This window comes from Paenibacillus sp. NPDC057886 (genome assembly GCF_042796655.1).
Classification (GTDB): Bacteria; Bacillota; Bacilli; order Paenibacillales; family Paenibacillaceae; genus Paenibacillus.
Genome location: NZ_JBHVMZ010000004.1, coordinates 229,213 through 286,883, shown reverse-complemented (window position 1 = coordinate 286,883; position 57,671 = coordinate 229,213). Strand labels below are relative to the sequence as shown.

General features: G+C 44.8%; 52 protein-coding genes (2 of these 52 only partly in view). 39 read left to right on the top strand and 13 right to left on the bottom strand.

Going from position 1 to position 57,671, the window contains the following annotated elements:
• Nucleotides 1-158 carry the beginning of a serine hydrolase domain-containing protein gene (locus tag ACFVQB_RS15520; protein ID WP_379440685.1) on the bottom strand. Its footprint begins 817 nt before the window's first position, so 158 of the gene's 975 nt are visible here — the first part of the coding sequence; it begins with the start codon at nucleotides 156-158; its stop codon lies off the left edge, out of view.
• A gap of 352 nt (nucleotides 159-510) precedes the next feature.
• Between ACFVQB_RS15520 and ACFVQB_RS15515 the strand changes: the two genes are divergently transcribed.
• The 11 genes from ACFVQB_RS15515 (at nucleotide 511) to ACFVQB_RS15465 (ending at nucleotide 14,393) form a co-directional block, all read left to right on the top strand.
• Nucleotides 511-2,817: an ABC transporter permease gene (locus ACFVQB_RS15515; protein ID WP_379440682.1), complete on the top strand. Its 2,307-nt coding sequence runs from the start codon at nucleotides 511-513 to the stop codon at nucleotides 2,815-2,817.
• A 10-nt stretch (nucleotides 2,818-2,827) separates the two neighbouring features.
• Nucleotides 2,828-3,592 (top strand): ABC transporter ATP-binding protein, encoded by a 765-nt coding sequence (locus tag ACFVQB_RS15510; RefSeq protein WP_379440680.1) that lies wholly within the window; start codon nucleotides 2,828-2,830, stop codon nucleotides 3,590-3,592.
• Between the two features lie 28 nt (nucleotides 3,593-3,620).
• On the top strand, nucleotides 3,621-4,946 hold the full coding sequence (locus ACFVQB_RS15505; protein WP_379440677.1) for an MFS transporter: 1,326 nt from the start codon (nucleotides 3,621-3,623) through the stop codon (nucleotides 4,944-4,946).
• Between the two features lie 203 nt (nucleotides 4,947-5,149).
• On the top strand, nucleotides 5,150-6,223 hold the full coding sequence (locus tag ACFVQB_RS15500; RefSeq protein ID WP_379440674.1) for an ankyrin repeat domain-containing protein: 1,074 nt from the start codon (nucleotides 5,150-5,152) through the stop codon (nucleotides 6,221-6,223).
• A gap of 97 nt (nucleotides 6,224-6,320) precedes the next feature.
• On the top strand, nucleotides 6,321-7,127 hold the full coding sequence (locus ACFVQB_RS15495) for a helix-turn-helix transcriptional regulator (protein WP_379440671.1): 807 nt from the start codon (nucleotides 6,321-6,323) through the stop codon (nucleotides 7,125-7,127).
• 127 nt (nucleotides 7,128-7,254) lie between these two features.
• Nucleotides 7,255-8,208: an aldo/keto reductase gene (locus ACFVQB_RS15490; RefSeq protein WP_379441380.1), complete on the top strand. Its 954-nt coding sequence runs from the start codon at nucleotides 7,255-7,257 to the stop codon at nucleotides 8,206-8,208.
• A 117-nt stretch (nucleotides 8,209-8,325) separates the two neighbouring features.
• Nucleotides 8,326-8,910 (top strand): cupin domain-containing protein, encoded by a 585-nt coding sequence (locus ACFVQB_RS15485; RefSeq protein ID WP_379440668.1) that lies wholly within the window; start codon nucleotides 8,326-8,328, stop codon nucleotides 8,908-8,910.
• A gap of 173 nt (nucleotides 8,911-9,083) precedes the next feature.
• Complete coding sequence (locus tag ACFVQB_RS15480) at nucleotides 9,084-9,764, top strand: hypothetical protein (RefSeq protein ID WP_379440665.1); 681 nt, start codon at nucleotides 9,084-9,086, stop codon at nucleotides 9,762-9,764.
• A 560-nt stretch (nucleotides 9,765-10,324) separates the two neighbouring features.
• A complete protein-coding gene (locus ACFVQB_RS15475; protein WP_379440662.1) occupies nucleotides 10,325-11,914 on the top strand; it encodes a methyl-accepting chemotaxis protein in 1,590 nt (529 codons plus the stop codon).
• Between the two features lie 31 nt (nucleotides 11,915-11,945).
• A complete protein-coding gene (locus tag ACFVQB_RS15470; RefSeq protein WP_379440659.1) occupies nucleotides 11,946-12,371 on the top strand; it encodes a chemotaxis protein CheW in 426 nt (141 codons plus the stop codon).
• 15 nt (nucleotides 12,372-12,386) lie between these two features.
• Nucleotides 12,387-14,393 carry a chemotaxis protein CheA gene (locus tag ACFVQB_RS15465; protein WP_379440656.1) on the top strand — a complete coding sequence of 669 codons (2,007 nt, stop codon included), beginning with the start codon at nucleotides 12,387-12,389 and terminating at the stop codon, nucleotides 14,391-14,393.
• A gap of 89 nt (nucleotides 14,394-14,482) precedes the next feature.
• Here the strand turns inward: ACFVQB_RS15465 and ACFVQB_RS15460 are convergent, their stop codons facing one another.
• Complete coding sequence (locus ACFVQB_RS15460) at nucleotides 14,483-15,367, bottom strand: LysR family transcriptional regulator (RefSeq protein ID WP_379440653.1); 885 nt, start codon at nucleotides 15,365-15,367, stop codon at nucleotides 14,483-14,485.
• Nucleotides 15,368-15,479: 112 nt separating this feature from the next.
• Here ACFVQB_RS15460 and zwf point away from each other — a divergent pair, with 112 nt between their 5' ends.
• The 8 genes from zwf to ACFVQB_RS15420 all read left to right on the top strand — a co-directional run bounded on the left by zwf (nucleotide 15,480) and on the right by ACFVQB_RS15420 (nucleotide 26,079).
• Nucleotides 15,480-16,997: a glucose-6-phosphate dehydrogenase gene (gene zwf / locus ACFVQB_RS15455; protein ID WP_379440650.1), complete on the top strand. Its 1,518-nt coding sequence runs from the start codon at nucleotides 15,480-15,482 to the stop codon at nucleotides 16,995-16,997.
• A 33-nt stretch (nucleotides 16,998-17,030) separates the two neighbouring features.
• Nucleotides 17,031-17,696, top strand: a complete 666-nt coding sequence (gene fsa, locus ACFVQB_RS15450; protein WP_063563123.1) for a fructose-6-phosphate aldolase — start codon at nucleotides 17,031-17,033, stop codon at nucleotides 17,694-17,696.
• 59 nt (nucleotides 17,697-17,755) lie between these two features.
• Nucleotides 17,756-19,174 (top strand): NADP-dependent phosphogluconate dehydrogenase, encoded by a 1,419-nt coding sequence (gene gndA / locus ACFVQB_RS15445; RefSeq protein ID WP_379440646.1) that lies wholly within the window; start codon nucleotides 17,756-17,758, stop codon nucleotides 19,172-19,174.
• A 289-nt stretch (nucleotides 19,175-19,463) separates the two neighbouring features.
• Complete coding sequence (locus tag ACFVQB_RS15440) at nucleotides 19,464-20,567, top strand: metallophosphoesterase (RefSeq protein WP_379440644.1); 1,104 nt, start codon at nucleotides 19,464-19,466, stop codon at nucleotides 20,565-20,567.
• 373 nt (nucleotides 20,568-20,940) lie between these two features.
• Nucleotides 20,941-21,783, top strand: a complete 843-nt coding sequence (gene licT / locus ACFVQB_RS15435) for a BglG family transcription antiterminator LicT (protein WP_379440642.1) — start codon at nucleotides 20,941-20,943, stop codon at nucleotides 21,781-21,783.
• Nucleotides 21,784-21,927: 144 nt separating this feature from the next.
• The gene (locus ACFVQB_RS15430; protein ID WP_379440640.1) at nucleotides 21,928-23,847 is read left to right on the top strand and encodes a beta-glucoside-specific PTS transporter subunit IIABC; all 1,920 of its coding nucleotides are present in this window, start codon (nucleotides 21,928-21,930) and stop codon (nucleotides 23,845-23,847) included.
• Between the two features lie 50 nt (nucleotides 23,848-23,897).
• A complete protein-coding gene (locus ACFVQB_RS15425) occupies nucleotides 23,898-25,361 on the top strand; it encodes a glycoside hydrolase family 1 protein (RefSeq protein ID WP_379440638.1) in 1,464 nt (487 codons plus the stop codon).
• Between the two features lie 124 nt (nucleotides 25,362-25,485).
• Nucleotides 25,486-26,079: a 5' nucleotidase, NT5C type gene (locus ACFVQB_RS15420; protein WP_379440636.1), complete on the top strand. Its 594-nt coding sequence runs from the start codon at nucleotides 25,486-25,488 to the stop codon at nucleotides 26,077-26,079.
• Nucleotides 26,080-26,112: 33 nt separating this feature from the next.
• On the opposite strand, the gene ACFVQB_RS15415 is transcribed toward ACFVQB_RS15420, so the two are convergent.
• Complete coding sequence (locus ACFVQB_RS15415) at nucleotides 26,113-26,994, bottom strand: helix-turn-helix domain-containing protein (RefSeq protein WP_379440634.1); 882 nt, start codon at nucleotides 26,992-26,994, stop codon at nucleotides 26,113-26,115.
• A 137-nt stretch (nucleotides 26,995-27,131) separates the two neighbouring features.
• Between ACFVQB_RS15415 and ACFVQB_RS15410 the strand changes: the two genes are divergently transcribed.
• The 10 genes from ACFVQB_RS15410 to ACFVQB_RS15365 all read left to right on the top strand — a co-directional run bounded on the left by ACFVQB_RS15410 (nucleotide 27,132) and on the right by ACFVQB_RS15365 (nucleotide 39,122).
• The gene (locus ACFVQB_RS15410; RefSeq protein ID WP_379440632.1) at nucleotides 27,132-29,843 is read left to right on the top strand and encodes a family 78 glycoside hydrolase catalytic domain; all 2,712 of its coding nucleotides are present in this window, start codon (nucleotides 27,132-27,134) and stop codon (nucleotides 29,841-29,843) included.
• Between the two features lie 186 nt (nucleotides 29,844-30,029).
• Complete coding sequence (locus ACFVQB_RS15405; protein ID WP_379440630.1) at nucleotides 30,030-30,425, top strand: VOC family protein; 396 nt, start codon at nucleotides 30,030-30,032, stop codon at nucleotides 30,423-30,425.
• Between the two features lie 49 nt (nucleotides 30,426-30,474).
• Nucleotides 30,475-31,008 carry a GNAT family N-acetyltransferase gene (locus tag ACFVQB_RS15400; RefSeq protein ID WP_379440627.1) on the top strand — a complete coding sequence of 178 codons (534 nt, stop codon included), beginning with the start codon at nucleotides 30,475-30,477 and terminating at the stop codon, nucleotides 31,006-31,008.
• A gap of 137 nt (nucleotides 31,009-31,145) precedes the next feature.
• Nucleotides 31,146-32,234, top strand: a complete 1,089-nt coding sequence (locus ACFVQB_RS15395) for an acyltransferase (protein WP_379440624.1) — start codon at nucleotides 31,146-31,148, stop codon at nucleotides 32,232-32,234.
• A 182-nt stretch (nucleotides 32,235-32,416) separates the two neighbouring features.
• Complete coding sequence (locus tag ACFVQB_RS15390; protein WP_379440621.1) at nucleotides 32,417-32,977, top strand: DEAD/DEAH box helicase family protein; 561 nt, start codon at nucleotides 32,417-32,419, stop codon at nucleotides 32,975-32,977.
• Nucleotides 32,978-33,115, top strand: a complete 138-nt coding sequence (locus ACFVQB_RS15385) for a hypothetical protein (RefSeq protein WP_379440618.1) — start codon at nucleotides 32,978-32,980, stop codon at nucleotides 33,113-33,115.
• 30 nt (nucleotides 33,116-33,145) lie between these two features.
• On the top strand, nucleotides 33,146-33,937 hold the full coding sequence (locus ACFVQB_RS15380; protein WP_379440615.1) for a class I SAM-dependent methyltransferase: 792 nt from the start codon (nucleotides 33,146-33,148) through the stop codon (nucleotides 33,935-33,937).
• 591 nt (nucleotides 33,938-34,528) lie between these two features.
• Entirely contained in the window at nucleotides 34,529-35,368 is an 840-nt protein-coding gene (gene licT, locus ACFVQB_RS15375) for a BglG family transcription antiterminator LicT (protein ID WP_063563219.1), read from the top strand.
• Nucleotides 35,369-35,734: 366 nt separating this feature from the next.
• On the top strand, nucleotides 35,735-37,645 hold the full coding sequence (locus ACFVQB_RS15370) for a beta-glucoside-specific PTS transporter subunit IIABC (RefSeq protein WP_379440611.1): 1,911 nt from the start codon (nucleotides 35,735-35,737) through the stop codon (nucleotides 37,643-37,645).
• A 34-nt stretch (nucleotides 37,646-37,679) separates the two neighbouring features.
• Nucleotides 37,680-39,122 (top strand): 6-phospho-beta-glucosidase, encoded by a 1,443-nt coding sequence (locus tag ACFVQB_RS15365; RefSeq protein WP_379440608.1) that lies wholly within the window; start codon nucleotides 37,680-37,682, stop codon nucleotides 39,120-39,122.
• 155 nt (nucleotides 39,123-39,277) lie between these two features.
• Here the strand turns inward: ACFVQB_RS15365 and ACFVQB_RS15360 are convergent, their stop codons facing one another.
• Nucleotides 39,278-40,438, bottom strand: a complete 1,161-nt coding sequence (locus ACFVQB_RS15360; RefSeq protein ID WP_379440605.1) for a S8 family peptidase — start codon at nucleotides 40,436-40,438, stop codon at nucleotides 39,278-39,280.
• A gap of 210 nt (nucleotides 40,439-40,648) precedes the next feature.
• Here ACFVQB_RS15360 and ACFVQB_RS15355 point away from each other — a divergent pair, with 210 nt between their 5' ends.
• The 4 genes from ACFVQB_RS15355 (at nucleotide 40,649) to ACFVQB_RS15340 (ending at nucleotide 42,662) form a co-directional block, all read left to right on the top strand.
• Nucleotides 40,649-41,173 carry a GNAT family N-acetyltransferase gene (locus ACFVQB_RS15355; RefSeq protein ID WP_379440602.1) on the top strand — a complete coding sequence of 175 codons (525 nt, stop codon included), beginning with the start codon at nucleotides 40,649-40,651 and terminating at the stop codon, nucleotides 41,171-41,173.
• 43 nt (nucleotides 41,174-41,216) lie between these two features.
• Nucleotides 41,217-42,077, top strand: coding sequence for a Cof-type HAD-IIB family hydrolase (locus tag ACFVQB_RS15350; protein WP_379440600.1), 861 nt, complete (start codon nucleotides 41,217-41,219; stop codon nucleotides 42,075-42,077).
• 32 nt (nucleotides 42,078-42,109) lie between these two features.
• Nucleotides 42,110-42,370 carry a hypothetical protein gene (locus ACFVQB_RS15345; protein WP_379440597.1) on the top strand — a complete coding sequence of 87 codons (261 nt, stop codon included), beginning with the start codon at nucleotides 42,110-42,112 and terminating at the stop codon, nucleotides 42,368-42,370.
• Nucleotides 42,371-42,479: 109 nt separating this feature from the next.
• Nucleotides 42,480-42,662, top strand: a complete 183-nt coding sequence (locus ACFVQB_RS15340; RefSeq protein WP_024630505.1) for a YjfB family protein — start codon at nucleotides 42,480-42,482, stop codon at nucleotides 42,660-42,662.
• A 101-nt stretch (nucleotides 42,663-42,763) separates the two neighbouring features.
• On the opposite strand, the gene ACFVQB_RS15335 is transcribed toward ACFVQB_RS15340, so the two are convergent.
• The 4 genes from ACFVQB_RS15335 to ACFVQB_RS15320 all read right to left on the bottom strand — a co-directional run bounded on the left by ACFVQB_RS15335 (nucleotide 42,764) and on the right by ACFVQB_RS15320 (nucleotide 47,437).
• Complete coding sequence (locus tag ACFVQB_RS15335; protein ID WP_379440593.1) at nucleotides 42,764-43,501, bottom strand: HAD family hydrolase; 738 nt, start codon at nucleotides 43,499-43,501, stop codon at nucleotides 42,764-42,766.
• 71 nt (nucleotides 43,502-43,572) lie between these two features.
• A complete protein-coding gene (locus tag ACFVQB_RS15330; RefSeq protein ID WP_063563107.1) occupies nucleotides 43,573-44,622 on the bottom strand; it encodes a zinc-dependent alcohol dehydrogenase in 1,050 nt (349 codons plus the stop codon).
• 277 nt (nucleotides 44,623-44,899) lie between these two features.
• Entirely contained in the window at nucleotides 44,900-46,138 is a 1,239-nt protein-coding gene (locus tag ACFVQB_RS15325) for an aspartate aminotransferase family protein (RefSeq protein ID WP_024630502.1), read from the bottom strand.
• 90 nt (nucleotides 46,139-46,228) lie between these two features.
• A complete protein-coding gene (locus ACFVQB_RS15320) occupies nucleotides 46,229-47,437 on the bottom strand; it encodes an MFS transporter (protein ID WP_379440588.1) in 1,209 nt (402 codons plus the stop codon).
• Nucleotides 47,438-47,913: 476 nt separating this feature from the next.
• Between ACFVQB_RS15320 and ACFVQB_RS15315 the strand changes: the two genes are divergently transcribed.
• Together ACFVQB_RS15315 and ACFVQB_RS15310 are read left to right on the top strand one after the other, a co-directional pair.
• Entirely contained in the window at nucleotides 47,914-48,201 is a 288-nt protein-coding gene (locus ACFVQB_RS15315) for a nitroreductase family protein (RefSeq protein WP_379440586.1), read from the top strand.
• Complete coding sequence (locus ACFVQB_RS15310) at nucleotides 48,168-48,809, top strand: nitroreductase family protein (protein ID WP_379440583.1); 642 nt, start codon at nucleotides 48,168-48,170, stop codon at nucleotides 48,807-48,809. The genes ACFVQB_RS15315 and ACFVQB_RS15310 overlap by 34 nt, the downstream gene beginning before the upstream one ends.
• On the opposite strand, the gene ACFVQB_RS15305 is transcribed toward ACFVQB_RS15310, so the two are convergent.
• The gene (locus ACFVQB_RS15305) at nucleotides 48,799-49,683 is read right to left on the bottom strand and encodes a hypothetical protein (protein WP_379440580.1); all 885 of its coding nucleotides are present in this window, start codon (nucleotides 49,681-49,683) and stop codon (nucleotides 48,799-48,801) included. The two genes, ACFVQB_RS15310 and ACFVQB_RS15305, sit on opposite strands and share 11 nt — an antisense overlap.
• Before the next feature lie 144 nt (nucleotides 49,684-49,827).
• On the opposite strand from ACFVQB_RS15305, the gene ACFVQB_RS15300 reads away from it, so the two are divergent.
• The gene (locus ACFVQB_RS15300; RefSeq protein ID WP_379440577.1) at nucleotides 49,828-50,520 is read left to right on the top strand and encodes a pseudouridine synthase; all 693 of its coding nucleotides are present in this window, start codon (nucleotides 49,828-49,830) and stop codon (nucleotides 50,518-50,520) included.
• A 104-nt stretch (nucleotides 50,521-50,624) separates the two neighbouring features.
• Here ACFVQB_RS15300 and ACFVQB_RS15295 read toward each other — a convergent pair whose 3' ends face one another.
• From ACFVQB_RS15295 to ACFVQB_RS15285, 3 genes are all read right to left on the bottom strand, one after another.
• Nucleotides 50,625-51,548 (bottom strand): DMT family transporter, encoded by a 924-nt coding sequence (locus ACFVQB_RS15295; RefSeq protein ID WP_379440575.1) that lies wholly within the window; start codon nucleotides 51,546-51,548, stop codon nucleotides 50,625-50,627.
• Nucleotides 51,545-52,399 carry an AraC family ligand binding domain-containing protein gene (locus ACFVQB_RS15290; RefSeq protein WP_379440572.1) on the bottom strand — a complete coding sequence of 285 codons (855 nt, stop codon included), beginning with the start codon at nucleotides 52,397-52,399 and terminating at the stop codon, nucleotides 51,545-51,547. Before ACFVQB_RS15290 ends, ACFVQB_RS15295 begins: the two co-directional genes overlap by 4 nt.
• A 204-nt stretch (nucleotides 52,400-52,603) precedes the next feature.
• Nucleotides 52,604-53,731, bottom strand: a complete 1,128-nt coding sequence (locus ACFVQB_RS15285; protein WP_379440569.1) for an NADH:flavin oxidoreductase — start codon at nucleotides 53,729-53,731, stop codon at nucleotides 52,604-52,606.
• Nucleotides 53,732-53,957: 226 nt separating this feature from the next.
• Here ACFVQB_RS15285 and ACFVQB_RS15280 point away from each other — a divergent pair, with 226 nt between their 5' ends.
• A complete protein-coding gene (locus ACFVQB_RS15280) occupies nucleotides 53,958-54,542 on the top strand; it encodes a TetR/AcrR family transcriptional regulator (RefSeq protein WP_379440566.1) in 585 nt (194 codons plus the stop codon).
• Nucleotides 54,543-54,705: 163 nt separating this feature from the next.
• On the opposite strand, the gene ACFVQB_RS15275 is transcribed toward ACFVQB_RS15280, so the two are convergent.
• Nucleotides 54,706-55,959, bottom strand: a complete 1,254-nt coding sequence (locus ACFVQB_RS15275) for a cytochrome P450 (protein WP_379440563.1) — start codon at nucleotides 55,957-55,959, stop codon at nucleotides 54,706-54,708.
• A 98-nt stretch (nucleotides 55,960-56,057) separates the two neighbouring features.
• On the opposite strand from ACFVQB_RS15275, the gene ACFVQB_RS15270 reads away from it, so the two are divergent.
• Both ACFVQB_RS15270 and ACFVQB_RS15265 read left to right on the top strand, forming a co-directional pair.
• Nucleotides 56,058-57,215 (top strand): YhgE/Pip domain-containing protein, encoded by a 1,158-nt coding sequence (locus tag ACFVQB_RS15270; RefSeq protein ID WP_379440560.1) that lies wholly within the window; start codon nucleotides 56,058-56,060, stop codon nucleotides 57,213-57,215.
• A 71-nt stretch (nucleotides 57,216-57,286) separates the two neighbouring features.
• Nucleotides 57,287-57,671, top strand: the 5' portion of a protein-coding gene (locus ACFVQB_RS15265) for a PadR family transcriptional regulator (protein ID WP_379440557.1). Its footprint extends 161 nt past the window's final position; the window shows 385 of its 546 coding nt (coding positions 1-385); it begins with the start codon at nucleotides 57,287-57,289; the stop codon falls past the right edge of the window.

Here is a 57,671-nt window from a genome sequence, read left to right as displayed (position 1 = left end):
CTTTTGGTACAGGAATTGACTTTTGCAATATGGGTTGCGGCTTCTTGATTACGGTAGTGCTCGTAAATGATCTCACCACGTATACTGACTAAACAACTGCGCAGATCCAGCGGCGGGATCATTGGATGCAAAATGGATGGTATGGATGAAGGATTCATAGTGTCCTTTCTTATTGGGGACTTATCCCATAAATTGAGTATTCATTAGAAAAAGGTTTGAATCATCATCTTAGCATATGAATAAATAAGTTCTCAATTCATCCACCTCAGACTCCGGGATTAGTAAGAACTGGACCGCAGACTGATTCAGTTGTTCATATTAATTGATACAATCGGGGCACCTACTAAATGGGGTTATTTTACAGAAAAGAGGAACATGAGCTTTGGTCCGTAGGGTTTGACATATCGGTAAAAGTAATTACATAAAGTGTACCTGATTATTCCAAAGTAGTGTTCCGTGCAAAGGAGCTAGTGGTTATTCATGCTATTACGTATGTTGAGAAATGATCTTATGAGGAAAAAAGGAATCAACATCGCGCTATTTGTTTTTATTTTACTAGCGGCTTTGCTTGTTTCTTCGGGCACACGAATGATGATGGAGCTAACAAGTTCAATTCACCATTTATTTACGGAATCCAAGACGCCTCATGTTGTGCAAATGCACGCAGGTGAACTGGATAAAATGAAGGTGAATCAGTGGGCACAGGCCAATGAGATGGTGGATAAACACCAGATCGTAGAAATGATTAACATTGACGGTTCTCATTTGTTTTTTGGAGCGGAGGCCGAGAAAAACAGCATTATGGATCTTGATTTTGTTGTGCAAAACCAAGATTTTGATTTTCTGCTGAATTTGGAAAGTGAGATTGTGCAGGTGAATGACGGAGAAATTGCTGTTCCCGTTTATTACTTGCAGCAGAAGAAATTGAATATTGGTGACCGTATTCATATTAAAGAAGGTTCTTTCAGCAGAACATACAAAATTGTGGATTTTGTACGTGATGCTCAAATGAATCCATCGATCGTTCACTCCAAACGTTTTGTCATCAGTCAGGGTGAATTCCATGCCTTGAAACAAAATACGGGAGAGTCAGAGTATCTGATTGAATTTCGTCTTAGAGATACCAACATGATCAGCGACTTTACCCAGGCCTATCAAAATACGAGTCTGCCAAACAGTGGTCCTGTTGTGAACTACAATCTGTTCCAGTTGTTGAATGCGTTGACCGATGGGGTAGTCGCAGCTGTAGTCATTCTGGTCAGTTTGATCTTGATTGTGATCGCTGTACTCTGTATTCGTTTCACCATGCTAGCTACCATTGAAGAGGATTATCGAGAGATTAGCGTCATGAAAGCTATCGGCATATCCGAGCGTGATATTAAGAAACTCTACTTGGGCAAATATGTTGTTATGGCAGGACTGGGCTCCATCGCAGGCTTTCTTGCATCACTATGGGTTAACCGTTTGTTCATGTCCAATATGATGCTCTACATGGGGGCAGCTCCCAAAACATGGTTGCACTACGGCATGACATTGTTTGCGGCTGTCTTCATTTTTGCCATTGTTGTATTTTTCTGCAACCGTGTGCTTCGGCGTTTTAATCACATTTCAGCTGTTGAAGCATTACGTTCAGGCGGTCTGGGTGAGACGAGAATGAGTCAAAACAAATTAAGCCTGTCCCAAAATCGGTGGTTATCTGTTCCGGTTTTTCTGGGCTTAAAAGAAGTCATCCAACGACTGAAAATGTTCCGTTTGCTGTTGTTTGTGTTTATTATAAGTTCATTTATTATGATCGTACCTATGAATTTCCTCCATACGTTACAAGCTCCTAGCTTCATTTCTTACATGGGTGTAGGTCAAAGCGATATGCGTATTGATCTGAGGCACTCTGAAGATATCGAGCAGCGTTACGCTGAATTAATTGATTATGTTCAAAAGGATAAGAACGTACTTCGATACTCACCCCTTGTCACAAGCCAATTCAAAGTGTTGAACAGTGAAGGTAGCTATGATCATTTAAGCGTAGAGACAGGTGACTTTGACGTTTTTCCTTTGTCTTACGTGAACGGCACGGGACCGAAAAATGAATATGAAATTGCTTTGTCTGATGCGAACAGTAGTGACATGGAGAAGAAGACGGGAGATACCTTGGTACTGATCGTAAATGGACAGGAAAAAACAATGTCCGTCAGTGGTGTATATCAGGATGTGACCAATGGTGGAAAGACTGCAAAAGCACGGCTGCCCTATAACAAAGATCGTGTGCTCTGGTATGTCTTAAGTCTGGATTTGAAAGATGACGGCAGTAAGATCTCAGATAAAATTGCAGAATATGAGCAGGTATTCTCACCTGCTAAGGTGACCGATTTAAAAGGCTACTTATATCAAACGCTTGGAGGAACAATTCATCAGCTTAAGCTGGTTACGGTGTTGGCGCTTGTTGTGGCAGTATTGGTTACTATCCTGATCACATCATTATTCCTGAAAATGCTTGTCGCAAAGGACAGCGGTGATATCGCGATCTTAAGAAGTTTGGGGTGTGCCATTTCCATAATCAAATTCAAATATGTAACGATGTCACTCTTTGTTTTGAGTGTGGGCGTTCTTGTAGGAACCATATTATCGAATACAGCAGGCCAGTGGTTAATCAGTGCAATAATGGCTTCTTTCGGAGCATCCCATATGGTCTTTGTCATTGACCCGCTACAAGCGTACGTACTTTGTCCGCTGCTGCTAGCAGCAACTATTATCTGTACCGCTTTAATCAGTATTCAATCCATCAAAGAATCCAGCATTCCCAAAATGATTGTCGAATAGGGGGACGACCATGACTATGATCCTGGAAGCCATAAACATGAATAAATCGTACGGTACTGGTGAGCGTGAAGAGTATCCTATTTTGAAGGATATTAATTTGCAAATAAAAAAAGGAGAATTTGTCTCCATTATGGGTCCATCGGGTTCTGGAAAATCAACCTTGCTTTATAATATTAGCGGCATGGATCAAGTAAGTAGCGGGAGTGTTTATTTTACTGGCAAGAAAATTTCGGATTTCTCAGAGAAAGAATTGGCACAGCTTCGCTTAAACAAGATGGGATTTATATTTCAGAACATGCATCTGTTGAAAAATCTGAATCTGCTCGACAATATCGTCCTGTCTGCCTATCTGGCGAAAAAAAGCAGCAGAGATTCCATTAATAAGCGAGCGCTTAATCTGATGAAGAAAATGGGCATCGATGAACTGGCCAACCACAATATAACACAGGCATCGGGTGGACAGTTGCAACGGTTCGCCATTTGCAGGGCATTGATTAATCAGCCTGATATTCTGTTTGGCGACGAACCCACGGGGGCACTGAATTCACGTTCAACCAATGAAATCATGGATATTCTTGGAGACATTAATGCTTCTGGAACAACGATATTAATCGTTACGCATGATATTAAGGTCGCAGCGCGATCTGAACGGGTTTTATTCATGATGGACGGAAAACTGGTGGCAGATCGTAGCATTGGTAAGTTCAACAAGCAGCATGATCTTAAGGCGAGAGAGAGCAGCTTAGGTAAATGGCTTACGGATCACGGGTTCTAGCACGGTTAATTGGAGAGGGGCTTATCCAATGAAACAGACGGAACACAGGTCATTTGGCAAATTTCTGATAGTATGGTTCGGGCAGCTCATATCTACAATGGGGATCGGAATGACGGCATTCTCCCTTGGTGTGTACGCATTTGAGAAAACCCATACGGCGACAGCTGTGGCGCTGATTACACTGTTTACCTTTTTGCCTAATATCTTGTTGCGTCCTATAGGTGGGGTCCTTGCAGATCGTTTTGACCGGCGTACGATGATGGTCATAGGTGATCTTGGTTCTGCAGCTGGACTAGTTTTTATTTTGACCATGATCCTGACGGGGAAGATTGAACTATGGCATCTGTATGCTGGTGTCGCTTTCAGTTCCGTGTTCTCGGCCATTCAAAGTCCGGCGTACAAGGCTTCAGCAACCGATTTACTCGATAAAGATCAATATTCAAAGGGCAGTGGCCTGGTGCAGCTCGCCGAATCATCCAAGTTTCTATTTTCGCCCATTATAGCGGGCATTCTGCTCAGTATAACAACCATTGAAGTCATTCTGGTCATTAATATGTTGACGTATCTGGTTGCCATCCTGGCAGTGCTTGTTATACGGAAAAGCATTAAAGCAAAGCGAACTGATGATGAGAGGAAGCCCTGGCTGGCTGAGCTTAACGAAGGTTGGATTGAAGTCACGACGAATAAAAGCGTACTTCTGCTCGTCATTATTATTTCAATCATCACGTTCTATCTGGGATTCCTTGAGACGCTCATTGGTCCTATGATCTTATCATTCTCGGATTCAAGGATGCTTGGAACGTTTCAATCTGTGAGCGCGATCGGTATGCTGATCAGCAGTCTGTGTATTGGCATGTTCACCCTGAGTAAAAAATATTCAAAAATACTTGTTCTTGGTCTGATTATGTCCGGATTATCATTCTCCCTCTTGGGATTCTCTACCAATATTTATTTCATTATCTCTGCAGGCTTCCTGTTTCTGGCCTCCCTACCTTTTGTCAACATGAGTGCAGATGTATTGGTGCGCAATAACATATCCAACGAGAAACAAGGCAGGGTGTGGGGCATCATCGGCATTTTATCGCAATTGGGTTTTATTGCATCCTATAGTCTCGCAGGATTTTTGGCAGATCGTGTCTTTAACCCGCTGTTGGTGGAAGGTGGAGCACTCGCTTCGACCGTAGGATCATATATCGGCGTTGGTCCGGGAAGAGGCATTGCGCTGTTGTTTATTATTGCAGGGGTGTTTGTTATAGCTATTGCAGCAATCACTTCTCAACTTAAATCCATTAAGGGGTTGGAGAAGGGGATTGATATTGTGTCAACAGACCCAACGGGTTTAGCGCATGATTGATTGAGTTGATGTGTTGTAGTTTAAAGGATGATGCTGGCCCCGGAACTTTATGTTTTCGGGGTTGGTTTGTTTGAGCTTTAGGACTGGAACCATGATTTTGGTAGAGGGTTTGTACAAATGAAAAGGAGAGCAGGTATACTATAAGTAATGAGCATTAGGGGCTTTTAGTCGTGTAGATATTTAACCTGAGGGAGGTTACACTTTTGTTCAAAATCGGAAATCAAGGTACGTTTGAAACGTTACCTGATGAAGCTATGGCAGTTTATAAGGGGGACGTTATCGCTGTAGAAGAATTCATTAGACAGGGTATGGATCTCGAAAAAGAGATTAAGCTCAGCAAATACATAGCTTTGACACCATTGGATATTGCCCTGATCACCAATCAGCAGGCAGTGGTCAAGCTTTTGGTGGAGTACGGAGCGAACCTGAACGTGAAGGATAATCCAGCGATTCTCAAGGCGGTTAGATATGGCGGGGAAGATTCGGTTCGATATTTGCACGAGCATGGAGCCCAATTGAATGGACTTAATCATGTGAAGTCGAGTGCTTATGACGAGGCATATTACGGTGAAAAAAAGAACATCGCAGTGCTGAATGACATCGGACTGGATATTCGAAAATATGGTGGCAAAACGTTACGTAAAGCTGTTTCAGATCACGACATGAAGACGGTCCAGTATTTGCTGGACGAGGGGGTGGACATCAATTATAACGAGCCTGATATGGTGTATCCCTATAAGGCCACACCGCTTACGGTAGCAGCTCGTAACAACAATATGAAGATGGTTCAATTTCTCGTGGAGCAGGGAGCGGATGTGACTATTCAGGAGAAGGACGGGGAGCGGGCGTATACGATCGCAATCAGTCAGAAGAACGCAGAAATGGCAGAGTATTTGAAGGCTCGCGAACCGAAGGAATTCCATGACCTGAGCAATAAATTACATGATTTGAAGCCTTACAAGCTGCCAAAGGAACTTATCCATTTTCTCAATGAAGGGCCAAGCCGGGTAGACCTGCCGAACAATGAATCAGGTATTCGATATGTGGAGTTATTTAATCTGGTGGATACCGTAGAGATGAAGATGGGAAGACAGAAGTTGCTGCGTTTATCTGCTGATTTGGACAAGTATTCGCATATTGTGATCGTGTGGAATCCGAGTAAAAAAGTAATTGGATACGTGGATGTGGAACATCAAGAGATTGGAAATATATGCACGTTCCCGGAGTTTTTAGCTGACCCGGGTAAGAAGATCATAGAATTCTTCGATCAAATGTAGCTAAGTCTGGATAATGTAATTAGTAAATATTCATTCACAAATGTATATGTAAATTAACAAGAAAGAGCCAGATTATAATATCTAAGGGAGGTTATTTATGACTACAGGTGTTAGCCGAAATAAAACGCTGGGTGAATTTTTGAAATCTCGGAGGAGCCGGATTCAACCAGAACAAGCCGGAATCACCGGAACATATGGACAGCGCAGAACGCCGGGATTAAGACGTGAGGAAGTTGCTGTGCTTGCGGGTGTCAGTGCAACTTACTATACGTGGCTAGAACAGGGAAGAGAGGTTAACGCGTCTCGAGAGGTGATGGAAAGTATAGCGGGTGCACTCCAGTTAAGCGAGGAAGAGAAGGACCACCTATTTCGTTTATGGGACCCCAATGCAGAGCATGAATTCCCTGCCTCCTATTCACATCTCGAAACGGGATGGCAGAGCATCATTAGTCAACTTGCATACCCTTCTTTTATTACCAATGAAAGATCTGAAGTGCTTGCATGGAATGAGGCAGCGAATGAAAAACTTTTCGACTTTTCCTCGATGAACGTGAACGACCGTGTCATGATGCGAATTTTATTTCTAGATGCAACGCTCCGGGAACGTATGCATAATTGGGATGAATTTGCACGGCATTCGGTAGCCGTTTTTCGTACGTATTATGACAAGTATCCGGGTGAACCTGAGTTTTCCAAAATCGTTCAACAGTTGAACGATGACAGCACGGATTTTCAAAACATTTGGAACCTGCACCAAATTAAACAGAAAAAAGTCAACCGGATCTATCTTGAAACAACGGATCGGACGGATGGCATTGCCCATGCCTATGATATCTTTTCCATGAGTAATCTCAACGAACAGTCAGGTATTCATTGTTGTGTGTACATACCCGTTGTGGAGTGACAGTAACGATCAGGGTGGTAATTCTAGTACTAGCATAAACAGACTGTGGTTGGGCCTCTGTTCGTGAAATAGAATGAATACAAGTTCAATATCTTTCTATCTATTAACGAAAAGAGGGAACCACATGATTAAGACAAGAACGTTGGGAAGCGATAATTTGCAGGTATCCGGGCTTGGGCTGGGCGTGATGATGATGCCAGACAACCAAGAATCGGTACATACAATCCAAGGCGCGCTGGATGCAGGAGTAACGATGTTCGATACAGCCGATCTGTACGGTGATTATGAAAAGCAGCGGTTTGGAGGCAACGAAAAGTTGCTTGGACGTGCGCTCAAAGGGCGAAGAGCCGATGCGATTGTTGCAACTAAGTTTGGTATAACACATACCCAGGGCCCTAAAGGAGATCCGGCGTATATCAAAAAATCAGTGGATGCCAGTCTGTATAACCTGGGGATGGATTATATAGATCTCTATTATCAGCATCGTCCCGATCCCAATACTCCAATTGAGGAAACGGTGGGAACACTTGCCGATCTGGTACAGCAGGGGAAGATTCGTTATATCGGTTTGTCTGAAGCATCGGCAGAAAGCATTCGTCGTGCGAATGCCGTGCATCCCATCACAGCACTCCAAACGGAGTATTCATTATGGAGTCGTGAGCTTGAAGATGAGATATTGCCGTTGCTGGGCGAGTTGAACATAGGGCTTGTACCCTACAGTCCGCTGGGGCGTGGTTTCCTGACAGGCCAGATCCGATCTGCAGACGATTTGCCAGAGGACGATTACCGTCGTCATTATCCTCGTTTCCAGGGTGAGAATTTCGAAAAAAATCTGGAGGTTGTGCGCCTGATCCAGGACTTGGCCAAACAAAAAGGGTGTACTGCTTCTCAGCTTGCACTTGCCTGGTTACTTGGAAAGGGAGAACATATCGTTCCAATCCCTGGTACTCGCAGTTTGGAGAGAGTTCACGAGAATCTTGGAGCCTTGCAGGTCACGATTACCGATGATGAAATGGCAGAGATTGAACGGATATCTCCCAAAGGAGTTGCTGCGGGAGGAAGATATCCCGGGATTGCTTAGTATAAGCTTAAGCAGTGTGAAAAATAGCAGCGGAAACGTTGTCCTCGGTATTATCTCTGCTTATTAAGGCATACAGTACTACAATGAGATGTATGCCCATAAGGAGGAAACAGCGGTATGATTAATCCGATTCTGCAATCCCCGAATGTTCAACTGGCGGCCGATTCCACAGCGGTTATAAATTATCAGCGTGACTCGCGCAATTATATTACCCAGTTGTTCGGGGAGCAGCTGCCTACCATCAAGAATGGATTCTTCAATGTATACATGAGCAAAGGCATTATTGTTCAGCCTCACTGGCACACAAATGTGACCGAAATGATCATTCTGATTAGTGGTGAGATCACTACCTCCGTCTACGATCCGTTTAAGCGCGAGCGAATAAGTTATCATTTGAAGCCAGGTCAGGTATCGATTTTCCCTCAAGGATGGTTCCATTGGTTTGTAGCGGAGACAGACGATGTGCATCTGTTAACGATATTTGATCAACCGACACCGGACATTGTACTTGGGGCAGATTTCCTGGTTGCAACACCACCCGAAGTTGCACATCGTGCATACTGCATTGATGAGGAGGCGTACGCGAAGGCAGTGGCATCCATCCAAAATGATGCTATTTTGGGACCGCCGATTGGATGTGTGGATTCTGTTTCCGATCAGGCAATCAAAGCTTCCAAGTCATCCAAAAACTCAAAGGGATAACATCATCACATTCTCCTATCAAAAGACCGATTTCAAGCCCGTGACCGGAAAATTTTCCGATTATGGGCTTATATTTTGTTCCAATTAACACGTTCCGAATTCTCTGTTAAGATAGGCATAACATTGGTTTGTTACAGTAGCAGTGATACTCAAAGAATGTGGAGGTACGATCCATGGCCATGACTGAGCAGGGAATGCTGGAAACCGCGATGAGTTATGCACCTGTATTAATGTTTGATCGAAATGAACCCTTTTACCCGGAATTTGTAGGCGTTTCCATTCTGGATCAACCGGGACCTTCACCGTCATTCCAGCGGGAAATTCATTTTCCGGTTGAGGCAGTCCAATATGTGATTGAATTTTCGATTTGGTGGGATTACGAGATTGGGCATTTGTATGAAATGGAGCATGTGTGGGTTTACGTTGGTCATGATGGTGAAGTCGTGGATTGTGAAGCCAGTTTCCACGGCAAAGTGCTACGGGGGTTGTTGAAGGATCGGGCCAATATGGTCGGACGACATGTTTGTCTCTACTCGCAGCCAGGCAAACACGCCTTTTCACCGCTGCCTGTTGTGTTCGAACTCTTGCCAGACTTGTATAGTGCAGCAGGTGCCAAAGCCGGATGTGACGGATTGCTGGTGAATGAATTGTTTCGTGGCTATTTCGAAACCAATGATGAGATCGATGGTCAGGTAAGGGATTATTTGCAGACTAAGGCTTTTGTACCTGCCATGGAGTTCGAAGAATTTCTGCTGGAACCAGCCATGTTCATGACTTGGGACCAACTGTTTGTCATCATTCCGCAGCGAATTGCGCGCCGATTAAGTGAGTTAGAAGAGATGTACGTGAAGTGAATATACTAATCTGAAATTGGTATTTATGTTAATAATATAGTGATCATAATATTGGAAATCAAACTCATTTTACGTGGGTTTGATTTTTTTTGTGGGATAATAGAATTAGTTTGAGTTCAAAATAACTGGACTTAAGTCGTGTAATGAGATGTATTAAAACGAAAAGAGAGAGACGAGCTAAAGAAAAAGTTAAATTCGTCAGACTGAAGAACTACATTTTTGAAAATGTATTTTTATAAAAATTATATGAGTTACATATCAATTGAAATTCAATCATGTAATAGGCGTGTGTACATTGAGGATTATTGATAATACATATATGTGAATTTTCTCCAATCAATTAAATAGGTGAAAAGTATAAAAAACAATAAAAAGTAGATTCTTTATATCTAAAATAAAATTCGTAATAGTGCAAAATTTATAAAAATAAAAATTCACTATTCAGATTCGTCATTATTCTGTCGAAATATATCGTAAGTTGTCTGGGGCGCGACCATGAGAAGGGATTTACAAGCGTTTAAATACATAACTAGACACTATGACGCCTAGGAGGAATTTACATGAAGTGGTTTGGGAATTTGAAAACAGCAACAAAGATTATTTCAGCATTTTTAATTGTGTCGATGATCCTTGCAGTGCTTGGAGTCTACTCGGTGGTGACGCTGAGAAGTACCAATGAACGTATGCAGAACATGTACAACAACAATCTTATCTCGGTGCATGAACTGTCCTCCGCACAGATTGATTATCAGAGGATGCGTGTGAATGTGCGCGATCTGAGCTTCGAAACGGTCAAAGCCGAGGAAACTCGCATTATCGAAAGCATAGCTTCCGTCCGTCAGAGTGTGAATGATCACTTGGCGATCTATCGTCCACTGGCGACAACCCCTGAAGAAATAGAATTACTCCGTAATTTTGATGCGCAGTATCCTGGGTATTTGACTTTGTTTGACCGGGCGATTACTTTGGCTACTTCGGATGATCTGGCTGCCTTCAGTGTTTATCTTAATTCCGAGCTTAAAGCCCAAGGGGACAGGATTGTTGAGATTCTTACAGAGCTAATTAACCTGAATGCAAGGTTAGCTGATCAGGCGAATACACAGTCACAGTCTGCATATTCACAGGCATTCACAGTGACGATTGTGCTGGTTATTGCTTCTGTGATTTTCAGTATTTTCATCGGTTATGCCATTTCACGTTCAATTTCCAAACCATTGATGCAGATGCTCGGTCTTGCAACAGAAGTCTCCAACGGTAATCTGACCCTCCAGTCAGATATCTCTACCAAAGATGAAGTAGGTCAACTTGCGACTGCGTTGAACCGCATGGTCGATAATCTGAGAGAGTTAATTAACAACATTGTGATAAATTCTCAAAGTGTTGCCGCTTCGTCGGAACAAATCTCAGCCAGCACACAAGAGATTGCAAGTACCAGCACGAGCCAATCCAGTGAGGCAGGGAATATTGCAGAGTTGTTCAAAGAGCTTTCGCTTGCCATTAACTCTGTTGCTGCAAGTGCGGAAGAAGCTGCGGAGTTGTCCAATGATACTGTGAAGACCGCTCGTGAAGGTGGGCAAGTTGTACAAACTTCACTGGAAGGCATGCAGGCCGTGAATATGAAAATGACCAAGCTTGAAGATGATTCCCGTAAAATTGGTGACATCATTGAAGTCATTGACGATATCGCAGAGCAGACCAACCTACTTGCTCTCAACGCTGCTATCGAAGCAGCTCGTGCGGGAGAACAAGGCCGTGGATTCGCCGTTGTGGCTGATGAAGTCCGCAAGCTTGCGGAACGAAGCAGCGAGGCAACAAAAGAAATTACAGCCATCATTAAGGCGATGCAGGAAAATACGAGACAAAGTGTACAGGCTGTAGCTACAAGTGTTGAGCAGTCTTCCATGACAGGACAGGCTTTTGATCAAATTATTGAGATGGTCAATAACTCTTCGCAGAAAGTGAATGAAATCGCAGCTGCATGTGAGGAAGAAGCGGCTCAGGCTGCAGAAGTGATGAGTTCCGTGGAGTCTATCTCGTCTTCCAGTGAGGAATCCGCTGCTGCGTCGGAAGAAACTGCTGCAACGTGTCAGTCCCTTGCACATTTGGCGGAGGAATTGTCAGAATCGGCAGCGGCCTTCAAAACCCAATAATCAATAATTAAATCGAATTGAGGGTGAATCGATGTCTTCACTTCAGAAGGAACAATATATTGAGTTATCTGTAGGTGCAGAGACTTGCGCTATTCGAATCGAAGAGATTCACGAGATTATTAAAATGCTAAGCATCACGGATATCCCTTTCAGCCGTCCGGAAATCAAAGGGGTAGTGAACCTGCGTGGCAAGGTAGTATGTGTGATGAGCTTGCGTAATTTGTTAGGTATGCCGGATGAACCTGACACCAGAGCGACTAGAATTATCGTGGTACGTTATCAGGAAGAATATATTGGTTTGATCGTTGATCGAGTCAACAAAGTAACCACATACACCGAAATACATCCACCAACCGGGAGTCATGGTCGTAATCGTGAAGGTGTTTTTCTGGGCGTGGGGCAACGAGAAGACCAACTTGTTGGTATTTTGAAACTGGACGAAATATTGGGCGGTTAGGGAGGGAATACACGAATGATGGATTTATCTGCCTACCGTGATATCTTTATCGAAGAACTGAATGATCAACTGGAACGGATGGATCAATCTTTGCTGGCGCTGGAGCTTTCGCCTTCGGTAGAGCTGGTCCAGACGCTGTTTCGGGCAGCTCATACAATCAAGGGATCAGCGTCAACAATGGATTTTCGTGAATTAAGTGACCTCACTCATGAGGTGGAGTATGCGCTGGAATGGGTTCGAGAGAAGAAACCCGAGATCACCTCAGAGCTGATTGATACATTGTTCCGCTCTCTGGACGCCATGAAAGTGCTAAGGGATCAGTATATCCGTGGGGAGGCCTATGCCGACTTTCGGGCGGTTGTGCGTGAGATACAGGCATTGATTCATACACCGGCAGCTGCGGAGAAAATGAAAGCAATCCCATTGCAGCCAGCGGAATCCATAGTGGCACAGGTGGCCGTGGTATCTGGTAAACAGTTAATATCGATCCGGATTGTTCTGAAACAGGATTGCATAATGAAAGCAGCCAGATATCACATTTTGCGACAACGGATTGAAGATGTATGTGGTACGGTTGTCACTACTTCACTCGTGGAAACTCCACTGGCAGCGGATGATGAAGATGATCGTTATGGTCAATTTATCATCGTGGCTGCTACATCGGAGGACCAGGAGCAACTCAAAGCAGAATTGTCTACCGACTCAGACATCCATAAGCTGGAGATTGTTCCCTACCTACTGGAAACAAATGAGGTTCAAGCTGTATCTTCACCAACAGAAGTATCCTCTGAAACAGGAGCAGTGAAACCACCCGTAACCACGCCAGTAGCAGAAGAGAAAGTGAAGGTGGCACAGCCCACGGTGAGAGTGAGTGTGGAGCGTTTGGACCATCTGATGAATCTTGTGGGAGAGTTACTGATTGATCAGACATCTCTCGCTGATCTTAGTGGGTCGGGTTCACGTCAGGAGCCTTCACAGCTATTGCAGAGCATCGGTGGCGTATCAGATCATATGGGCAGTGTAATCAAGGAGTTGCAAGAAGGTGTAATGAAGACTCGAATGTTACCCATTGACCAGCTGTTCAGCCGATTTCCGAGGTTGGTTCGCGATCTGTCACAGAAGCTGGGCAAAGATCTGGAACTGGTTATTCAAGGTGGAGAGACTGAACTCGATCGCATGATTATCGAAGAGTTGAGTGATCCGTTGATCCATCTAATTCGCAACAGTGCTGATCACGGTGTTGAAAGTGTGGAGATTCGCGCGGAACAAGGGAAACCGGCAAAAGGGCGGATTACATTAACTTCGTTCCATGAAGAGAATCATGTCGTCATTCGTTATTCGGATGATGGCAAAGGCATCGATGGTGAGAAGATCAAGGCTTCCGCTTTGGCTAAAGGGATCATTAGTGAGGAACAGGCTGCACGCTTAACAGTACAGGAAGCCGTTCATTTGATATTCGAACCAGGCTTCTCGACAGCTTCTTCCGTTAGTGAAGTATCTGGCCGTGGGGTAGGGATGGACATTGTTCGGAGTCAGATTGGTCGGCTGAATGGTATCATTGATATTAATACGGAGATTGGCGTAGGTACCACGTTTACGATTCGGCTACCACTCACATTGGCCATCATCAAGGGTTTGCTGGTAAAAGTATCGGGTCGTGTGCTTATCTTGCCAATGTATAATGTTGCAGAGATTGTTCGGATTGCACCTGAGGATATTCAGACCATTCAAGGACAACAAGCTATTCTGAATCACGGTCGGATTGTACCCTTTCATTGGCTGCGTGATAAACTGCATTATCCGCGAACGGACCGCAGTTCGAAGACTATTCCGCTGGTAATCATCCGCTCAGTGGACAAAATTGCGGCCTATGCAGTAGATGAGATTATCGGGAATCAGGAAGTTGTTATTAAGACGTTGGGCACGTATCTCGGTGCCATGAACCATCTGTCTGGCGCAACGATATTGGGAAACGGCAGGGTTGCCATCATATTGGATGCTTCTTATCTGGTCAGTCATTAAATGAGACTCACAAAATGAGACCACCAATTAGAAAAAGAGCTTCATCATCCATGAGTGGATGGTGAGGCTCTTTTTGGTCCTGCTGATCGCTAAGGCTTGAAAATAAGATCCATAAACCGGTTGGCTGCCAGGGAAATCGGCATATTTCGCTTGGTCATGATGCCCACATGTGAAGGGGGCAGGGAAACATCCAGCTGAATTTCGAAGAGAGAGCCTTCTTCCAGCTCTTTGGAAATAAATTCACGGGTGACATACGATATGCCCAATCCCCGCCGTGCAAATTCAATTAACAAATCCACGCTGCCGACCTCAATCTCGGGTTTGAGTGTATAGCCATAGCTGTTGAACAGCTCCGTAATCGCCATCCGAACCCGGCTGTTTCTGGAGAAAAGAATCAGTTGATGCTCCAGCAGCATGTCCAATGTCATAACTTTATCCTTCAGTTGAGCATAACGTTCGCCTGCGACGAAGCAGTCTTTGAGCTGGATACTTTCCCTGACTTCAAGTTGCGGATCAACAATGGGCATCCGCACAACACCCAGATCAATTTTACCTTCTTTCAAAAACGTAATGACTTCCGGCGTTGTCCCATGACTTAGATGCAGCTTAATGTTAGGGTAGAGCACATGGAATTCTTCCAGATAGGACAGCATGTAATGCTTGAACAGCGAATCGCTGCCACCAATCCTTAGTTCTCCATTGTCTAAACTCTTCAATGCGGCCATTTTCTCCTCGGCCAGCGAGATCAGAATCTGAGATTGTTCAATATAGGAATACAGACTCACACCTTCCTGTGTTAGCGCAACTCCCTTGGAATTCCGGTAAAACAACGTGAGACCGAAGCTTTCTTCCAACTGTTTGATGGCATGACTGACACTTGGTTGAGTAATATATAGTGCTTTAGCGGCTTGGGTCAAACTGCCTGTTTTGGCAGCCCAGTAAAATACCTTATATAATTCATAATTTGTTGTCATAGATATCGTCTATAGCTCCTGTGAAATATATTAATTACTTGTATGGCTATAAAACGTATTATAGTGTAACTACAGCAAAGAAACCAGAGTTACTTGGAAGGAGAACAGAGAGATGGAACCAACGACCATTATTTTATTTGGTGCGACAGGCGATTTAGCCAAAAGAAAAATATATCCAGCCTTATATAATTTATACATTGAGCAGAAACTTCCGGCATCCTTCTCGCTGATTGGCTTAGGACGCAGAGAATGGTCTGATGAATTCTTTCAGGCACAAGTGGAAAAATCATTAAATGAATTTTCCAGACGCCCGGCTGAACCTGAAATTGTGAAATCATTCGTGCAGGCTTTCCGTTACAGTGTATTGAATATAAGCCATAAGGAAGATTATATAGAGCTGTTAAATTTGGTTGAACAAAGAGAGGCGGAGCTTGGCATTCCTTCCAATCGTCTGTTCTATCTTTCGGTTGGTCCAGAATTCTTCGAACCCATTGCAGAGAACATTCAGCTAAGTGGACTTGGATCAACTGAGGGCTGGAAACGCCTTGTGATTGAGAAGCCATTTGGACATGATCTGCAATCGGCTCGTGACCTGAATCGCAAATTAAGCGAGGCGTTCACAGAAGAAGAAATTTATCGGATTGACCACTATTTGGGCAAACCGATGGTGCAGCGTCTTGAAACCTTGCATCAAAGCAATCCGATCATGAAGGCGTTGTGGAACAACCGTTATATCTCCAATGTGCAGATCACCGCTAATGAGACTGTTGGCGTGGAAGAACGGGCATCCTATTATGATCATGTAGGCGCCGTGCGTGACATGTTCCAGAATCATATGCTGCAATTGCTTATGATGATGGCGATCCAGCTTCCATATAACAGCACCTCGGAAAAAGTCGGTTTGAAGAAAAAGCACATCATGGAATCCATCCAGCCACTGCAAAAACAAAACGTGGGTGCAAGCGTCATTCGCGGACAGTATGCTGAAGGAAACATTCAAGGCAAATCCGTTAGCGGATATGCAGCTGAACCGGGTGTTGCCGAGAATACGATGAATGATACTTTCATTGCTGCGAAATTGCAGATTGATGACTTCTTCTGGCGCGGAGTACCTTTCTATATCCGTACTGGTAAACGAATGAAGGAGAAATCAACTCGCATTGTCATCGAATTCAAAGAACCATCCGGCCAGTCCAACGTCGTTAACGGTTCCAAGCCGAACCTGCTTGTGATTGAGATGAGTCCTGACCAGAGCATGACACTGCAGCTGAATGCAAGTGACCCGCAAAACAAAGGGGAGTTCAAACCTGTTCATATCGATCTGTCACCAGATCGTGAGGATCTGGCCGAGGCTTATGAGAACTTGATTCATGACGCATTGCATGGTGATCCAACGTTCTTTGCCCATTGGGATGAAGTAGAATTGTCTTGGGCTTGGGTACAACCTATTCTGGATGCATTCCAGGAGAATTTGCTCCCACTTCATTTGTACCCGGCGGGAAGCTATGGACCAGCAGAGTCGGATGCAATGCTCGCAGCCGAAGGGCACCACTGGTGGTTTGATCAACCTGCTGATCAGCAGGTTGAAGATGATATTGAAGTTCCTCTGGCTGTTAATGCAAATCTGTAACCAAAAAAACATATCCTTTGGAGGTAATTGAATATGAAATTTTTCATCGATACAGCAAACTTGGTAGACATCAAAAAAGCATATAAAATCGGCGTCCTGTCCGGTGTAACAACAAACCCGTCATTGGTAGCCAAAGAAGGCGTGAAATTCGAAGACCGCATTGAAGAAATTTTGCGTGAGGTACCTGAAGTTGAATCCGTATCTGCGGAAGTAACACCGGATGCGATCACAGCTGAAGAGATGATTGCTCAAGCAGACGAACTGATCAAAATTAATAACAACGACAAAAACATCACAATCAAGCTGCCAATGACACTTGCAGGACTGGAAGCTTGCCGTTACCTGACCAAAAAAGGTGTGAAAACCAACGTAACGTTGATCTTTACCGTGAACCAGGCGCTGCTTGCTGCTCGTGCCGGTGCAACCTATGTATCCCCGTTCCTGGGACGTCTCGATGACATCTCCGAAGATGGCGTGCAATTGGTTGCCAAAGTTGCTGAGCTGTTCCGTACACATAACCTGGATGCGCAGATTATTGCGGCTTCTGTAAGACATCCGGACCACGTTACACGTGTAGCAATGGCAGGAGCACATATTGCTACTGTTCCATTCTCCGTCATTGAACAAATCTCCAAACACCCGCTGACAGATCAGGGCATGGAGAAATTCGCAGCAGACTGGAAAAAAACGGTTCAATAATAAAGGATTGTTGATCTCGGATTTAATCTACTATATATAAAGAGTATTGGGAGGACATAATGAGTAAACAACAGATCGGTGTCATCGGACTTGCAGTAATGGGTAAGAACCTTGCCCTTAATATTGAAAGCAAAGGATTCTCGGTATCGGTATTTAACCGTTCCCCAGAGAAAACGAACGATCTTCTCAAAGAAGCCGAAGGCAAAAACCTGACAGGCGCATTTACGATTGAAGAGTTCGTTGCTTCCCTGGAATCCCCGCGCAAAATCCTGATCATGGTTCAAGCGGGTAAAGCAACGGACGCTACCATTGAACAACTGCTGCCACACTTGGACGAAGGCGACATCATCATTGATGGAGGGAACGCATACTTCCCTGACACCCAACGCCGCAGCAAAGATCTGGAAGCCAAAGGCTTCCGCTTCATCGGTGCGGGTGTATCCGGTGGGGAAGAAGGCGCGTTGAAAGGCCCGGCAATCATGCCAGGCGGACAAGAAAGTGCGTATACGCTCGTTGAACCCATTCTGACAGCCATTTCCGCTAAAGTAGGCGACGATGCTTGCAGCACATATATCGGACCAGATGGTGCAGGACACTATGTGAAAATGGTGCACAACGGTATCGAATACGGAGATATGCAATTGATCGGTGAAGCATATCACTTGCTCAAATCCGTGCTGAATGTGTCCGTTGAAGAATTGCATGAAATTTTCTCTGAATGGAACCAAGGCGAGCTGGATAGCTACCTGATTGAAATCACGGCAGACATCTTCTCCAAATACGATCCGGAAACCGGCAAACCAATGGTTGATGTCATTCTGGATGCAGCTGGACAAAAAGGAACAGGCAAATGGACAAGCCAAAGCGCGCTGGATCTCGGCGTACCATTGTCCATGATTACGGAATCCGTATTCTCCCGTTTCCTGTCTGCAATGAAAGACGAGCGTGTGGCGGCAAGCAAAATCTTGAATGGACCTGCGGTTGAAGCATTCTCTGGCGACAAAAAAGCGTTCATCGAGAATGTGCGCAAAGCCCTGTTTGCAAGTAAAATCGTATCCTACGCACAAGGTTTTGCTCAAATGCGTGCAGCTTCAGACGAATACGGCTGGGATCTGAAATACGGCAACATCGCCATGATCTTCCGCGGTGGTTGCATCATCCGTTCGCAGTTCCTGCAAAACATCAAGGAAGCATATGACAAGGATGCAGAACTGAAAAACCTGCTTCTGGACCCATACTTCCAAAACATTGTTGAATCCTACCAAGGTGCATGGCGTGAAGTCGTTGCAGCTGCGGTAACTCAAGGAATTCCGGTTCCTGGATTCTCCAGCGCGTTGTCTTACTATGACAGCTACCGCACGGAGCGTTTGCCTGCGAACCTGTTGCAAGCACAACGTGATTACTTTGGCGCTCACACGTTCAAACGTGTGGACAAAGAAGGTTCATTCCACTTCCAATGGATGGACACCAACGAGTAATTTATAATTCGAGATCATTCAGCATTCCTGTGCCCGTTCATGATGTTATTCAGTCATGAGCGGACGCAGGAATGTTTTTTTATTCAGATGAGAAGCTATTGGTTGATGCATCACCTAATATAGGATAATTGGAATTTAAGTATCCCAAATTGTAATAAAATGTACGCATCTGAGGAATGGAAACAGATGTCCTGTTCCCTTTAACTGCGTTATACTTGTTCTGATGGACTGGAATTCGGCTAAGAGAAAATTCAGCAATCAACTTATTGACGTGGAGGTTAACTGAGGCATGTTTGTACTTGCAGGCATCTTGTTTTTGGTTGTGTACGGTTTATTAGTTTTTTACATAGGATGGAGCGGCTGGAGCTGGATGAAGCCTGTTGTATCTGCAAGATTTCGTTGGTTTTACATCGTTGCGCTTGTATTCCTTGCAATTTCGTTCATACTGGCAAGGTTGTTTGGAAGTGTTTCTTTCCTGAGTGTTATCGGTTCTTACTGGCTTGCAATCTTTTCTCTGCTGTTATTAATTCTGCCAGTGGTTCATCTAACGCTTTGGTTACTTAGACTAACTCGCATTCCAAGACATTACGCTCATAAATGGGCAGGTGTGGTCACCCTCGTGCTGTTGCTGTCCACGCTGGGCTATGGTATCTATAACGCCTATAGTCCAGTCGTAAGGCAATACAGCATTCAGATTGATAAGAAAGTGGAAGGTGTCGACAGCCTCAACATTGTTATGGCTGCAGATATGCACTTTGGTCTGTTGTCCGGCCCTGCTCACGCTAAACGTATGGTGGAAGAAATTAACGCGTTGAAGCCGGATTTGGTGCTGTATCCTGGTGATATTATCGATGACAACCTGGATATGTACCTCAAGAGTGGAATTGCGGATATTATCAGCGGCATTCAGGCCCCTTACGGAGTGTACGCCTCATTGGGCAATCACGACAAGTATAATGGTCCGATTGAGGATCTGATTGCCGCTTTGGAGAAGAGTAATATGCAAGTTCTGTATGATGATAAAATTACATTGGACAATAAGATTACTCTGATTGGTCGGAAAGACCGGACAGAGAAGGATCGGGCAGAAGTAGCAACATTGATGCAGGATACCGACTTGAGCAAGCCTGTGCTCATAATGGATCACCAGCCTTATGATTTGGATATTGCGGAACAAAACCATGTAGATCTGGTTGTGTCTGGTCACACCCACCGTGGCCAGATCGCACCCGCTCAGTTTATTACACAGGCCATCTACGAGAATGATTGGGGTTATCTGCAAAAAGGGTCCATGCACTCTATCGTGACCTCTGGATTTGGCTTCTGGGGACCTCCGATTCGCACAAGCAGTCGGTCAGAGATTGTACAGATTAATGTGATGTTCCAACAATAATTAGCGATATTAATAAAATTGAGCCCTTCGGAAGAAGGGCTCTCCTATTTGTGCTCAAGGCAGGAAAGTTTCCCTTAAATAAAAAAAAAATTCATTTAGATTAGAAAACATCTCCAGTTTGTTTCTGTATCAACATGTAAATATTAAGACTGCATACCCTGTAACGTGGAACTGTAGGGAAATATTTCTTGAAAGCAAGATGAAGTATAATAGCAGTGGTAGCATTTTTGGTTGACACCGTTTTCAGGTTGTGATAGATTATACCCGAGGCTTGTTACCGGTAATGCGGGCAAAACCACTATGGAAATGATTTTATTATTTCTATTTTGGTTTTGCCCTTTTTTAATCCTCAAAAAAAACAGGTGGGTCCATAATGATTATTAAACAGATATTTAATAACAATATTGTCAGTACCGTGGATGACAAAAATCAGGAACTGCTGATCCTCGGCCGGGGTATCGGGTTTAAGTTCAAGGCAGGCGATGAGATTGATGAAGAACGGATTGAGAAAGTATTCCGTCTTCAGGATGCATCGATCTATGAGAAGTTTAAGTCCATTGTCACGGAAGTGCCGATTGAAATCCTGCAGGCGACAGATGATATTGTGACACTGGCACGTACGCAATTGAACAAAACCATCAGTGACGGGATTTATGTCTCACTGTCGGATCACATTCATTTTGCTGTCCAGCGTCTGGAAAAGGGAATGATTACTCGCAATCCGCTCTCTTGGGAAGTGCAGCATTTCTACAAGGCCGAGTTCGACGTGGCCCGGGAAGCGCTCAGCTTACTGAAGGAAAGACTGGATGTGGAGTTTCCGAAGGATGAAATATGCAACATAGCGCTGCATTTCATCAATGCGGAAGTTAATGATTCCATGAACGATGTCACTCATTTGATGCAACTGCTCCAGGAGATCATGAACATTATCAAATATCACTTTAATGTCGAATTGGATGAAGATAGCGTGAACTATTTCCGTTTCATTACTCATTTGAAGTATTTCTGCCAACGGGTAATTACTCACTCGTCACATGACGATGCGGAGGAGTATTTATACGAGGTCGTACGGAAAAACTATCCCGAAACCTTCAAATGTATCGGCAAGATTGAGACTTTTATCCATAAGAACTATCAGTATGATATGACTCATTCGGAACAGTTGTATCTGACCCTTCATCTGGAGCGGTTAATGAAACCGAAGCGTGACCAATGAAATATCAGAACATGAACCAGAACCTAACTAAATATCAATTGGGCTTGTTACTGTTCAATCAGGCAATACCCGAATGAATGACACGTAGAAGACGTGGCTATTTGTTCGGGTATTTTTTATTGGAAAAATGAGGAGGAAACGATCATGAAACATCAGGAAACGGCACAAGAAATCATCAAAGCCGTTGGGGGAACAAACAATATCAACTCGGTGTATCATTGCGTCACACGACTGAGATTTGATCTGAAAAATAACGATAAAGTGGACAATAACTCACTCAAGAAACTGGATAAAGTCATGGGAACGAATATCTCAGGAGATCAATTCCAGGTGATTATCGGGAATGACGTGTCCAAAGTATTCGATGCGATGGTGAAAGAACATCCGGCAATACAGCAAAGTTCAGAAAATAAACAGGCTAAACCGGAAAAAAATAAAAATGTAATTCTTAATATTTTTGAGACGATTGCGGGTGTCTTCGCACCCATGCTGCCAGCGATTACAGCTGCCGGTATGCTGAAGGGATTGCTTGCATTATTCGTATCGCTGGAATGGATGTCAGCAGGAACGGACACGTACCGTATCCTTTCGGCTATTGGGGATGGCGTATTTCATTACCTGCCGTTGCTGATTGCGGTTAGTGCCGCGCGCAAATTTGGCAGTAATCCATTTGTAGCCATTGCGCTAGGTACTGCGCTGATGTATCCCGATATGGGCGCATTGCTATCCAGCGGTGAATCGGTTGCCTTTATCGGCATTCCGGTAACGGCTGTCAGCTATGCCTCATCGGTTATTCCGATTTTGCTTGCCGTATGGCTGATGTCTTATGTTGAGAAATGGGTTGACCGCGTTATTCCGGCAGCATTGAAGCTGCTGCTTGTGCCACTGATTACCTTGCTTGTTATGGTTCCGGTAACACTGATTGCAATCGGTCCACTGGGAACATTTGTAGGTAGCGGCTTGTCTGGCGGTATTAACTGGCTGCTAAATGAAGGCGGATTGATTGCAGGTATTGTTCTTGGCGGCGCTATGGCGCTCATTATTATGACAGGTATGCACTATGCGCTCGTACCGATCATCCTGAGTAATATTGCTACACTGGGCTTCGATAAATTCTTGCCACTGACGTTCATCTCCAATATGGGACAGGCTGGAGCGACGTTGGGTGTATTCTTCCGTGCAAAAGACAAAAAGCTCAAAACCGTTGCATTGTCCACCAGCTTTACAGCTCTGATGGGTGTAACCGAGCCAGCAATGTACGGCGTAAACATGAAGTATAAAAAACCGTTTGCCGCTGCGATGATTGGTAGTGCAGTGGGTGGTGGATTCGCTCTTGCTTTTGGAGCCAAAGCTTATGTGCTTGCAGGTAACGGTGGTCTTCCGGGTCTGCCATCCCTGATCGGACAAACCTTCTGGTACTCCTTTGGCGGTATGATTCTTGCCTTTGTTGTGGGTGCAATTATGTCTACTGTGTTCGGGATCAAGGAAGAAGAGGGCGATGCCGAGGCGTTGGCTCATTTCTCACCAGGCCCTTCTACGCCACCAGCCGCAGCACCTTCCAGCAATGTGGCAACCGTGGATGTGGACGATATGGGTGCTCCAACACCAACAAGTGATGCGGTAGCCGTTGCACCGATGACGGGTAAAGCGATCGCACTCAAAGAAGTCAATGATCCCACGTTTGGCGATGAATTGATGGGTAAAGGTGTGGCATTTGTTCCAACCGTGGGTGAACTGGTGTCACCAGTTACAGGTACCATCATGAATGTGTTTAAAACGAAACATGCGATTGTGGTCCGCAGTGATAACGGAATGGAGCTTCTGATCCATGTTGGGATCAACACCGTTAAACTTCGCGGTCAGTATTTTGAAGCCCATGTTGCTACGGGAGCACGAGTACAGGCCGGAGACAAGTTACTCACGTTTGAACTTGATCAAATCGCCAAGGAATATGACATTACAACGGCGATGGTCGTTACGAATACAGCAGATTACAAGCAGGTTCTGCCTGTGAAATTGGGTGTAATTACGACAGGTGAAGAAGTATTGAAAGCTGAAATTTAAAGTCTAAATACGAAATAAAGACGACATCAATAAGAAGAGGAGAGATACGCATGATCAATCGACAAGGGTTTCCAGAAGGTTTTCTGTGGGGCGGCGCAATTGCCGCCAACCAGGCTGAAGGTGGATTTGATGCAGGGGGCAAAGGCTGGTCCACGGCGGATATGGTTCCTTATTTTGAGAAGAAGGATTACACCAACCTTAGAGAACTGATGCACGTGACCAGTGCAACGGTTGAGAAAGCGATGGCTCACCACAGTGCGAAGGGATACCCGAAGCGTTACGGTATTGATTTTTATCACCGCTTCAAAGAGGACATTGCGTTGTTCGCCGAGCTGGGCTTCAAGACATTTCGTCTTTCCATCAACTGGCCGCGTATTTTCCCGAACGGGTACGATGCTGAGCCGAATGAAGAAGGATTGCGATTCTATGATGAAGTGTTCGACGAATTGCGGAAGCATAATATTGAACCTCTCGTGACGCTCTCTCACTATGAAATGCCGATGTCATTGGTATTGAAATACAACGGCTGGGCAGGACGGGAAGTTATCAGACATTTTGTAAGATACGCCGAGACCGTAATGAATCGCTACAAAGACAAGGTGAAATACTGGTTGACGTTTAATGAGATCAACACAACCATTATTGAGCCATTCACGGGCGGAGGTATCATTGAAGATCGTGTCGAAAACGTGATGCAAGCTTCCTATCAAGCACTTCACCATCAGTTTGTTGCCAGCAGTCTGGTAACGCAGAAAGCGCGTCAGATTAACCCGGACTTCCAGATTGGCTGTATGCTTGCACGTATGATTCACTACCCGGCAACGTCGAAGCCGGAGGATGTATTGCAAGCTCAGATTGATAATCAGCTGAACCTGCTGCATACCGACGTACAGGTGCGAGGCAGTTATCCAACCTTTATGGCTCGTTATTGGGCTGAGCATGGCATTTCCATTACGATGGAACCAGGAGACGAAGCGATTCTGAAAGAGCATACGGTAGATTTCATCTCGTTCAGTTATTATACATCGCTGGTATCCGCAGTAAATCCTGAGGAATATGGGGTAACTGGAGGCAACCTGTACAGCACCATTAAGAACCCGAACCTGGAGCGTACAGAATGGGGCTGGCAGCTTGACCCGATTGGACTTCGTGTGGCGTTGAAAGAGCTGTATGATCGTTATCAATTGCCATTGTTTGTCGTGGAAAACGGACTTGGGGCCAAAGATACGGTAGAGGCCGATGGTTCCATTAATGATGATTATCGGATTGATTATCTGAGAAAACATATTACACAAATGAAAGAAGCAGTCATGGATGGGGTAGACCTTATGGGTTATACCAACTGGGGGGCGATTGATATCATCAGTGCGTCCACTTCAGAAATGTCCAAGCGTTATGGCGTAATCTACGTGGATCAGGATGACAATGGAGAAGGCACATTGAATCGCTTTAAGAAAAAGAGCTTTGGTTGGTATCAGAACGTCATTGCTACGAATGGCGAAGATTTGGGTTGATTTCGGGGGCAGTCCTTGCGCAGCAGTTATTGCAGCGCAGGGGCCGCTTTTTATTTTGAGCTGAAAAAGGATAGCACTGTTACATTGATGATGATATACTGTGATCCTATTGGAGGGGATGAAGATGAAGAAACCTATTATTGCAGTAGATATGGATGACACCATATGTCATCTGGTCAAGCGAGCCATCTATCATAACAACATTAACTTCCCAACCCATCCGTTGCGATATGAGGATATGATACATTGGGATACATCCCATATGCGCCATCCGGAATGTACACATGATGTATTTTATGGTCGGCCAGGGTTGTTTGAGGAGCTGGAGATTTATGACGAATATGTTGTAGAAGAGGTGGAAAAACTCCATCAAGCCTATGATCTGCTGATCCTAACGGCGGCTGAGCCCAAAACGGTTGTTGAGAAGTGGAATTGGCTTCAGAAGCATATGCCATACATATCTCCAGAACAGTTTATAACCTGTAAACGGAAAAACTTGATTAACTTCGATCTGTTAATTGATGATGGAGCACATAACCTGATACCGGCGCTGAATGACGGAAAAAAAGTCATCTGTATCCCTCATCCATGGAATATAAACGAACGGGAGCAACATCAGTTTCCGTTGATGACCTCCTGGAAAGGTGCAAAGGCTTATGTAGATCGTCTGCTCGAAACAGAACATGCAGAGAGTAAGTTTGATCCTGTAAAGAGATGAACCCTGAGAAAGGAACGGAAGGCAGGAACACACTTAATTCAATGGTTCTGCTCTGAAGTTCCTGCGATAGCCCTGCGGGGTTTCTCCCGTAATTCGTTTAAAGACGGCGTAAAATGAATCTACATCCCGGTAGCCTACAAGTTCAGCAATTAAACTGACTTTATGTTGTGAATTCTTCAGCAATTCACAGCTTTTTTGTATGCGCAAATGTTGCAGATAGGCACCAAACGTCCGCCCGGTATGGGTCACGAACATGCGCCCAATATGTCTTTCGCTCCAACCAGAAAGTTTCACCAATTCGCTTAGACGGATTCGTTCGTTAACATGTTGGTCCAGGTAATGAAGGATATGTTCCATATCAGTCGCATTTTCCTTCTCATTGCAGGCAGCTTGATGAATCTGTCTGTACGTTGTCACGACGAGTTGGCTAACAAGCGTATACAGGATCGTGGAAGAACCGATTCCCGGAACGGCAGTTTCGCGGTACAGCTTTACCATTAATTCTTCCATCCGCTGGCTGTAATCTGTGATGGACACATATGGAACCCGATTCTTTTCCAGGTCTGTCAGATGGTTTCGAATCTCCTCCTCCTGAATAATAATGGACAGGGTATGGATCAGTTCGGAATTGAAAAGACAGTTATAGATAATGAGTGGATGCTCTGATACCTTCGCAGTTGCTGGGCGGAATACATGAGGAACGCCGACCGGAATGACAAATAACATGCCTTTGTGTACCGGTATAATATCTTCACCAATGTGATGAAAGCCCTTTCCTTCTGCCACGTAACTATACTCAACAAACTCGTGTGCGTGAAAAGGAACCACAAAATCCTCCGAACATCGGTTCACGAACAACTTCAGATTATTTTGGAAAAAGGATTCGCTCTTGAACAGCTGTATGGTTGGATTCACGGAATAGCCTCCTTGGTTGGAATGACCAGATTACCGGGTTAAACTGTCCTCATTACCGGGTATTTCCGATCACAGAATCGATATAATTATATCGTAACCTTGAATTGGAAACCACGATGGAAAGGGATGTTTCTCTGATGTTGACCGTAAGTCATCTGCGTTGTGAGTACAGAATAAATCCGATTGGACTAGATATTACGTCGCCCAGATTAAGCTGGCATTTGCAATCCGATCGTAGGAATTGTGTACAGTCTGCTTATCAAATTCAGTTGTCACGGACGGAAGATTTGGATCAGATTGAATGGGATTCCGGCAAAAAGAGCTCTGATCAGTCCATTCATGTTGAACTGGATCACTGGGTCCCCGAAGCGCGAACCCGCTACTATTATCGCATTCGTGCTTGGGATCGTGCAGGAGATGAATCGAACTGGTCGGAGACAGCGTATTTCGAGACGGGGTTCATGGGTAGTGAAGATGCCTGGCAGGCGGAGTGGATCACAGTCGATCCTCCCTCTCAGCAGGATGAGTCTTGCCCACGACTGCGTACCTTGTTTGAACTGAAAAAGCCTGTCGCAGCGGCAAGAATATATGTGACTGCACTTGGATTGTACGAACTTCATCTGAATAATCAGCGAGTGGGTGAAGCATACTTCACCCCGGGTTGGACCAGTTATAGTAAGCGGTTGCAATATCAGGTGTATGATGTTACCGATCAGCTTCAGAATGGACAGAACATACTCGGTGCTTATCTGGGAGATGGCTGGTACAAAGGGCATTTGGGATGGGAGAAGAAGCAGAAGATATACGGAACGAACACAGGTTTGCTGCTGGAACTTCATATTCATTATACCGATGGTTCAGAAGAACGTATTGTTTCGGATCGAAACTGGAAGAGTTCCCCCAGCGCTATTCGCAGCTCGGACATTTATATGGGGGAAACGTATGATGCACGTATGGAATCCGAATGGCAGGATTCATCCTTAGTCCAATGGTCTCCGGTACGTGTGCTGGATTACTCGAAGGAGATTATTATTGCACAAGAGAACGTACCCGTAATGCCTATAGAGCAAATTAAACCTATCGCCTTGCTTACAACTCCACTGGGAGATCGTGTGCTGGACATGGGACAGAATATGGTCGGTTGGATGAGATTCAGTATTCAGGGTGAAACGGGGCATACGGTTGAGTTGCTACATGCCGAGATACTGGATCATAAGGGCAATTTCTACACTGAAAACCTGCGTGGTGCAACGCAGTGCATTCGCTATACCCTGAAAGGTGGCGGAGTGGAGACGTACGAGCCACGTTTCACATTTCAGGGATTCCGTTATGTGAACTTGATTGGATTCCCGGACGAGATTCGGCTCGAGGATTTCACAGGAGTTGTTCTGCATTCCAATATGGAGCGAACCGGTGATTTCAAAAGCTCCAGTCCACTCGTGAATCAGCTTCATCACAATATATTGTGGGGGCAAAAAGGGAATTTCGTTGACGTACCGACAGATTGTCCGCAGCGTGATGAGCGGCTGGGCTGGACGGGAGACGCGCAGATGTTTATACGAACATCCTCATACCTGATGAACACGGCGCCTTTTTTCACCAAATGGCTAAGGGATCTGCAGGCGGAACAGGGGGAGGACGGAGGCATTCCTTTCTTTGTTCCTGATTTGAGGAGTTCGACGCCAGAGGGATGGGGGGATACGAATCATTCTTCGGCTGCCTGGGGGGATGCCGCAGTGATCTGTCCATGGACGATCTATGAGATGTACGGTGATGTCCGGCTGTTGGGCGAGCAATATGACAGCATGAAACGCTGGACTAATTACATTCATGCGCAAGGGGAGAATCCTTACTTGTGGAATACAGGCTTCCACTTCGGGGATTGGCTCGGGCTGGATTCCAAACCGGACAGCTATATTGGAGCTACAGACAAGGATTTTGTAGCAACTGCATTCTATGCCTACTCTGTTTCTCTAACACGGAAAGCGGCTGAAGTGCTGGGGCAGGTGGAAGATGCAGCGTATTATGATAATCTGCATGACAACATTGTTGCTGCATTTCAAGATGAATTCGTGACACCTGCGGGCAAACTTGCAGTTCCCACACAGACCGCGCATGTACTTGCTTTGCATTTTGACCTATTGGATTCTGCAGCTCGGAAACGTACCATTGATCAATTGGGAAAACTGGTTGCGGACGCAGGGAACCATCTGACCACCGGATTTGTTGGAACACCTTATCTGAATCCGGTATTAAGTGATACGGGACATCATGATCTGGCTTATACGCTACTCTTTCAGGAAGATTATCCATCCTGGTTATATCAAGTGACACAAGGTGCGACTACGGTTTGGGAGCATTGGGACGGAATCAGGGAGGATGGCAGTCTGTGGAGTGCAGACATGAATTCATTCAACCATTATGCTTACGGCGCCATAGGGGAGTGGTTATATCGTTATGTTGCCGGGATTAATACGGATGAGCAACAGCCCGGTTTCCGCATCGTGCATATCGAGCCCAAACCAGGACCTGGACTGGAGTGGGTGGAAGCAAGTTTTGAGAGCATGTACGGCTCGGTTACATCAAACTGGTATCGGCGCGAAAATAACGAGATGGAGGTTCGTGTGACCATTCCTGCCAATACGACGGGTACAATCCTTCTTCCTGGAGCAGATGTGCAAACGGTTTTGGAGAACGGAAAAGCATTGGACCAAGTAGCAGATATTCATGAAATTCAAACGCAGGGATCGGATGTACGAATTGCTCTGGGATCAGGAAACTATCAATTCACATACAAGGTGCTTAAAGTGGATCAGGAAGTGCAAGCACAACAGGTGGAATCAGTTTAACAGGATAACTGGTATGGATTAGAGGAATCCGCAAACAGGATCGTGAACTAATATAATAGCGAAAGCTGGACCCAAGTAGAGGATCTGCACACGCAGGTCCTCTTTTTTTACTTGAATAGAGACACTTTTCTGCATTACGATACGAGGATCACAACTTATTAATGCAATGAAGGGAGAAGGATAAATTTGACGACTGGAAAAATACTGGGTATTGCATACAATGTCATTCCTGTAGCAAATGTTGAGCATTCAGCAGCGTGGTTTGTGAACCATTTTGGCTTTAATATTAGACAGCCAAGAGAAGGCTATATTAGCCTTTTTAGAGACAATAGACCGATTCTTGATCTGATTGAAACTGATCATGATTCCAGAGCCGTATTTCAAGTGAAGCAGAAAAAGAGATGGGTAATCACTTTTTTTACGGACGATATCGTTAAACTCCATACTGAACTCACTGCTGGTCATGTCCGTGTTGGCAAAGTCAGTGATGAGGGCATATACGGAAAGTTTTTTACTTTCGAGGATCTGGACGGTAATCTGTTCGACGTCTGGGAGCATCATGACTGTGAATTAGTATATTAGGTTGAAATAGCATGGCAATATCAATATGAGTGAGGAGGGCGTACTTAGAATGAACAAAGAAAAAGTGAGACTGGTCAAACCTTCAGCGGAATATAAGGAAACGTATTTAGCATTTTATGAAGACTGGCTTGCAAGCGGAGAATCAATGGTACCGTGGGTCATTTCGAAAGAACCCAATCCTTTTGAAGAGATGTTAGCTTTTTTGGAACGTAGTGAACAAGGTATTGATATCCCGGAAGGTTGGGTTAGGGATAGTACATACTGGCTCGTGTCGGAGAGTGATCGAGTTGTTGGAGCCGTGAATATACGACATGAGTTGAATGAGAAGCTGCTCCATAGCGGCGGGCATATTGGTTATGGAATTCGTCCAGGCGAGCGACAGAATGGATACGGTGCGGAGATCCTCAAGCTTTCCTTGGAAATTACCAAAGATCTCGGGATTACCAAAGTATTGGTCGTATGTGACGCGCATAATGAGGCTTCCAGAAGAGTTATTCTTCGTAACGGGGGCATCCAAGATCAAGACTATGTAGAACCTGACGGGAATATCGTTGAGCGGTTCTGGATAAGTAATGTCGAATAGTGTTGAAATTTGGAGTGATTTCTCGAAAATAATATAGATCATGATTGTATTACTTACGTCTGCTGATTAAAATAAAGCTTAGAATCTGGATTGCGGCCGGAAACTATCATCCTATCAGGCATAAGTGAGGTTTTATTATGAATCAACCGGTTAATCGGCCCCGGCGTATTGAGTATCTGGATCTCTATCGTGCTTTTGCAATTATGGCAGTGGTCGCTATTCATGCGACTTCTACGGCAGTTGCACATTATCCCAAGCACACGTTGGATCATGACTTTTATTATTTTTGGAACAGCTTTCTGCAATTCGCCGTACCTGCATTTCTGTTCTTGTCCTCACTGGTGTTGTTCTATAATTACAGCTCCAAGATGAAGGAAAAGGGCTGGATGCCCGCTTTTTATAAAAAGCGATTATTTTATGTTTTTGTGCCTTATCTGGCCTGGTCCCTCATTTATTTTATCGTCAAACAATGGCTAGCAGGCAAAGTTCCTCTGGCACATGTGAAGCAGTTCTCGGAGCAATTGTTAACCGGTACTGCACACACGCATTTATATTTTTTTCTGATTATTTTGCAATTTTATGTGGTCTTTCCACTGCTTCTTTCGTTAACACGTTATCGTTTATTTAATCAATATTTACCGTTGTTCTTTATTGCGGCGCAGGCTATTTTTTACGCGTTGCATTTGCAATTTCATTTCTCACGGATGGGGAGTTTGCTGCCCAGTTACCTGATTGTTATTGGATTCGGTGCGTGGATTGGGTTGAATTTCGATGCAGCATTGAAGAAATTATTCTCCTATCGTTATGTGTTGATCGCTGCATTGTTAAGCGGAGGAGCAGTCTTTATTTATGGCAATACTTATGTGAAAACGGCTTTCGCCGCAACTCCGGCGCTAACCTATACGCTGCTATTTCTATTCCGTAATCTGTTTACCCTCTCGGCCTGCTTACTCTTGTTGATCGTATGTGAACGAATGGGTGCATGGAAACAGAATGGATCTAATCGGGCAACTCGCATTCTGAACTCTTTGGGTACTGTGGCATTTGGAGTGTTTTTAATACATCCATTAGTGCTGCTGTTCTGGAGAAGAGAGCTTTCCGTGGAACTCTCCCCACACTTCAGCCTTGGCATTATGCTGTCTTATGTTGTTGCGATTCTGCTCTCATGGATTATTGCTAGGGGACTCCGACGAATGAAGTGGGGATGGGTTCTGATCGGACGTTAACGACGTTGGGCATACTGTGAAAATATGAATTTGAAGTAAAACCGAAAAAGAGATTTCAAGCCCTGAACATTCAGCGGATGGCTTGAAATCTCTTTTTTATTTGACCGAGAGGCGTTATTATGGACTAATGTCCATAAAATTCAAGTAATGGAATACATATCGTTGAAGTCAGGAGTGGTGGGATGAAATTCATCATTATTTTTGGTCCACAGGCTGTGGGGAAAATGACGGTGGGTCAGGAATTGGAGAAGATCACTGATCTGAAATTGTTTCACAATCATATGACGATTGAACTGGTGTCCCCTTATTTCAGTTATGGTATGCCTCAAGGGAAGAGACTTGTTAATCTGTTCCGTCAGGAAATTTTTGAAGAAGTGGCGAAGAGCGAGCTGCCCGGTTTGATTTTTACATTTGTGTGGGCATTCAATATGAAAGAGGACTGGGAGTACATTCGCAAAGTCAGTGCGTTGTTCGAGTCCAGAGGTGCAGAGGTATGTTATGTTGAACTGGAGGCTGATCCGACGGAACGACTGGAGCGTAACAAGAGTCCACATCGGCTGCTGCACAAAGCAACGAAGCGTAATGTCGAATGGTCCGAGCAGGATCTGCTCTCGAGCATGGAGAAATATCGATTGAACTCAGAGCCCGGAGAAATTACGCACGAGCATTATATTCGGATCAATAACACCGACAAAAGCCCGAAAGATGTGGCGCAGCTAATCCAAGAACGATTCAATCTTTAATTGGAAGCGGAAGCGGAAGAGTACCAGATTGATAAACAGTTAACGGATGTCAATCACTTGGATTCGGACCAGTTGAAGATCATTAATCGAAGAATTGAAGCAGAGCTGGAGAAGGAAAGCAAGAAGAAGAAATCATGACAAAACCACTACACGAAAAGGGAGAAACGAATGATCATTCATATGGATAATGCTGAAGAATACAATAACCCTGCGTTATACGATCAGGAGAATAATGCATACCTTGAAGATGTGAAATTCCTATCCAAATGGGCTGCAAATGCTGATGGCGTAATTATTGATATCGCTTGTGGTACAGGGAGAGCGACGATCCCATTAGCTATGGAAGGTCACCATCTGATTGGTGTGGATCTCCACAAGGGAATGTTAGATGAGGCCAGAAGCAAGGCAGCCCATCTTCAATTAGCCATTGAGTGGGTGGAACAGGATTGCTCCAAACTGCAATTAAAAATGATAAGTCAACTGATCTATTCCATCGGTAATTCGTTTCAACATTTCTTGACCAATGAAGACCAGGATGGATTATTATCCTCAGTGAACAAACATTTGGAGATGGGAGGCCTCTTTATTTTTGGTACACGCTTCCCAAGCACAGAAGAATTGTTACAACCTCCCACTGAAGAATACTGGAGAAGTTATGTCGATAGTGAAACACATAATGCTGTTGATGTATATACCATCAGCCGATATGATTCACTCCAGCAGATCCAGCACTATACTACAATAAGGAAGATGAAGGATGAGAATGGAAATATAATCAGCGAAGCAAGCACCAATATCCGTTTGAGATATACATACCCCCAAGAGATGAAGCGTATATTAGGCGCGAATGGATTCGAGATTCTACATCTTTATAAGGATTGGCATGGTACGCCGTTGACTGATGATAGTGTTGAGATGATATATGTCTGCAAAAAAAGTGAGAAAAGCGTGACAAAATAGTAATAATTAATTTTTTTGCATGCTATTTTTCATCATTCGGACACATTAAGTCCTCCTCTATGGAGGGCTTTTTTGTTTATTTATGATCCGAATTCAAGAGGATTTTAAGAGGCAAATAAGCAAAAATATAGTGAATAAGTGCAAGTACTTTTAGTCTTGAATGACGCTAAAATGTTCATGAATTCATCTATTAATTTTGGTTTATAAATGGACGAAGTGGAAGGTGAGTAGTAGACTGTATGACACAGATATGATACAGACAGGTATTGAAATTCTGGATCTGGCGCTCTCGGTGCAGGTATAATTCCCTGGATAAGGCGTCATGCTAAGGGAGTGTTTTTTATCGGAAGGTAGAAAGATGCAGATTCAATATGCGCAAACAGAAAAAAATACAAAGCGACTGAACAGATCCATTTAGACATTCAAAAAATGGTTTGTTAGGGGAAAGTATCATCGATTTTTTTTGTTGCACAATGTAGAAAAATGTAATACCATGAACGCACATATAGTTAACATTGAAGTGAAATGGGCAAGGCCAGTGACCTCGTGGAAGGTACGGTTTGCCTTTTTCTGTATATTGGAGTGGATAAAGTGAAGATCGAGAAGGTGTTAAACAATAATGCTGTAGTTGCGATTAAAGACGAACGTGAAGTCATCGTCATTGGCCGGGGAATTGCTTTTCAAAAACGAGCCGGCGACGAGGTATCCGAGCAGCATATTGATAAGATATTTACTTTACAGAATGAAAATATTCAGGAAAATTTCAAGGCATTAATCGCGAGCATACCACTGGAATACATGAAAGTGTCTGAGGAGATTATTGCCTATGCCAAGCTGAAGCTTGGGAAAAAGCTCAACGAAAGCATCTATCTGCATCTGACGGATCATATTCATTTTGCCATTGAACGTTATCGTAATAATCTGCCCATCCGTAATGGACTGCTGTGGGAGACCAAGCAGCTCTACAAGGATGAGTATGAGGTAGGGCTGGAAGCGTTAAATATGATTTGTGATCAGTTTGGTGTGCTTTTGCCGGAAGATGAGGCAGGGTTCATGGCACTCCATTTTGTAAATGCGGCACTAAACGAAGAGATGCCTAACATTCGAAGCATGACTCAGGTCATGCAGGAGATTCTGACGATCATCAAATATCATTTCAAAATGGACTTTGACGAGAATTCGCTGAATTATTATCGATTTGTGACCCATCTGAAGTTTTTCGCCCAGCGTTTGGTAAAAGGCAAGCATTACAAGAGCAACAATGACGATGAGTTATTCGAGATGATTCAGAAAAAGTATCCTGAAGCGCACAAGTGCTCGGAGAAAATTCGAAAATTCATTGAAAATAACTACACGTATCAACTGACTAACGAAGAAATGATGTATTTAACCATTCATATTGAGCGCGTGGTGCATGCGACATCTGAGTAACGATATTACAAAATAAAGATTCTTAAAAAAACGCTTGCAAAAGGTCAGAAGTTATTATATTATGAATCCATAAAGTAAGCGCATACATCAATCGGATTGTAACTGTTCAATCAGGCAATTCCGAATCTTCTGACCACTCTGGGTCCGTAAAGATGGGTTGCAACTTACTTTAAGATGAAGTTGTTAGTGTAACAACTGAATATCGCTGTGTACAGCCTTACAGGGTTGCAACCGTTAAGGGCAAAACCTGAATTGCTGAATATCACGACTTGTTTCCGGATTTTCCGGTGCGTTGTGAATGTTCAGTAGTTCAGGTTTTCTTTGTTTCACAAGCATCGGGAGTCTACTTAGAGAGGGAGAATTACTATGAATTACGATCAACTGGCCAAAGACATTTTGTCTGGTGTAGGTGGAGCTAAAAACGTAAACAGTGTATTCCATTGTGTAACCAGATTGCGTTTTAAACTCAAAGATGAAAGCGTTGCTAAAACGGAAGAACTTAAAAATCTGCCGGGCGTCATTACCGTTATGCAGAGTGGTGGACAGTATCAGGTCGTGATCGGCAATGAAGTGCCGGATGTATATAAAGCCGTTGTAAAGGCAGGTAATCTGCCTGCTGAGGGCCAGGTTCCAGAAGATCAGGATAGTTCTGGTAACAAGGGAAGTTTGTTCAGCCGTTTTATCGATATGATCTCTGGTGTTTTCACACCGTTGCTTGGCCTGCTGGCTGCGACAGGGATGATCAAAGGTTTTACAGCCATGTTTTTATCTTTTGGATGGATTACAGACACTTCCGGAACGTACCAACTGTTGAATGCAACGGGTGACTGTCTGTTCTACTTCTTCCCGATCTTCCTTGGATATACAGCAATCAAGAAGTTTGGCGGTTCACCGTTCCTGGGTATGGCAATAGGTGCTTCGTTAGTTTATCCTACCCTGTCCGGTTTGACTGCTGGAGACCCACTATACACTTTGTTTGCAGGTACGTTGTTTGAATCACCGATTCACATTACGTTCCTGGGTATTCCGGTTATCCTGATGAGCTATTCAACATCGGTTATTCCGATCATTATCGCTACATTCTTCGCTGTGAAAATTGAAAGATTCTTCAAAAATATTATTCCTAAAGTAGTCAGCACGTTCCTTGTTCCATTCTTTACTTTGCTCGTTATCGTTCCGGCAACGTTCATTCTTATTGGTCCAGTATCCACTTGGGCAGGCCAGTTGATTGGTGCAGGAGCAACAGGGATCTACGACTTAAGCCCAGTTGCTACAGGTTTGATTATCGGTGGATTATGGCAAGTGTTTGTATTGTTTGGTCTTCACTGGGGACTCGTACCAGTTATGCTTCTTAACCTGAGCACATCCGGTGCTGACCCGATCATTGCGATGTCCTTCGCGGCTTCCTTTGCTCAAACGGGTGCTGTACTCGCCGTTATGTTGAAAACCAAAAATACGAAATTAAAATCTTTAGGTATTCCGGCCTTTATCTCGGGGATCTTCGGTGTAACCGAGCCAGCCATCTACGGTCTGACACTTCCGTTGAAAAAACCGTTTATCATGAGCTGTATTGCAGCCGGTATTGGTGGAGGTATTCTGGGACTCGCAGGTTCGAAACTGTACATGTTTGGTGGACTTGGCGTTTTCGGTTTCCCAAGCTTCATTAACAAAGCAACAGGTGTGGATTCCGGTTTCTACATGGCATTGGTTGCCTGTGGTGTAGGTTTCATCCTTGGTTTCATCCTGACTTATGTGGTTGGATTCAAAGACAAAGTAGAAGCTACACCAGCTCCAGCACCTGTACTTGATCCAAACCCGAACAACAGATATGAAATTCTCAGCCCAATGGCTGGTGAAGTGGTTGAACTGAAAGAAATCAATGACGTTACTTTTGCAGGAGAGCATATGGGTAAAGGGATTGCGATTCGTCCAACCAGCGGCAGAGTCGTATCTCCAATCACGGGTGTCGTACAAACGGTATATCGTACCAAACACGCCATTGGACTTGTAACTGATGATGGTGTTGAGATGCTGATTCATATCGGACAGGATACCGTGCAATTGAAAGGTCAGCATTTCACAGCTCATATAAAAGATGGTGACCGCGTTAATGTGGGCGATCTGATCATGGAATTTGATCTGCAAGCGATCAAGGATGCCGGATATGAGACGGTTACACCGATTATTATTACGAACACGTCCAATTATCTGGATGTAGTGGGCACGAAAGATGCATCTGTGAAAGAGAAAGACAAATTGCTTACAGTGCTCGGTTAATTGAACGTTCATTATGGATTGGAGGTAGACGTGAATGTATGAAAAATTAACAGCCTTCCCGGAGAATTTTCTCTGGGGAGGAGCAACGGCAGCGAACCAGCTTGAGGGAGCCTATCTTGAAGGTGGCAAAGGGTTAACTACGGTTGACCTGATTCCCACGGGGGCTAATCGCTTCCCTATTGCTTTGGGAAATCTCGATTCATATGAGCCCAAAGATGGAGAGTTTTATCCTTCGCATGAAGCGATTGATTTTTATCATCGATACAAAGAAGATATCGCACTGTTTGCGGAAATGGGATTCAAGTGCTTCAGGCTCTCTGTAGCCTGGGCACGGATTTTCCCTAATGGCGATGACGCTGAGCCGAATGAGGCAGGATTGAAGTTTTACGATGATGTCTTCGACGAATTGTTGAAATACAATATCGAACCTGTGGTCACAATCTGTCATTTCGATGTCCCCGTGCATCTGGTTCAAACGTATGGCGGGTGGAAGAACCGCAAGATGATTGGTTTCTTTGAGACTTATGCAAAGACATTGTTCGATCGTTACAGGGATAAAGTCAAGTACTGGATGACGTTTAACGAAATCAATATGCTGCTGCATCTTCCTTACATTGGAGCAGGCATTGTTCTTCAGGAAGGTGAGAACAAAGAGCAGGTTCTCTATCAGGCAGCACACCATGAATTGGTTGCAAGTGCTCTGGCTGTGAAGGCCTGTCACGAGATCATTCCAGGTGCACAGATTGGTTGTATGTTAGCAGCAGGCATGGTCTATCCTTACACTTCCAACCCGGATGATGTATGGAAAGCGATGGAGCAGGATCGGGAATCGTTCTTCTTTATCGATGTTCAGTCCAAAGGAGCGTATCCAGGTTATACGAAGCGCTTCTTCAGGGAACATGAGATTATCATTGATATGCAGCCGGAAGATGAAGATATTCTCAAACAAAATACAGTCGACTATATCGGATTCAGTTATTACGCCAGCCGCTGTACAAGTACCGATCCGGAGATTTTGAAGGATTCGACCGAAGGCAATGTATTTGGATCAGTGAAGAATCCGTATCTTCAAGCTTCCGAATGGGGTTGGACGATTGATCCGAAAGGTCTTCGAATTACCTGTAACCAGCTGTATGATCGCTATGGCAAACCATTGTTTATTGTGGAAAATGGACTTGGCGCAACGGATGTGTTGCTGGACAATGACACCGTTGAAGACGATTACCGCATAGATTATCTGAATCGTCACTTTGCCGAGATGGCTGAAGCGATTCAGGACGGGGTTGAACTTCTGGGTTACACTAGCTGGGGACCGATTGATCTGGTCAGCGCAGGTACCGGGGAGATGAAGAAACGGTATGGTTATATTTATGTAGACCGGAACAATGATGGAAGCGGCACACTTCGCAGAGTGAAAAAGAAAAGTTTCCATTGGTACAAAGAGGTTATTGCTAATAATGGGGCGCAATATTTTTAACTCCTGCTGAAGGAGATCATTGGATAAGAAGGAGCGGTTACGTGAAAACGAGCCCGCTCCTTTCTTTGGTATTACCCGGTTCTCGTACAAAAAAAAGTCGCTCTGACACTTCAGAACGACCTGTATCTATAGAAGGAATTTAATTTATGAGGAAATTAAGGCACTTGTAAACTGCGCTCGGCGTTTAGTCGCCCATATTTCCAGTAGACTCCAGAGCCAGATACGGGATCGGATGCGAAGCATAGGGCATCACGAATCTGTGCATTGGTTTTTCCGCGGGCAGCCAGTAATGCAGCCACTCCCGCTATATGGGGAGCCGCCATGGATGTTCCACTTAAATAGGCATAGGAGCCGCCTAGGTATGTGGACAGAATAGTATCACCTGGTGCAGCCATATCTACCCACGATCCATAGTTTGAGAAATTCGATTTGAGGTCGGAAGGATTGGTTGCAGCTACCGCAATGACGTTGGGATAAGATGCAGGTACAATCGGATACGAGGTATTATCATTACCTGCGGCTGCAATGATGACAGCGCCTTGATCCCATGCATATTGCACGGCAGCCTGAAGAAAAGCTTCTCCCGTTGGTCCACCCAGACTTAAGTTAACGACTTGAATGCCGTTGTTGGCCGCGTACACAAGTCCGTTCCCAACGTTGCCGGTGGTACCTTGTCCGTTGTTATCCAACACCCGCAACGGGACGATGGAAGCAAGGGGAGCCGTACCTGCGATGCCAACTCCGATATTAGTAATGGATGCGGCGATACCGGCCACATGAGTGCCATGTCCGTTACCATCCTCTGGAACATTGTCATAATCGACGTAATCGTATCCGGGCAGAATTTTGCCGGCCAGCTCGGGATGGTTGAGCTGTACCCCTGTATCAATAATGGCAATTTTCACGGAGCTGTTACTCTGAGAAATATCCCAGGCAGCAGGAGCATTGATTTTTTGCAGGTTGTATTGGTAAGGGAAAAAAGGGTCATTTGGCATAAACGATGCCTGTAGGTAGTAGTTCGGTTCAGCGTGCTCGATGAGCACATGGTCCTTGTAGTGCTTTAACATACGTTGCATTTTCTTTCTTGATTCAATGCGATACCAGCCCAGATCTTCATACGTTTCGGCTACGTTGCATTTTGCTTTTTTATGCAGGGTGTGCATCTCGTTGGCTGTCGTACCTTCCTTGAACTTGATTAACAGCTGCTTGGGTGCGTGGGGATGAAACTTCTTGTCTGAAAGTTTGTCTTCCACATAACGATAGATCAACCCCAATGCCAACAGAGCTGCAGCAGAGATTCCTAGCGATAACCACATATGTTCTTCCCCCTCGAATTTGATTGATGACACGCCTTATCGTATGCAATCCCTATCAAATCGCGCGGGCTTTCTTCTATTTTGGTTAGGAGTTTAGATAGATTGATAGAAAAGGATTAATTCGGTAGAATTGTAAGCAGAGAGCGAACTTGCGCTAAGTTGGGTTCGTATACGGAGCAGAAAACGGGCTCGAATCTAAGGATAAGGAATGTGGATTTTGTGACACAGCTTCAGGCCGTACCGAGTGTGATAGCTATTCAGGAGCACCGAATGAATGATGCAATTGATTTTGCCATGCGTGTCCGCAAAGAAGTATTTCCCATGCTGGATCATGGGGAATTACCTGTAGATCTGGAGCAATTCAGAGAACATTATCTGGATTCAGCCGATGCTGTCTTTCTTGTTGCCGTCACGGAAGACAAAGAGATTGTGGGTTCCATTGGCATCCTGCCTTATGATGGGCGTATCGAAGTTGTGAATGGACGATATCCTGAGCAGTCTGCAGCCGAAATTGTGAAATGTTATGTAGATTCAAGATATCGTAGATACGGCATCGGTTCACTCCTCGTTAGAGAACTGGAGAACGTGGTGGCAGAGCTGCGCTATACAACGTTGTATTTGCATACCCATCGCTTTTTGCCTGGAGCCGTCGATTTTTGGAAACGGCAGGGATATATGGTTGTTGTAGAGCAGCACGATGATTGGCAGACGGTGCATATGGACAAATTGCTGTAAAATAAGTGATTATGACTATTATTACTTTGTTGGGGGATATGAGATGAGCACAACGAATCAAAAGATTGTTTTTATAGATATTGATGGCACATTGGTAGATGATGATGGCAACATTCCCTTGTCTGCACAACAGGCGTGCAAACAGGCACGTGAAAATGGACATCTGCTTTATTTATGTACAGGGCGATCGAAGGCGGAAATCTACGATTCTATCTGGGAAGTAGGATTTGACGGTCTGATCGGTGCCGGTGGTGGATATGTTGAGTTCGGTCAGGATGTGCTGTATCACAAAAGGGTAACGGCTGAAGATGTACGGCATATGGTCGATTTCTTCAATGAACACCAGATTGACTTCTACCTGGAATCCAATTCGGCCTTGTACGCCAGCGCGAATCTTCAATCTCATCTGGAACGTCGCATCTATGGTGATGTGCAGAATGATCCCAATGCCAGAGCGAAAAAAGAACAAAAGCCACATCCGTTTATTGCCGGTTTGACGTATGGTGAAGCCGATTTATACAAGGATGACGTTAACAAGGTTTGTTTTCTGGAAAGCTCTACGATTCCGTTCAATCAAATCAAGCAACAGTTCGAAGGCAAATTCGAAGTCATTCAGTGCACAGTGCCCATCTTCGGTGAAGGAAGCGGTGAACTGATGATCCCTGGCATTCATAAAGCCATTGCTATTGCAGATTTGCTGGAACACCTGGGCATGTCACGTGAAGATACCTTGGCCATTGGGGACGGCATGAATGATGCGGAGATGCTGGAGTATTGTGCTGTAGGGATTGCGATGGGCAATGCCAAGCCAGGTCTAAAGGCCATTGCAGATGATATAACTGGAACTATCGAAGAAGATGGTTTGTACCATAGTTTTGTGAAATATGGATTGATTGAGTCCTAATCAACCTCAAACGAGTGGAGGAGGTGAAACCAATGTCGGAAGGAATAAAAGTTGAGCTAGAAATTAGTGCATTCGGTCAGGAAGCAGTTCCATCGTACGACGATTCGTTTCGTAAACATGAGATCATGAGAACTCGTATTTTACCTAGAGAAACAACATTGGCGCAACTGGAAGAGTTGGTGAAGGAAATGATGGTAGAGATCAAAGAGGATTTTCAGCAACCGGAACAGTTATTAGCCAAAGTCACCCTAAGAGCCAAGGAAACGGACGGGGTATTGAAATATTTGGGTTAGGACGAACGTTAAGCTTCTGAATATGAAGGAGAGAATTACATATTTCCTCCCATCTGACCGATATAAAATAGGTATGCCTATTGACCAGAAAACGAAAGGAGTGCAGAACATGGATATTGCAGCATTATCAATGGCTATGAGTCAAGTCTCAGTGGCGCAGTCGGCGAGCTTGCAAGTCATGTCCATGTCGAAAGACATGGCAGAGCAGCAAGGTCAGCAACTAACAGAAATGTTAAAGTCGGTTCCGGCTCCTCATCCTAATTTGGGTGGAAGTCTGGATATTTCGGTCTAGACAATATTTGAGTTTGCGTTCTCGCGTTAAATTTGCAGCAAGCAAAACCCAACCGGCTCCAATTCCAAGGAATTGAAGCCGGTTGGGTTTTTTATTTCGTCTTAGTTAATCTCCGACAAGCTTGGGGATCGGCCTTCCAGCGGAAGTGTATCTTTCAGCGTCCATAACTCATCGTAACTGGAAATATGAAGATCGGCTTTGGATAAGTCCTGGTCACCTGATCCCGGATTGCGGTATCCGATGCAGCGCATGCCTGCACTTTTGGCGGCCTGAACACCATTGCGCGAATCCTCAATGACAAGACAGTTTGAAGGTGATGCTCCAATCATCTCAGCTGTAGTCAGGAAAATATCCGGAGCCGGTTTGCCGTTCGTTACTTCCTCACCTGTCATTCGGACCTCAAAGTATTTTCCAAGTCCAGTCTTGTCCATGATCAGATCGATCAGTGCACGTGGAGATGAAGAAGCAACGGCTATCGGAATGTGCTGCTCATGCAGCCAGCTTAACCAGCGTTCCACGGAAGGCATGGCCGTCAGCTTCGCGTGAGCCAGCATCGTCTGCATCACATTATGTTGATGGTAGGCGAGGGCTTCTTCTACGGTAGCCGTCAGCTGGTGCTTGTCCAACACTTGCCGCCACATCGATTCAAGCGTAACACCAACATAGGTGTGATGTTCCGCCTCCGTCATCTTTGCGCCAAAATGAGCAAAAGAGCTGCGCTCAATCTCGAAATAAATCGGTTCGCTGTCAATCAGTACGCCATCCATGTCAAAAATGACCGCCTGAATGCTGCCATCCTTCGACTCTCCCAGCCCGTCAAACTCCTTGTTTGCTACCATGTTGTATTCCTCCTCCAGGATTCTGTAAGCAATTATCTCTAATGTATCTCAATCATGATTAACTTGCTACTTTAGATACTGGAGCCGCTGGATTGCAGCACCACTTTGATAGCATGTGAAGAAGCTTGAAGTGTGCGCCCCTGAATATCGCAGCCGAGTGTGCGGAATGCCTCTTCATAATCCTCCAACGGGAAAGAGTGGGTGATAATTTTTTTCGCCGGGATAATCTGTTGCTCAATCATGTAATGTGCTGTTGCGAATGTGCCCAGCGAGTCGATGGAGCCAATGATTTTCAGACTGCGGTCCACAACTTCCTTGGGATTAAACGATGTGTTTCCATCTCTCAGACCAACCAGCATGAGATAACCGCCGCTGGCGAGCTGTGAAAGCACTTGTGTACCCACGACGCCTGTCGTATCCACAATCATATCAACCTGATTGGTTGTGGGTGCCAGCGACTCTATCGCATTTTCAAAGGATGAATGAACCTCCCAGCGGTCCGGTGCAATCGAGCCTGCAATCGCCAGGCGTTCTTCCGAGATGTCGACGAGACAGCCAGTGACGCCTTTGGAAGCAAGGGCGTAGCTGTATAGAATGCCAATCGGACCCGCACCGAGGATAATCGTTCTAAAATTCGGCAGCAGATGGATCTGATTAATTCCCGTAAGCATACAGCTCAGCGGTTCAGTCAGGGTCGCTTCCTCATAGCTAACATGGTCCTTCAATTTATACAAAAAGCGATCCTCGGTTACATAATAATCCGTAAATGTACCGTCAGCACTCACCCCCGTCTCTGTAACCGACTTATGTGTGCAGTGATTTTGTCTGCCTGTTCTGCACATGTCGCATTGCCCGCAATAATAGGTAGGATCGATGACAACCCGGTCGCCTGGTTGCAGTGTTGTTACAGCAGAGCCCACGGCAATGACTTCCCCGGCAGACTCATGACCAAGAATGACGGAGGGAACCGCATGATATTTACCGCTGACAATACCGAGGTCGGTACCGCACACACCCGTTGCCCGGATTCGAACCAACACCTGATTATCTCTCGCGATTTCCGGAACAGGCCGTTCCTCAAGCGCTACATCCCAAGCCGATTTGTATACCAATGCTAACATGTGAAAACCTCCTAATAATAATATGAAATGTAACTATAGCGATCCATCTTAAAAACAGTTTCTGACAAGATGCGAAAGTAGTGAAGGGGACGAAATCGATTCTGGAGAAGCGGAGCGTTCACCTCAAAGCTTTCTGAAAGAAAGCTGCTTCGGAAGCATACGCTATCAACGGATTTTTCCCTTGGAAAAGGGAAATCAAAAAAATCCGGGGATAACAGCGATCGGAAGAACGATTCGTAACCGGAACGACCACTTCGAGCAAAGGCATTGAAACATTTTAATGGACGCTGGCAAGCACCGAATCGAGTCGCTCTACAATTTCAACCAACTCATCTTCTGTTGTGGTTAGCGATGGTCTGACCTTAACTACGTTTCCGAAGCCGTAACGTGATCCTCTTAAAATCAGATGCTCATCCGTGAAGGCACGGTCGATAATGGCGTTGGTTTTATCCGTATCCGGTTCATTATTGTCACCCACCATTTCTAATCCCCACATCAGCCCGACCCCGCGAGCTTCACCGATACTTGGATATTTCATGGCCAAATCTTGCAGTAATCCACCTAAAATTTCACCTTTGCGTTTCACGTCATCCAGGAATCCGGGTTCGGATACAACCTCCAAGGTAGATTTGGCAGCGGTTACGGAGATCAGATTGCTTCCAGAGGTGAAGGAATGTTCATGCTTTTCCAGTACATTTAATCGGGACTGCATCAATACTGCAGCAACAGGTACACCGATACCACCAAGACCTTTAGCAAGGGTAATCATATCAGGCTGGATATCGAATAGTTCGCTGGCGAACATGTACCCGGTACGTCCGATTCCTGTCTGTACTTCGTCTGCAATAAGAATGATATTGTACTCATCACACAGTTTACGCAGGCGCTTGAAATATCCTGCAGGAGGAATGATATTGCCGCCATTGCCGAGGATCGGTTCAATAATCATGCAGGCGACTGAGCCGGAGCTCGCATATTCTATGGCATCAGAGATTGCTTCAACGCATTGATATCCGCAGTCTCCGCTTGAAGATTTGAATGGGCACCGATAGCAGTATGGTGCAGGTACATGAACGGAGTTGGCTACAGCCGAATTGGGGAACCGTTTCCGCCGGAAGGCATTTCCCGAAATCCCGGTTGCAAATTGGGTCTGCCCATGATGGGACAGATACAGGCTGATAATGTCTGTGGATTGCGTATATTTCTGTGCAATTTTGGTGGCACATTCATTGGCGGTTGAGCCCGTAATATCCCGCATCCATCCGGCATTAATGTCGTTTGGAGCATATTCAATCAGATGATCGAGCACTTCATCCACATACGGTTCTGTGAAGGAGGAAGACATATGCGTCAGATTGCCGACTTGTTCCTGAATTTTGCTCACGACATGCGGGTGATTGTAGCCCAGAGAAAGATTGAATGTACCGGATACACCATCCAGATATTCAACGCCTGCATCGTCAATCAACTTAATCCCTTGTCCGGTTCTGAAACGGTTTTTGGTTAAAGTTTGCATACGATTCCCTCCATAAATGTAATGTACTAGCCTGAACGAAGATCAAAAATTCCGGATTACGCAGGCATCACCCCTCTCAAGAAGCAACGTTTAAATCTCTTTACTCTGATGTGCGAGAGTTCCACTTACGGTGCTGTTCCTTACATTCCAGAGATGAGAGAGTACAAGAGTGAGGAGCAGAATCAGACAAAAGCCGGCCAAAATCCAGATCGTGTTCACTACAGGCCACGCACTCATGCTCCAACCGGTTACATACTGCAGGATGGCGCCACCGATACCGCCTGAGGCAATCAGGATGCTGGTTGTGCGTTCAGTCATGCCCGGAATTAGAATGTTGGCATAGACTAGTGCGATACAGAACAGCCCTGACATGAATAATCCGGTTCCGAAGATTAGCAGATAAGTTGCCCATTGGCCGGTTACGAACACCATGGCAACGGCGAATAGAAGTGTGCCTACCGTACTCCAGATCAGGAAAGGCATGTAGTTGACGGCCTCAGCAATTCTTCCGGAAAAAAGACGACCAATAATCATGGCAATCCATAGGATGGATACGCTGAGTGAGGCGACAGACTCCTGTAACTGCAATCGTTCGACCAGGATGGAAGGCAGGAAGTTCATCAGGCCTAACTCCAGACCCATGTAAACGAAGAAGAAGATGACGAAGATCGTGAGTAGTCCCAGATGTTTTCTGGAATACTGGGCTCTGCCCGTTGCATGGCCAACTGTATTTTCTCCAGCTTGTTTCAGATAAGAAGCGGCGGAGGTGGGCATGGTCACCCATAGCAGCATGAGAATAAGGGATAACACGGAAACGGTATAAAACGTAAGATGCCAAAGATCCAGCCAAATGTATAAGGCAGCGACTGCCGGAATGAGAAGTGCTCCAAGGGCAAAGAACACATCAAGCTTGGACATGGCGACAGCTTTCTGATTTTCCGTAAATTCTATCGTAAACGCACCAACGGAGGGCTCGATGATGCCAGACCCGAACCCGACAATAATGGTTAGAAGAAGAACAACTGTCCAGGATGGCAAGAATCCGAGAACGGCATAGGCGGCCACAATACAGATCAGTGCGATGGTTAGCATGGATTTTCTGCCGATGCGGGCAGTCATAGAAGGAGCAACGAGCACCCCGACAAGAAAACCGAGGAACTGCAAAAACAACAAAAATCCGCCATCACTATAACCACGCTCATAATGTGTCAATAAAACGGGTAGAAGTGCACCGAGTACAACGCTGGTTATGCCAATTAACAGATAAAAACCGCAGCTTAAAGCGAAAATTCTTCTCATGAGTTGCCCTCCTAAGATGGATATAAATTTTATATTATGTAAATAATGTTTCTTTCGTATATAACTTATACCATAATTATGCAATTGTACATGCTTTTTATTGTAAAATAATGTTAACTTTTGGCGAATGAATGATCTTTCTCACACAAAGTTCATCCTAAAACGATTTCGTGTCGAAGCTATAAAATAGAAAAACAAAAACAAAAATGATGGTTTTCCGATATTTGCATTGTGAATCGTTAGGTACTGGCATGTAATTGATTATAATAATCATTATCAATTAATGAATAAATATATAATATCATCCTATTTATTCTCACATGCTAAAGGAGCTGCAGGTTATGAGTATTTCTGGAATTTTTCGGGAGATCTGGTCTCATCCTGTATACAATGGAAATTCAGTATCAAAGGAAACGTTGTTGGCGCTGTTGAACGTCGCCATCTGAGCGCCAAATCATCATCTGCGAGGACCGTGGATGTTTACTTGGATGGAAGCACCGGTGATAGAAGTGAAACAGAATGAGGAGCATATAGAGAAGGTGCAGTCTCATAATTCTGCTCCGGGTTATTTGGCAGTAAGTATGAAGATCAGAACGAAACCAAAGGAATTGGCAGAAGACGAAGCAGCCGTATGGTGCCTCATTCAGAACTTGAGGATTCTGGCGAAGGAGCAGGGCATTGGCCTACATATACAGCAACCAGAAACAGCACATGAGGTAGGGTGGAGGAATTGTGGAAAGTTGATTCTGGTGAACAAATTGTAGCGATACTGGGCATTGGATATACGGATACTTTTACGTCATTGAATGAAAATGCTGCAATGATTATCCGTGAACGAAGAACAGTACGCCAATTCACATCTGCCACACTGGAAGCTGAGACAGTACGGGCGTTACTGGAGCAAAGTATTCCTGAGCATGGACTTCAACCCAAAAGCTGGAGAGTTATTGAAGCGGGAACTGAAGAAGAGCGCAGACAATGGACGGACCTGATGATGGGCTTTGCCAAGGATATTTTGACCTACAAGATCATGCCGGGCAAGTTCAAAAAACTATTTTGGAAACGTACATATGATATTCCGTTCAATCTGGTGTTTGTACTTAAACACCAACCAGAGAACCCGGATGAGCCGAAGAACTCTGCCCATTTTGGAGAGGTATGCAGCGTGATGCAAAATGTTCAATTGCTGGCCTGGGAAAAAGGGATCTGGATGACATGGTCATCCAGTGATGTCATTGAGGATACTGCTTTTCGTAAAGGATTGGATATTAAGCCAGATGAGCGAATTATCGGCATTTTGCATATGGGTTACACGGCGAAACTACCGAAGGGCAAGGAGAGAACTCCGGCAGATGCGAATATTACTTATTGACTTGAATTACGTGTCCAAACAGCTTGCGCGCTTTGTCCCAATCGACGCCAAGTTTACCTTGCCAGCCAGCCCAAGGCATCTCCATATCAGAGCGGCCTTTGGTATTGGTAAGCTGCAACTCACCGTTCAGGATATGCTCGTTGTTGGTCCAATGGTCTGTACTGAGGGAGAGAACCCGATTGGGCAGCACACCTACCCTGGACAGCGCTTGAAGAATACTTCGACGAATCCCGGCGTGTCCTTTGACCAATTTCTCTGCAGTGAGTCGTTTCTCAAATTTTCCCGGAGATTCTTCGTCTTCAGCTTGATCCAGCATGTAAAGCAGTTGATTGAATGTGGTGATATCCTCGGGAGTCGGTTTAATTGGTCCTTGTTCAAGTAAGGTGACAAACTCTGTCAGATCGGCGTATGCACCTACGCTTGTCCCACTGTAATCATAACCCTGGTGAAGGGCGTAACGGATAATGGATAGATTCTTCCAGCCCTCATCGCTATGACTGAAACCGCAAACTCTGCAAGCAAGAAATTGTTCGGTCTCTTCGTAAGCATGTGGCTGCAAGTGAATCATCATATGGTAGCTTGCGAGCGTAGATATGCCTCGTGGATAACTGCCCCCGACACCTGCAATAAATGCTTGGGTAATCGTGGACCAGGAAAGATGTTCATTTTGCTGGAAAGCGATTAGTTGTTGAATGATATCATCATGGTGGATCATCTCCAGATCATTATCCACCCACCCCTGTGTAGTCAATAGCTCCTGTTCGGCAGGAGTTAGTGTATCCGTTTGATAGATCATTACTTCTCGTGCTTTGTCATAATCACCATTGGTGTGTAAATATAACTTTTTAAGCACTCTCATGCACTTTTTGTCCATGGTTAACTCCTTTCCAAAGTTTATTTTGGATTACCTATGTACCTCCGTATAACAATTCATTTGCTTCGTTTCATTATAAGTGAGATGATGTGGGATGAAAATCAGTACAAGGTACTAACCTATTGAACGAAGTGGTGGTGGAGCATGCGAATTAACAAATACATAAGTGAAACGGGATATTGCTCCCGCAGGGAAACGAACCGATTAATCGCAGCCGGGCGCATCACGATTAATGGTAAGGTGTGTGAAAAAGGTGCGGACGTAGAGCCCGAGGATATCGTGCTCATTGATGGCCAGGAGATTCCTTACAATGATCGCGAGCCTGTTTACCTTGCTCTGAATAAACCCATCGGCATTGTCTGCACCGCAGCGGAACAGGTGGAGGGAAATATCATTCAGTATGTGAATTATCCCTCGCGTATCTTTGCGATTGGCAGGCTGGATAAGGCGTCCGAGGGTTTGATTTTTCTGACGAACGACGGAGACATTGTGAACAAGATGATGCGTTCGGAGCATAACCACGACAAGGAATACGTAGTGACCGTAGACAAACCAGTGACAGACGAATTCGTACGGGCGATGTCGCAAGGGGTTGAGATTATGAATGTGGTGACGAAGCCGTGTGAGGTATATAAGCATAGTGAGAACGTATTTCGTATCATTTTGACTCAGGGGCTTAATCTGCAAATCCGCAGAATGTGCAAAGCCCTGGGTTACAGAGTGCTCAAGCTGGAGCGCATCCGAATTATGAATGTTACGCTGGCTGGACTGGAACGTGAGCAATGGAGACATCTGGAGAAGCAGGAGTTGGAGCACCTTTTATCCATGTTGAATTAGAGAATGGCATCGAAGCAATGTCCTGGCAAAATGAAGAGAGGCACTAATCCCTTAGGGATTAATGCCTCTTTTTTTGAGTTCTAGACGATGAATGAAACCATATATTATTGAATTTCTGACAACGTACTACGATAGACTTTTTTTTGTACTTTCTTCTCTGAAATAAATGATCCGAGCAACGTTAATAGAGCTCCGAGCAGCGTTATCCAGGTAATCCGTTCATGTAGAATCAGTGCAGAAGCGACGACAGTAATGACAGGCACCAAATAAATGTACACACTTGTTTTGACGGCTCCCAGAAGACTCACTGCCCGGTTCCAGGTTACAAAACATAAGGCCGAGGCACCCAGCCCGAGAAAGAGAAGGTTCGAGAGGTTGGCCATGTTGGCGAAGCGCCCAAGATCGAGGTGGAATTCGAGGAGGAACAAAGCCGGCAGCATGAATAATAGTCCATAAAAGAATACTTTGCGTGTAGCACCGATGGTGTGATAGGAAAGTTCACCTATTTTGCGCATAAGTACAGAGTAGATCGCCCATACAGCAGGTGCCACAAAAGCGAGCAGATCCCCCAGCGGATTCAGTTGCAGAATGAAACTGCCGTTAAGCCCAATGAGGATGATGCCAGTCAAGGCAATGGCGAAGCCCACGATAAATTGCTTGTGCAATCTCTCTCCATCCAGGAAGAAATGTGCAAGGACTGCGGTAAAGAAAGGGGCAATTGAAACAATAACACCTACATTGGAAGCGAGGGTGTACACCAGTGCAATATTTTCAATGAGAAAATATAACGTAACCCCGCATAATCCAGCACCGATAAACAGCATTTCTTCTCGGAGTGAGGTGATTCGCATCAACCTCGGATAGATCAGGAAGAGCACCACATAGCCGATCACGAAACGGAAAAAGAGAATCTCCACCGGGGTGAAATCGATCAGCAGCACCTTGGTGGAGATAAACGTTGTTCCCCAGATCAGGATCGTAAGTAAGGCTAGCAGGTGTCCAGTGGAGATTTTGTTCTGACCTGTCATGACAAGTTATCCGCTGTACGCTGCTTGGAATCCACTTCATGGTTGAAGATGCGTCTGTATTGCTTGGGCGTCAGGCCAATCAGCTTTTTGAAAAAATTCGTAAAATGACTCTGGTCACTGAAACCTGTTTGCGCGGCGACCTCAATCGGGAGCTGGCCTTGTTCCAATAGCCGTTTGGCCTGATTGATGCGAATCGTTTCCAGGTAGCGATAGGGAGAGATCCCTTTTTGACGAGTGAATAAACGCAATAGATGGTATTTGCTCAGCCCTGTTAACTCGACTAATTGGTTCAGCGTAATGCTATCCATATAATGAGTCTCGATGTACTCGCATATGCGTCTAATCTCGATGGTGACGTCCTGAGCGGAAATGGGCGGTTCGGCATCCGCATATTCTCTCATCAGCTGTTCCAGCAGAAAGAGCAGTAGTTCTTCTTTGTGAAAGTCCGATTGCTCTTCCAAAATCATCTGATGCAGCTCATGTAGGGAAGCGACATGTTCGCTTTGATAGAGAACAGGGGAAGTAAACCGGGGCAAGTAATCTTGTCCGGTAATTTCCTGTACATAATGGCGCATGACCTCAGGTTGAACGTTGATGCAGCGATAATCCAGGGTTCTGCCGTCCACTTGTTCGCAGGCATGGGGATCATGCGGATTAAAAATAATCATGTCACCAGTGTTCAGGATATATTCTTCGTTATTACATACGAGATGGCGCTTGCCTTGCTCAATAAATCCAATGACGTAATAGTCATGAAAATGATTAGGAAATTTCTGCATAATACCTTCGAATTGATAAGCTTCGAGCTGTAAATCGGTATCGAACACGACGGTTCGCACTTCGCGAGTCACCTGCGGCACCTTCTTTCTGGTAAGTTAAATGTCATTATAATATGAAAAGAAGGGACTTTCTTGGACGATATTGCTCGCTCTGATTTGTTCATACGTGTAAAAAACCAAAATACCCGCTGTCCCTTCTAAAGGGTATCCCGAGTATTTTGGTTCAATTATAGCTCATTTAACGCATAACAGTATGAATTTGGACCTGAATTATTCTTATAGCAACGTAGCAAGCGCTTCTGGCAAAAAGGCCTGAATTTCATTAACGCGGCCATCACGGATTTTCACAGCCCATGCCGGATCAGCCAGTAGTGCGCGTCCAACGGCAACCAGATCAAATTCCTTCTGTTCCAACCGATGAAGAAGATCATCCAAATCCTTGTGTCCTGCACCTTTACCTTCCGTATAGAGACTGGTAAATTCATCATCCAGACCGACAGAGCCCACGGCTATCGTTGGTTTGCCTGTCAGTTTTTTCACCCAGCCGGCAAATCCAAGTTCCGAACCTTCATATTCCGGCTCCCAGAAACGGCGTGTGGAGCAATGGAATATATCGACACCGGCCTCTACCAGCACATTCAGGAACAGCTCCAGCTTATCCGGTGTATCCAGCGGTTTGACGTAATAATCACTCATTTTCCACTGCGACAAACGAATGGCAATCGGGTAATCGGGACCCACGGCAGCACGAATCGCTTGAATAAGTTCGGTAGCGAATTGCGTACGCTTGATAAGGTCACCGCCGTAGCGGTCTGTCCTTGTATTCGTTTTGTCCCAGAAGAATTGGTCAACCAGGTAACCATGTGCTCCTTGAATTTCGATACCGTCAAATCCAAGCCGTTTGGCATGAACTGCTGCGTTCACAAAAGCTTGAATGATGTTGGCGATTTCTTCCTCGGTCATTGGTGCACTGATCAAGTTTCCCTCAAGATCTATACCTGACGGACCAATGGACGGAGCTTCCGGATGAGGCTGTGATCCCGCTGGACGAGCCATACCCATAAGCCAGAGCTGTGGAAAAATTTTGCCTCCGGCTTCATGAACTTGTCTGACGACTTCTGCCCAGCCGTTCAATGCTTCCTCACCATGAAAACGGGGCACACGCGGTTCGCTGGTTGCCGCCGGATGATCAATGGTTACACCTTCGGTAATAATAAGTCCGACGCCGTTTTCGGCACGTCTGCGATAATAAGCCGCTACATCGGAGCCCGGTACACCATCCGGTGAGAAAGCTCGACCCATAGCGGGCATAACGATACGAGACTTCAGGGTTAAGTTATGAATTGTATAAGGTTGAAACAGATTTTCAGTAGATTGAACTTGTTGCTGCTGATGATTACTCAAGTAAAACACCTCCATAATAGTGCACCTCCAAGCGGGGTACGAGTGCAATATTATCAATGGAGAGTGCCTGTATCAACCGACGATTTAACCAATGTGTTGCTTAAGCGAAGCGAACCGTTATAATGTTGGTTTAACCCCGGATTACTTGTTGACCTAACAGGAGCTATCTATAATAGGTACATTAAGAAGTTTCATTACAAGATTGATTAGAAGGGGCACTTTGTATATGTCAGGTGAGTTTTCTCCAAATCCCAATGATCCACGGGTGATCCGAACCCGTCAATTAATTCAGGATGCGTTTTTTTATCATTTGAATAAAAAGGATTTCTCAGCCATCACGGTTCAGGATATTACGCAAAAGGCGACGATTAACCGGGCCACATTTTATGCCCATTTTGCAGACAAATATGAACTGCTTGAGTCCGTTTTGTCCTTCGCCTTTCAAGAATATGTGCTCAATCAAATTGATGTAGAGGCGCATTTGACAGAAGAGACCCTGAAGCAACTGGTAATTTCGTTATGTAATTATCATGATTCAAGCAACCAATGTATCAAGAAATATGAGTCCGTAGCGCCAATCTTTGAAGAAAACATTAAGGCCCAGTTAGAGAAGCTTGTTCTGGAGCTTGCCATGAGTCAAACAGATGATGCAGAGCCACCCAAAACATTGGCGTATTTGGCAACGATGCTGAGCTGGTCCATCTACGGGGTGACGTATCGCTGGAATTTGGAGGAAAGGCAGGAATCCCCTGCTGAATTGGCCGAGCGAGTGGTGCCATTTATGATGAATGGAACAGGTTTGCTGAATTAACGAACGGTAGAATAGAAGGATAGAGCATATCTATAAGGATAAAGGTAGAGAAAAAGAGCAGAAGAAATCTGCTCTTTTTGTTTTGATTTTATCTATAGAAAATATAGTGAAGTTTATCTATCGATAAAGGAATATAGGTGAAATGAATACACATGAAATGAATTTACGTAGACAACTTCAACGGAAGGCTTGTTAAAGATTGTCCGGCCGCAGAAGCGGTCAGATTTTCCTCCAGATTGAATCCTTCCACGGGTACAATGCTGGTGAAAGTTTTTAGAAATGTGGTCAATACAATTTTGGCCTCCAGACGAGCCAGTGGTGCCCCCAGGCAGAAGTGAGTACCAAAACCAAACGCAAGCTGTTTATTATTGTTTGATCGATGAATATTCAAGTTGAACGGATCTTCAAACATGTTCTCATCCATATTGGCTGCACTCATCCACGCCACGATAGCGTCTCCCTTTTTCAGCTCAACACCAAGCATATTGTTATCCTCTTTGACCATGCGGTCCATTTTGCTGATGTGAAAGCGATATCTCAGCATTTCCTCTACTGCGGCCGGAACAAGCTCAAGGTTATCCCTGAGTTCGGCATACAATTCCGGTTGGTCATATAAAAGGGCGTAGAACGAGTTGGCCAGCAAATTACTGGTCGTTTCGATACCGGCTCCCAAAATAAACATGGTGGTTCGCACAATCTCTTCATCCGTAAAGTACTCACCATCCAACTCAACCTGGATCAGGTCTGATATGATATCTTCTCCCAGATTGGATCTTTTGGACACGACGAAAGGATATAAGTACTTGAAATATTCTTCCCCGGCAATCTTCTTCAATTGGTTGATTTGATCAAAAGTGGCATCGGTAGAAGGCATAAACATGGTGTCCACCCAATCTTTGAACAAATGACGATCTTTGGAAGGAATGCCGAGCAGGTCAGACATGATAATGACAGGAAACATGCTCGTATAAGCTTCAACAATGTCCACTTCCGATTGATGTTCAAATTCTCTGATCAGTTCTTCGGCCACAGCCTCTATTCTCGGTTCCCAGAGCTTGAGACTTCTTGGTGTAAAAGCACTGGCGAGTAAGGATCTCCGCTTGCGATGTTCCGGGGGATCTACGTTGTGAATATCCAGCTTGTCCGGCATGTGATGTTCGCTGTCCGCACCTTCTTCTTCACTTGAATATCCCACGTTAACAATTGATCTTTTTCTCACACTGGAGAAGTGCTCGTGATCATTAAGCACGGTTTTGACAAGATCATACCTGAATACATGCCAGGAATCGGTCTCTTCATTGTAAATGACAGATTCCTGATTCAACATGCTGCGATACCAACGGTAGGGACTGAATTCTTCTTCTTTCGATTGGAAATTCGTGATCTCAGAGAGAGAAATAATAGAGCTCTTCGTCATTCGTTTCGCCTCCTTGGTTGGTCTCATTGACAAATATAACAAATAAGAGTACTTTAATTCAAGTAGTTTAAATTAAAAACAACAAGGTGGAGTAGAGAGTGAAGAACATACTGAAGCACGGAGGAGTCAAGGCAGGCATATTCATGATCATTTTTTATCAAATTGTAATGTTGACCGTTTTTATGTCGGGGTATAGCGCAATCCCCAAAAATGTAACCAATCTTACCGTTGCCATTGTCAACGAGGACCAGCAATCCGGTACTGAATTTGTACAAAAATTGCAGGAACAATTGCCATTTACGATAGTAACCAACGAATCATTGGAACAAGCGAAAACGGGCCTTGAAGACCGGGATATCCATATGATCATACGTATACCGGGTGATTTTACGGAGAAACTGTCTGAACAGGGCGGTAAAGCTCAGCTGCAGTACCTGATTAATGAATCGAACCCAACAACAATCACGAGCACCATGAAAAATGTTGCTGCTGAAATTACCGCAGAGATGGGCGCACAGGTTCAGGCACAGAGCTTCGAGGGTGTACTGAGCAGTATGCAGGTTCCTGCGGAGCAGTCGAAGCAGATTGTGGAATCCACCATGGGCAAAGTATCATCCGACATCGTTATGAGCAACCCGCAGCCAGCAGGCATGCAGAATCAGATGGCACCGATGTTCATCACCATGGCGCTCTATGTTGGAGCCATGATCTACGCGATGCAAAGCATTGGCGGAATGAAGCAACTGCAAGGAGAGATGGGGAAATGGAGAGCATTCTTTGCAATGCGAGGTACGAACCTGCTTGTTTCCATCCTTGCTCCACTTGTAGGGATCGGCATTTATTTTATGGTGCAGGGGTATGGAGTTGAAGTATTTATGAAAATGTGGATGGTACACAGCTTGCAGCTGTTTGTGTCGATTGAGTTCACAAGCATCTTTATCATGCTTCTCGGTCAAGGCGGAATGCTGATCAATATGATATTTGTACTCAGTCAATCCATTGCTAACGGGACGTCCATGTCACCGGAGATGATGCCAGGTTATTTCAAATTCGTGAGTCAGATCACACCGATGTTCTATTCAACACATCTGGATTATAATATTCTCTTCGGCGGAGGGAAAACGGTAGAATATGCGGTCGGACTGGCACTGGTGGGATTGGGAGCCTTTGTTATCAATACGGCCATTCATCATTTCAAAAAAGCCAAGCAGACCGATACGACACAGGAGTCTGTACAACAGCCCGTTATGATATAAAATAGAATGTATGAGGGTAGGCGATTAGAAAGAAGCTGTACCCTTGGATGAGCAGAATGGGGGCAGTCACAATGTCGATTCAAATATTTATACTCGGTGCACTAAGTGAGGGGAATTATTATCCCTATGATATTAAGAAACGAATTGGGAAACATCTGGATCAAACGGATGCCAAAATTACCGAAGGCACCATTTATTATAATTTTGAAGTGTTGCTGAAGAAGGGCCTGATTGAGAAGGTAGAAACGATCCAGACTGAAAATCGACCAGACAAAACGACATATGGCATCACCGAAAAAGGACGTCAGTCCCTTGAACAGAGCATATATAAGGTGTTCCAGAAGTTTACGAACGTACAGTCTTTGTACGCTGCGTTGGTCCATTTGGATAAAGTGGATAATCAGAAGATCGCGTATTTAATTGAGGATATTATTGAGAAGATGAATAAAAGGCTGG

Bases quoted from the DNA above. Each gene is read 5' to 3' on its own strand.
- ACFVQB_RS15475 (WP_379440662.1), top strand. From the start codon at position 10,325: ATGAAGTGGTTTGGGAATTTGAAAACAGCAACAAAGATTATTTCAGCA.
- ACFVQB_RS15335 (WP_379440593.1), bottom strand. From the start codon at position 43,501: ATGGTAGCAAACAAGGAGTTTGACGGGCTGGGAGAGTCGAAGGATGGC.
- ACFVQB_RS15440 (WP_379440644.1), top strand. From the start codon at position 19,464: ATGTTTGTACTTGCAGGCATCTTGTTTTTGGTTGTGTACGGTTTATTA.
- ACFVQB_RS15365 (WP_379440608.1), top strand. From the start codon at position 37,680: ATGTATGAAAAATTAACAGCCTTCCCGGAGAATTTTCTCTGGGGAGGA.
- ACFVQB_RS15495 (WP_379440671.1), top strand. From the start codon at position 6,321: ATGACTACAGGTGTTAGCCGAAATAAAACGCTGGGTGAATTTTTGAAA.
- ACFVQB_RS15400 (WP_379440627.1), top strand. From the start codon at position 30,475: ATGAACAAAGAAAAAGTGAGACTGGTCAAACCTTCAGCGGAATATAAG.
- ACFVQB_RS15505 (WP_379440677.1), top strand. From the start codon at position 3,621: ATGAAACAGACGGAACACAGGTCATTTGGCAAATTTCTGATAGTATGG.
- ACFVQB_RS15360 (WP_379440605.1), bottom strand. From the start codon at position 40,438: ATGTGGTTATCGCTAGGAATCTCTGCTGCAGCTCTGTTGGCATTGGGG.
- ACFVQB_RS15370 (WP_379440611.1), top strand. From the start codon at position 35,735: ATGAATTACGATCAACTGGCCAAAGACATTTTGTCTGGTGTAGGTGGA.
- ACFVQB_RS15295 (WP_379440575.1), bottom strand. From the start codon at position 51,548: ATGACAGGTCAGAACAAAATCTCCACTGGACACCTGCTAGCCTTACTT.
- ACFVQB_RS15305 (WP_379440580.1), bottom strand. From the start codon at position 49,683: ATGGACAAAAAGTGCATGAGAGTGCTTAAAAAGTTATATTTACACACC.
- ACFVQB_RS15340 (WP_024630505.1), top strand. From the start codon at position 42,480: ATGGATATTGCAGCATTATCAATGGCTATGAGTCAAGTCTCAGTGGCG.
- gndA (WP_379440646.1), top strand. From the start codon at position 17,756: ATGAGTAAACAACAGATCGGTGTCATCGGACTTGCAGTAATGGGTAAG.
- ACFVQB_RS15380 (WP_379440615.1), top strand. From the start codon at position 33,146: ATGATCATTCATATGGATAATGCTGAAGAATACAATAACCCTGCGTTA.
- zwf (WP_379440650.1), top strand. From the start codon at position 15,480: ATGGAACCAACGACCATTATTTTATTTGGTGCGACAGGCGATTTAGCC.
- ACFVQB_RS15485 (WP_379440668.1), top strand. From the start codon at position 8,326: ATGATTAATCCGATTCTGCAATCCCCGAATGTTCAACTGGCGGCCGAT.
- ACFVQB_RS15345 (WP_379440597.1), top strand. From the start codon at position 42,110: ATGTCGGAAGGAATAAAAGTTGAGCTAGAAATTAGTGCATTCGGTCAG.
- ACFVQB_RS15480 (WP_379440665.1), top strand. From the start codon at position 9,084: ATGGCCATGACTGAGCAGGGAATGCTGGAAACCGCGATGAGTTATGCA.
- ACFVQB_RS15330 (WP_063563107.1), bottom strand. From the start codon at position 44,622: ATGTTAGCATTGGTATACAAATCGGCTTGGGATGTAGCGCTTGAGGAA.
- ACFVQB_RS15320 (WP_379440588.1), bottom strand. From the start codon at position 47,437: ATGAGAAGAATTTTCGCTTTAAGCTGCGGTTTTTATCTGTTAATTGGC.
- ACFVQB_RS15425 (WP_379440638.1), top strand. From the start codon at position 23,898: ATGATCAATCGACAAGGGTTTCCAGAAGGTTTTCTGTGGGGCGGCGCA.
- ACFVQB_RS15395 (WP_379440624.1), top strand. From the start codon at position 31,146: ATGAATCAACCGGTTAATCGGCCCCGGCGTATTGAGTATCTGGATCTC.
- ACFVQB_RS15460 (WP_379440653.1), bottom strand. From the start codon at position 15,367: ATGACAACAAATTATGAATTATATAAGGTATTTTACTGGGCTGCCAAA.
- ACFVQB_RS15465 (WP_379440656.1), top strand. From the start codon at position 12,387: ATGATGGATTTATCTGCCTACCGTGATATCTTTATCGAAGAACTGAAT.
- ACFVQB_RS15510 (WP_379440680.1), top strand. From the start codon at position 2,828: ATGACTATGATCCTGGAAGCCATAAACATGAATAAATCGTACGGTACT.
- ACFVQB_RS15515 (WP_379440682.1), top strand. From the start codon at position 511: ATGAGGAAAAAAGGAATCAACATCGCGCTATTTGTTTTTATTTTACTA.
- ACFVQB_RS15350 (WP_379440600.1), top strand. From the start codon at position 41,217: ATGAGCACAACGAATCAAAAGATTGTTTTTATAGATATTGATGGCACA.
- ACFVQB_RS15390 (WP_379440621.1), top strand. From the start codon at position 32,417: ATGAAATTCATCATTATTTTTGGTCCACAGGCTGTGGGGAAAATGACG.
- ACFVQB_RS15325 (WP_024630502.1), bottom strand. From the start codon at position 46,138: ATGCAAACTTTAACCAAAAACCGTTTCAGAACCGGACAAGGGATTAAG.
- ACFVQB_RS15420 (WP_379440636.1), top strand. From the start codon at position 25,486: ATGAAGAAACCTATTATTGCAGTAGATATGGATGACACCATATGTCAT.
- ACFVQB_RS15280 (WP_379440566.1), top strand. From the start codon at position 53,958: ATGTCAGGTGAGTTTTCTCCAAATCCCAATGATCCACGGGTGATCCGA.
- ACFVQB_RS15430 (WP_379440640.1), top strand. From the start codon at position 21,928: ATGAAACATCAGGAAACGGCACAAGAAATCATCAAAGCCGTTGGGGGA.
- ACFVQB_RS15275 (WP_379440563.1), bottom strand. From the start codon at position 55,959: ATGACGAAGAGCTCTATTATTTCTCTCTCTGAGATCACGAATTTCCAA.
- ACFVQB_RS15470 (WP_379440659.1), top strand. From the start codon at position 11,946: ATGTCTTCACTTCAGAAGGAACAATATATTGAGTTATCTGTAGGTGCA.
- ACFVQB_RS15300 (WP_379440577.1), top strand. From the start codon at position 49,828: ATGCGAATTAACAAATACATAAGTGAAACGGGATATTGCTCCCGCAGG.
- fsa (WP_063563123.1), top strand. From the start codon at position 17,031: ATGAAATTTTTCATCGATACAGCAAACTTGGTAGACATCAAAAAAGCA.
- licT (WP_379440642.1), top strand. From the start codon at position 20,941: ATGATTATTAAACAGATATTTAATAACAATATTGTCAGTACCGTGGAT.
- ACFVQB_RS15410 (WP_379440632.1), top strand. From the start codon at position 27,132: ATGTTGACCGTAAGTCATCTGCGTTGTGAGTACAGAATAAATCCGATT.
- ACFVQB_RS15315 (WP_379440586.1), top strand. From the start codon at position 47,914: ATGTTTACTTGGATGGAAGCACCGGTGATAGAAGTGAAACAGAATGAG.